Origin of the sequence: uncultured Granulicatella sp., assembly GCF_963521425.1 — a bacterium.
In the GTDB taxonomy this organism is placed as follows: domain Bacteria; phylum Bacillota; class Bacilli; order Lactobacillales; family Aerococcaceae; genus Granulicatella.
In genome coordinates this window covers 1-49,459 of the sequence record NZ_CAUQUN010000013.1, presented here as the reverse complement: position 1 = coordinate 49,459, position 49,459 = coordinate 1, and the positions used below count along the sequence as shown (strand labels likewise).

The window sequence follows — 49,459 nt, the reverse complement described above, 5'->3', positions numbered from 1 at the left end:
AGGAATTTAGAGAAGATAATTGGTTACCTTATGTAGGGAATATGTTATTTTTAGTCGGTATTGGTCATTTTAAAAAGTATCGTATAAGAATTGGACATCCCTACTATCAGTTATATATTGATGCAATTCATAAATATGCTGAAACAGCTAAAGAATCATCGGATATTTTCAATTCCAGTAAATTATTAAGATGGTATAGGTACTCACCAAAATATTTTTTTAGTTTATATTATCCTTTGTATTTAAGATATTTAGACATTCGAAAAAAATGGAAAATTTAATAGGAGGCTATATATGATTAGTGTCATTGTACCTGTTTATAATGTTGAAGAGTATTTAGAAGAATGTTTAGAAAGTATCCAAAATCAAACTTATACTAATTTTGAAGTAATATTAGTCAACGATGGATCAACAGATGCTTCGAAAGAAATTTGTGAGAGATTTTGTAGGCAGGACAGTCGTTTTCATTTAATCAATCAAGAAAATAAAGGATTAAGTGGTGCAAGAAACCGTGGTATGAGCGAATCCCACGGTGAATTCATCACTTTTGTAGACAGTGATGATGTTCTTAAAGAAGATATGTTGGAACAATTGATAAAACAGGTTACCTTAGATGATATTGATATTGTAGAGTGTTGGTATACAAATGATCAAAAAGAAATATTAATATCTTCACCAGAAAATGTAAAAATTATTTTTCAAGGGAATACTAAAGAAGCTTTAGTTTCTTTATGTAGAGATAATATTGTTCGTTTGAATGCAGTTGCTAAATTATTTCGAAGAGAAGTAATTCTCAATTTTCCATTTTTAGAAGGTTTATTTTATGAAGATGTTTATGGTGGAATTGGAATCTTAAAACAGATTCGTAGAATGGTGAAAATCGATTATATAGGATATTATTACCGTGTACGACAAGGTAGTATTATGAATCGAGAATTTAATTTGAAAAATTTAGATTTATTTACAATATGTGATAAAGTCGAACAATTATATGAAGGAGATGTAGAGCTACTACCATACATTCATCGTCGTTTGTTCCATTTAGTCTTGATGCATGTTGTCGATTATCATATATTCGAGGGAAATCCATATCAAGAGAAATATGTGGAATATTTGAATCGATACGCTAAAAGTTCAAGCCCTTCATTTTTAATGAGAGCTTATCGATTATTCCCACAAAATATTGTCTTCATTTCAAGAGTTGTTGGAGCGATTCAATGGAGATTTGAAAAATATATTATAAAAGGATTATGGAAAGGGATGAAGTAGCATGAACTATTATTTAAAAGAAAGATATGCTGAAGCTAAACATGCAGGATCTAAAGCTAGATTAGATGCTGAAAAAATAATGGTAGAAGCAGGATATCAACCTTTTTTCTTAAATAATCATTCAAATAATGTTACTTTGACAAAAGATGATATAATCGTTCTTCAATTTCCATTATTATGGCAGTCGTTAAAAAAACAAATTTTAAGGAGATTTTTGAAAAATAGAAAGTTCAAAGCTTATTTACTCATCCATGATATAGAATCACTTAGAAATAGAAAGATAAAGACATTTAAAGAGTTTAAACATTCCATTATTTATTTTTTACAAAATAAAACAGTACTGGAAAAAGTAGATGGTATTATTGCTCATAATGATAAGATGAAAGTAGAACTTGTGCGATTAGGAATAGAAGAGGAGAAGGTTGTTACATTAGAAATGTTTGATTATGTCATTCCTCATTATGAAGACAAGACAACTTATGAGAAGAATACAGTTATCGTTGCAGGAAATTTTGACATTCGGAAAACAAAATATGCAAGACAACTACCTGAAAGCCCTGAATTTTTCATTTATGGAATCAACTTCGAAGAAAAGAATCTTCCTTTGAATGTTCATTATAAAGGCGCTTTTTCTCCTGATGAACTTTCTCATCACCTTCAAGGTGGCTTTGGTTTAGTTTGGGATGGGGATAGTCCTTATACTTGTAGTGGAATGTATGGAGAATATTTAAAGATGAATAATCCGCATAAAGCTTCTCTTTATTTAGCTTCAGGGTTTCCAATTGTTGTATGGAGCCAATCTGCTTTAGCTGATTTTGTCAGAAAGAATCAATGTGGAATTATAGTTGATTCAATATTTGAAATTTCAGAATCTTTAGATTCTCTTTCAGAAGAAGACTATCAAGCGCTAATTAAAAATAGTAAAAGAATTGGAAAAAAAATTCGTAATGGTATTTTTCTAAAAACAGCTTTAGAAAAATGTGAAAGGAACTTGTAACCTATGAAACTACAAACATTACGAGAAAAAATCATTCGATATTGTCAAATCGTAAAATATTATGGAGTTAAGCAGACAGTAGTTTATTATCTTGCGCAACAATCTGAGACAAAGTTCTATGATTTTCATAAAAAAATTCTTTTAGATTTTGTATTGAAATTACGTAAAGAAGCTCAAATAGATGAATTGAGTAATGAGAACGAAGAAGTTGACACAGAGTTTCCAAAAATCATTTGGACAATGTGGCAACAGGGAGAAGCACAAATACCTGATACGGTAAAAGCTTCACTGAAGACAATTAAAGACTTTGCTAAAAGAAATGGTTGTGAATTACATTTATTAACGGATGAAAATCTTGCGGATTTCATTAATATTCCAAAAGATATTACAGAAAAATACAAGAAAAAAGAATTATCAGCTGCACATTATTCAGATATTATTCGGTTTAGTTTGTTATACCAATATGGTGGAATATGGATGGATGCAACTTTATTTGTCTCTCCTTATGCAACTTTAGAAATGTTTGAAGGTGATTTTTTTAGTTTGAATCATCCACCTTTAAACGCGAATAAAATAGAACGAGCTATTGGTGATTTTAAATGGTCAGGTTTCTTTTTAGCAGGGAAAAAAGGGAAAACATATTTCAAACATATTCGAGATTTATACATTTACTATGTTCGTAAATATCCAATATTCATTCATTATTTGATGATGGATTACTTTATTTTGTCCGAATATAAGTGTAATGATGAATTTAGTACATTAGTCGATGGGCTACCAATCTTAGCTTTTGCTGAGGGAGTATGGTTTTTAAGAAATCATGCGAATGATCCTTTTGATGAAAATGAATGGAGAGAAGTGTTAAAAAACACACCAATTATGAAAATAACTTATAAAATTAATAAAGAAGAGTTAATTCCTAATAGTTATTTACATAAACTCTTCCATGGAGAATTAAATGAATAGAGGGAATGCATGAAAAAAAGTAGAACAGAATTTGCCACTTTGAATACGAGTATAGCTCTTGCGCTTCAACCTTTTCAGGTAATTCTTGGATTTGTTAACCGAACAGTTTTTGTGAATATTCTTGGAATTACTTATTTAGGATTAAGCAATTATTTATCTAGTTTAGTATCGATTTTGTCTTTAGCAGAATTGGGAGTAGCTGGAGCTATAAGTTATGCTCTATATGCACCATTAGTGAGAGAAGAACATGGAAAAGTGAATGCTTTTATGATTCTTTTTAAAAAATTATATCGAATCATTGGTGTATCTATTTTTATACTAGGAACTATATTATCCTTATTTCTTCCACATTTGATTAAGGATTATACGATTAATCGCGAAGTCTATTGGATTTATTTTTTATTTGTATTTAATGCCGGTTCCAGTTATTTTTTCTCATACAAACGGACATTGTTGTATGTTGACCAGCGAAATTATGTGATGACGTTAATTGATTTTGTATTAAACACTTTGCGAGTATTATTGCAAATCGCAGTCGTAGTTTTAACTCATAATTATATTTTCTATTTGCTCATTAGCATTATTATGAATATTACTGGAAATATTTTAATGTCACAGACGGTAGATCGTCTATATGGATATTTATATAGCGAAGAAATAACTCCTATTAATCAAGAAGAAAGAGAAAAATTTATTCGGAATATTAAAGGAAATATCCTTGGAAGTGTTGGAGAAACGGTTGTTTTTCAAACGGATAGTATTTTAATGGCGAAATTTATTAGTTTAGCAACGATTGGGCTTTATGGGAATTATACTTATGTTTTAGGATTTGTTTCAATGATTTTAAATACGGCTATTAATTCGGTCGTTTCTTCTGTTGGAAATTTAGTTCATTCAGAAGATAGAACAGTAGAAGATAAGATACAGTTTTTAAAAAAATTTCAATTTATTGCTTTTAGTATGATTTATTTTGCGAGTATGGGATATCTATTATTTATTCATCCGTTTATAACAATCTGGTTAGGAGAGAGTTTTTTATTTAATCGTACCATTGAAATTCTAATTGTCCTTCACTTTTTCTTAACCTTTTATAGAAGACCGATTTTAGTGATGATTTCAGTGTATGGCTTAAGTTATGAACAAAATAAAAAAGTTATAGTAGAAATTCTATTAAATATAATTCTTTCACTGTATTTTTTAGCAATTTTAGATATAGGAGTTGCTGGAATATTATTAGGAACAATTGGATCCACAATACTAACTTGTACATGGTACGAACCTTATAGTGTATTTAAGTATGGATTGAAAGCTTCCTCAAAAGAATATTTTAAAACGATGATACAACATTTTTTCGTAGAAGGATTAAGTATTCTATGTATTAGCTTGTTAGAATTATTTGTGTTTACGACAATGGATTTTATCTGGAGCATCGTTGTAAAAATTGTCCTTTATTTAGTACTGTTGTGTGTATATGTTTTCGTGTTTAGAAATCATGAAGGTGGAAAACAAATTATATTAATGATTCAAAAAGTATTAAAGTTAAAAAATAAGGTGGTAAAAATATGAAACGAATATTAGTTTGTGGTTTAGTTCCAGATATCGGTGGACTAGAAAAAATTGTGGTAGATTTTTATAATCATATTGATACCAACGAATTTAAACTGGAGTTTCTACTACAAGGTTCTGAAGATGTTAAATTTAGTGATCATTTTAAGTCACTTTGTCGAAATCCTATTGTTTTTCATCGAATTCCTAAGCTAAGACCACATATTAAACAAGCGTTAAAAGAATGGGATCGTTTCTTTAAAGAAAATGCTCATCGTTATGATATTTTATGGTCGAATCAAAATGGTTTGACTCATCTTGAATTTTTAAAATTAGCAAAGAAATATGGAATTGAAAAAAGAATTGTTCATGGACATTGTGCTACAGCCGATAAATTTTATCGTTTTATTCACCCTATCAATCGGTTCTTCGTTGGAAAATATGCGACTGATTTTTGGGCGTGTGGAATAGAAGCGCTAAACCATTTTTATCATGGTCGAGAACGAGGTAAAGCTTTAGTGATTCATAATGCCATTGAGATAGAAAAGTTTTTATATGATGAAGAAAAAAAAATTCAACTTCGAAAAGAATATGATATTCCAGAAAATTGTTTTGTTGTAGGGCAAGTTTCTCGATTATATGAGAAGGCAAAGAATCAAAGTTTTTGTGTAAAGGTGTTTTCTGAAATTGTCAAAAAAGAACCAAATTCTCGCTTAGTCTTTATCGGAGGAGGAGATACTTCTTTTTTACAAAATTTGGCTGAACAATATGGAGTAGCAGATAAAGTTATTTTTACAGGTTTGAAAACAAATGTCGGTGAAATGTTAAATTTACTAGATGTCTTCTTCTTCCCATCTAATTTTGAAGGTTTACCCATTGTATTAATTGAAGCGCAGGCTAATGGACTTCCTGTTGTAACAGCGAGTCATTTGCCAGATGCGAAAATTTTAGAGAATTTCGACAATTGTTTATCTTTAAATGACTCACTAGAAAACTGGGCGGATAAAATTTTATCCGTTCGTCATAGTCGAGAACTGGATACAGAAAAAGTGAGGAAGAAACTTGATGAGGCAGGATATGAGATTGAATCTGCTACTAGAAATTTAGAAAACTTGTTTAAGAATTGATGAAGTGAAACAGAAAAGAATATCTATATTGTTGAATGCTTGTTTACGATATCGTGAGCAAGCATTTTTTAGTAGTGTTTATAAGGATTAAAAATTTAATCAGTGAAGAAACGTAAATACAGTATAAAAGAAAGCAGAAAAATCTTTTTGTAGCGAAAGCAATAGAAGCCAAGATGTGGCTTCTATTGCAGGTGAAAATCGAGACCACGGCTCGATTTTTAGCCATGAGACCTGCAAGGGCTGCTGGCGGCCTCACATACAAAAAACTTTTTCTTCTTGTATTTTATTACGTATTAGTTGCAAGCTAGTAGAAGATTAGGTACACTGTCATTTGTATATGAATGAAAAGGAGTTAAGGAATGAAAGAGTGGAAACAAGCATTTAAATTATCATTACCAATTTTCTTTGGCTATTTATTTTTAGGAATTGCATTTGCCATTTTAATGGTTCAAGATGGTTACTCAGGTTGGTGGGCAATTTTTTCTAGTATTTTTATGTATGCTGGCTCAATGCAATTTGCCATTGTCAGCTTTATGAATGCCGGTTTAGGACTTGGAATGATTGCTATTATGACTTTACTCATTAATGCACGTATGATGTTTTATGGAATTAGTTTTATTGAATTATTTAAACGATTAGGGTGGAAGGCTTTTTATTTAATCTTTGCCTTATCCGATGAAACATTTTCAGTTATGGTGGGGATGAAGCAAGAAGAGGGAACTTATTCTGATAATGTTCACGTTTATCTTGCCTTTTTAAATCATGTGTACTGGGTATTCGGGACGATGGTTGGTGTTATCGCTGGGAACTTTATTCCATTTTCTGCAAAAGGAATTGATTTTTCAATGACAGCATTATTCGTGTTAATTGTTGTGAATCAAATCATGCAAAGTGATCGTTATTATCCATTCTTAATCGGTGGAAGTAGTGCATTATTTTGGTTAATTACAGTTGGACCAAAATATTTCTTATTACCAAGCTTAGCTTGTACTGTAATTTTATTAATGCTTATTTTTGAAAGAAATATGAAACATACATTGAAGGAGGGAGTATCGAAATGACACCAATAATGATTTTTTTAAGCATGATGGTAGCAACGATTGTAACATTCGGATTAAGATTATTCCCCTATGTGATGTTTCGTCATCATGATGTATTACCCCCTCGCTTGCAATTTATTGCTCAAGTATTGCCTAAAGCCATTATGACGACATTGGTTATTTACTGTGTCAAAGATGTAGCTTGGACACAAGCTCCATTTGGTGCAGCAGAACTCATTAGTATTGCTTGTGTAGTAGTTTTACATTGGTGGAAACAAAATACTTTATTAAGCATCTTTGTTCCAACGATGATATATATGATTTTAATTCAAGTAGTATTTGCTTAAATGTAAAAGGTAATGAAAGCTTCTAAAGTCTTTATAAGACTTTAGGAGTTTTTTGCATTCTATTCGAATTTCTTTTAGCAAAACACTATCATTTCAAAACATTTGTTGTTACACTAATAGAAGATGAAATAGAAAGAGGAGTCACATGAAGTTATTATTTGTTGGAGACGTTGTTGGTGCTCCAGGTCGTCAAGCTATTGAAGATTATTTACCAAAATTAAAGAAAAAATATAAACCTCAAGTAACGATTGTCAATGGGGAAAATGCTGCGAACGGAAAGGGCATTACCGAGAAAATTTATAAGCAATTATTACAGGCTGGTGCAGATGTTGTGACATTAGGAAACCATGCTTTTGATAATCGTGATATTTTTGAATTTATTGATGATGCTAAAAAGATGGTTCGTCCAGCGAATTATCCAGTAGGAGTTCCTGGGCAAGGTATGGTATTTGTAAAGTGTAATCAAGTGGAAGTTTGTGTGATTAACTTACAAGGTCGTGTCTTTATGAATACATTAGATGATCCATTTCAAGTCATTCAGACACTCATTGAAACAGCTCGTAAGAGAACGCCTATTATTTTTGTGGATTTTCATGCAGAAGTAACAAGTGAAAAACAAGCAATGGGTTGGTATTTAGATGGAAAAGTAAGTGCAGTAATTGGAACCCATACTCATGTTCAAACGAATGATGCTCGTATTTTGCCTCAGGGAACGGCGGTCATGTGTGATGTTGGAATGACAGGGCCTTATAATGGAATTTTAGGAATGGAAAGAGAAGCGATTATTGGTAAATTTTTAAACCAATTACCAACACGATTCGAAGTATCTGATCCTGATGAGATTCAATTATCCGCTTGTTTTATTGAATGCGATGATACAACTGGAAAAGTGAAGAAAATTTTACCCATTAAAATCTCACCAGATCAACCATTTATGGAATAGTAAAGGAGAAAATTTTACGAATGCCTCAAAAAACGAAGAGAACGCCCATGATGGAACAATATTTTTCAATTAAGGAACAATATCCGGATTGTTTATTGTTTTATCGTTTGGGAGATTTTTATGAATTATTTTACGATGATGCGCTAGAAGCTGCTCGTCTATTAGAAATTACATTAACCAGTCGAAATAAAAATGCAGAAGATCCAATTCCGATGTGTGGAGTTCCTCATCATTCTGCTAAAGAATATATTCGAACATTAATTGAATACGGAAAGAAAGTCGCCATTTGTGAGCAATTAGAAGATCCTAAATTGACTAAAGGGATGGTCAAAAGAGATGTTGTCCAAGTTTTAACGCCAGGGACGTATACGGAGTATTCTCAACAACATGCCAATAACTATTTAGTAGCATTGAAACCATTGGAGCAAGATTCTTATGCTTTAGGCTATGTCGATGTTGCAACAGGGGAATTAAAAGGGACTTGTGTCCAATCAATGGAAGAAGTTCGTAGTGAATGTTCAAGTTTAAAAACGAGAGAATTAGTAAAAGTTGGAGATTTTTCTTCGGAAGCATTAGAAGAAATGTGCCTGTATTTTGATATTTTATTATCTACCTTACCAATTGAAGAAATTCAAAAAGGAAGTTTTGATGCGTTACTAGAAGATATCGAACAGGAAGATGTTTATGAAGTGCTGGAAGGTTTATTATCTTATTTAGCGAAAACTCAAAAGAAAAGTTTTACCCACCTTCAAAAAGCGAGCTATTATGAACGAGATTTTTATTTATTCATGAATTATGAAGCGAAAAGAAACTTAGAGTTAACGAGTACGATTCGTACACAGCAAAAACAAGGTTCACTTTATTGGTTCTTAGATGAAACTCAAACAGCGATGGGTGCTCGTTTATTAAAGCAATGGATTGAAAAACCATTAGTTCTTCAAACTGATATTGAAGAACGACATGATTTAGTAGAAAGTTTGACGCAACATTATTTTGAACGGATAGATTTTATTGAAGCGTTAAAAGGTGTATATGATTTAGAGCGAATTGTTGGGAAAGTTTCATTTGGGACTGCTAACGCAAGAGATTTATTACAATTAAAACAAACATTAGCGAAAGTTCCTGTTTTTAGAGCGATTGCAGATAGTTTGAATCATCCGAAGTGGCAAAAGTTAAAACAACAATTACATGCGATTCCAGAATTATATGAGCGTATTGAAAGAGCGATTGATGAAGATGCTCCGGTATCTTTATCAGATGGAAATATTATTAAAAAAGGCTATCATGAAAAACTAGACCTTTATCGTGAAACGATGGCACATGGGAAAGAATGGATTGCTCAATTACAACAAACAGAGCGAGAAGCTACAGGAATTAAGTCCTTAAAAATTAGTTATAATAAAGTTTTTGGGTATTATATTGAAGTAACAAAAGCGAATCTTTCTCAATTAGATGATAGTCGTTATGAACGAAAACAAACATTAAGTAATGCAGAACGTTTTATTACACCTGAATTAAAAGAAAAAGAAGCGTTGATTTTAGAAGCTGAAGAGAAATCAAGTTTACTAGAATATGAATTATTTGTGGCTGTTCGTGAAGAAGTGAAAACTTATACGGAGCAATTACAAGAATTAGCAAAAGCAGTAGCAACGATTGATGTATTGCAGTCGTTTAGCACCGTAAGTGAAGCGTATCAATTAACAAGACCTACGATTTCATTAATGGATCGTTCCTTAGAAATTATCGATGGTCGACACCCAGTTGTTGAAAAGGTGATGGGACGTTCTAGCTATGTTCCTAATTCGATTCAAATGACGCCGGAAGATCATATTTTACTAATTACAGGACCAAATATGTCTGGAAAATCAACGTATATGAGACAGTTGGCGCTTTGTGTGATTCTATCTCAAATTGGTTGCTTTGTTCCTGCGACAAGTGCAAAAATTCCAATTTTCACAAAAATCTTTACACGAATTGGAGCAGCGGATGACTTAATTTCTGGTCAAAGTACCTTCATGGTAGAAATGATGGAAACAAATACGGCATTACGTCAAGCTGATCCAACAAGTTTATTATTATTTGATGAAATCGGAAGAGGAACAGCTACCTATGACGGGATGGCTCTTGCTCATGCCATTATTGGATATATTCATGAACATTTAACTGCGAAAGTCCTTTTCTCAACTCATTATCATGAATTAACAGCTTTAAGTGATACGTATGAAGATTTAAAAAATGTTCATGTTGGTGCGATTGAAAAAGATGGCGAAGTGGTCTTCCTTCATAAAATTATGGAAGGTCCAGCGGATAAGAGTTACGGAATTCATGTCGCTAAATTAGCTGGATTACCGTCATCATTATTAAGTCATGCGGAAAATATTTTAAATATTTTAGAAACCAATTCGCAAGCGAATGTGAATCTTCAAGAAAATGCTCCAGTAGCAGAGGCTGAATTGGAAGTTGTAGAAAATAAAGCTACGGTTGAAGTTCCACGTGTCGAATCTGAACAATTGGATTTATTTACAAGTAATCTCGACCAAGAAGTATTAGAGGAGATAAAATCCGTTCGAGTGATGAATTTAACGCCACTTCAAGCGTTACAATTTATCGACCAATGGCAAACAAGACTGAAAGGGTGAGTCTATGGGGAAAATTAAAGAATTAAGTGCTTTATTAACCAATCAGATTGCAGCAGGGGAAGTCATTGAACGACCGTCATCTGTTGTCAAAGAATTATTGGAAAATGCGGTAGATGCTGGCAGTACAAGAATTGTCATTGACATTGAAGAAGCAGGATTAAAACTGATTCGAATTACTGATAATGGTTCAGGGATGAGTCGTGAAGATGCCGTCTTATCGATTCGCCGTCATACGACCAGTAAAATTTATTCACCGGAACAATTATTTCGCATTAAAACATTAGGATTCAGAGGAGAGGCTTTAGCGAGTATTACAGCAGTTTCAAAAGTGACTGTAACGACTTCAACAGGAGAAAAAGTGGGAACTCAGTTAAAAGTTGAATCAGGAACTATTGTAGAAGAAACTCAAGTACCTCCGTTAAAAGGGACGACCATTGAAGTTTCAGATTTATTTTATAATACACCTGCTCGTTTGAAATTTGTTCGCACACTTCAAACAGAAATTGCTCATATTACTGATGTTGTTAGTAAAATTTCTTTGAGTCATCCAGAAATTTCGATTATTTTAAGAAATGAAGAAAATGAATTAATTCGAACTGCAGGTAATGGTGACTTACGTCAAGCGATTGCAGGTAATTTAGGTCCTACTAACGCTCGTAAAATGTTAGCGTTTAGTGGGGAAGATGATGATTTTAAAGTCAGTGGCTATACTTCTTTGCCAGAATTAACAAGATCCAATCGAAATTATATTTCGATTTTTATCAATGGACGTTCGATTCGTAATATTGCCATTTCTAAAGCAATTGTGGCAGGATATGGTTCTACTTTAATGGTGGGACGTTTTCCAATTACAGTGATTGATATTGAAATGGATTTCCAATTAGTCGATGTCAATGTGCATCCAACTAAGCAAGAAGTGCGTATTAGTAAAGAGGTGGAACTTTCAGCACTTATTCAAAAAGCGCTCCATGAGGCAATTCAAGGAGTCCAACGAATTCCTGAATCATTGGAAGATTTACCATTTAAACGTAAATCAACGGAATCTACAACTGCTCGACCAGTTGTAGAACAAGAAACATTGAACTTTGATTTAAAACCTGTTCAACCGTCTATTCGAGTTGAAACTACTAGCGAGTGGATAAAAGAGGAGGAGCCTTCTTTGTATACAAGTTCTGAAGAGCTACCTTTCGAAACTGAAGAGAGTCCATCTGAGGGAGAAACTTCTGAAGAACTAACAGAGGAAATTCCAGTTCAAATAACGGTTCATAACAAAGAAGGCTGTGAAGATTGTCGTATAGATTTTCACCAAGAAAAAGCGAATTATTGGAAATTATCTCAAGTTTTAGATGAAGAAAATTTTGAAACTGATTTTCCAGAATTACATTATTTTGGACAAATGCACGGGACGTATTTATTTGCGCAAAATGAAAAAGGGTTATACATGATTGACCAACATGCTGCTCAAGAACGGATTAAATATGAAATTTTTAAAGTTTCTATTGGAGAAGTGGCGCCAGTGAGTCAATCCTTAATGATTCCGATTGTCATGGAATTTTCGAAGAAAGAAGCGCTCAAATTACAAGAGTCCTTAGAAATGATTCAAGAATTTGGTATTGAAATCGAACCATTTGGAACGCATACGTTTCAAATTCAATCCCACCCTAGTTGGATTAAACAGGGAGAAGAAAAAGAAATCATTGAGGAAATTATTGATTTAGTTCTCTCGAATCAAAAAGTGACTGTTGCTCAACTGCGTAAGGCTACAGCTATTATGATGAGTTGTAAAGGTTCGATTAAGGCGAATCATCGTTTAACAACGATCGAAGCAGAACAATTATTAGTAGATTTAGCAAAATGTAAAAATCCGTATAATTGCCCTCATGGTAGACCGGTATTAGTTCATTTAAGCAATAAAGATTTGGAAAAATTATTTAAACGAATTCAAGATCCACATCAATCAAAGTGGAAGTTTGAAGATTAGGAGGATGAAAAATGTCAGATTTTTCAAAAGAAGCATTAAAACAACGTTTAACAGAAATTCAATATGAAGTGACACAAAATGAAGCAACAGAACGTCCTTTTTCAGGAGAGTATGATGAATTTTTTGAAGAAGGTATTTATGTAGATGTAGTGAGTGGTGAACCATTATTTAGTTCAAAAGATAAATTTGATGCAGGTTGTGGGTGGCCATCATTTTCAAGACCGATTCAAAATACAACATTAACAGAAAAAGAAGACCATAAATTAAATCGTGTTCGTACAGAAGTTCGTAGTCAAAAAGCGGATTCTCACCTAGGTCATGTATTCCCAGATGGTCCTGAAGAATTAGGGGGATTACGTTATTGTATTAACTCTGCTGCATTAAGATTTATTCCAAAAGCAGATTTAGAAAAAGAAGGATATGGAGAATTTCTTCAATATTTTTAAAGAGGAAGACTACGGAAGTCTTCCAAATATAGTAGCAATGGACGGCAGCAGCCCCGCGGTCTTATGCCTAAAATTTGAGCCTTGGTCTCAAATTTTTCTAATAAAGAGAAAGAGAGTGAGTAAATGAGTCGTACCGTTCATACTGAATTGACGAATATGTGTATGATTTATGACCAAGAGGGTAATGTTTTAGTGCAAGAGAAAAATTTGAGTTATGCACAAGGATTAATTTTCCCTGGAGGTCATGTTGAACCAATGGAATCCATTGTTGATTCGACTATTAGAGAAATTAAAGAAGAAACAGGGCTGACGATTAGTCAGCTAGAATTTTGTGGAATTAAAGATTGGATTCGACCAGATGGAACACGTTATATTGTTTTTTTATACAAGACAAGTCATTACACCGGTGAACTTTGTTCTTCTTCTGAAGGAGATATGTTTTGGATTTCTTTAGAAGATTTGAAGAAGCGAGAACCATTGTGGCATTTGGATCAAATGTTAGACATTTTTGAACAAAAGGGACCTACTGAATTATTTTTCAATTATGGGGATGAGGAGTATATTCCGGAATTGAAGTAGGATAGAATACTACGAAAGACTTCCAAAAATAGTAGCATAGGACGCAAGCAAACCCTTTGGGTTTCATTGCTAAATTTCGAGCCTGGGTCTCGAAATTTCCTAATAATAGTAGCCGAGTTTCGGCTACTATTATGGATGCTACTATGGGAAGTCTTTCTCCGTTTTTCCGTATGGGAATGAGTGTGCGTTTAGGATGAAGACTTCCGCTTATATGTATACTACAGATTAGATTTTTTTATAACAATCCGTTCAAAAAAATATTTTTTAAAACTTTTTATCGTATCTATATAGTGAAGAGAAAGTTCGATTTTTCTTCATGAAAATAGAAAGGGTGTTATAATATGGAAGAACGGATTAAAGATGCAAGGCCAATGATGGATTTGATTGCAAAAAAAGTGTTTAGTAATACAGAAATAACAGCACAGTTTATTCGAGATATTCTTGATTTGCCTGTACAAACAGTCACTATACTAGATGGTACACAAATACATGAACAACAATTTGAAGACTTTTTGACTTATATGACAAGTATTGATGTCTTAGCTGCCTTACAAGATGGAACTCAAGTCATTATCGAAATTCAAGTAGCATTTCAAATTGACTTTATCAAGCGTTTATGGTTATATCTATGTGAACAAGTCTCTAGGAATTTAGATATGTATAAAAAAGATGGCGCACAAACGCATAGGTTAGCTGAAGAAATGCTTCCAGTATATACAATTGCCATTATGCAAAAAAGATTTTTTGATGACGAAAGAATGATTCATTCGTTTAGTTTAAGAGATGATACTACGAGTGAAGAATTAAAAGTACACTTTAAAGGAATTGACGAAAAGAGAAATCTTGTACGAATGGTATTTTTAGAATTGGAAAAATATCATAATACAGATATACAACACTATCGTAAAGTTCGATGGATTGAGTTTTTTGGGAATAAACCTTATACACAAAATCCTGAGACAATACTGAAACAAGCAGATCAAATCATTAACCCAGTCGGATGGACAAAGGAGGAAAAAGCCATGTTAGATGAAAGAACAAGATACCTTCAAGCATATTATGGACATTTGGCGACTGTAGAATATCAAAAAGAAGAAGCTTTAAGACAAGGACTACAGCAAGGATTAGAACAAGGATTACAGCAAGGTAGGATTGAAACTATAGTAGATTTAATTAAAAATGGAATACTGACGAAGGAAGTAGGGGCAAAACAATTAAACATTTCAGTTCCAACATTAGAATCCTATTTATAGCATCTGATTTAGTATAACGTTTTTACTGAAATAATTGACAAATGTTAGAGATTTTCTTATACTAAATGAGTATTGCCAGTCAGATAAAAGAATTTTAACAGTAGAGAGGTCTAGCCGGTGAAAAAGACCACAAAATTTATGCTCCTGATTGGATTTTTGTAGAAATACAGACGCTTCCCGCGTTATCGGAATGAATGAGGATGAAATGCTGTTTCATTGTAAGCAAGGTGGTACCGCGTGGTAGACGCCCTTGTAACAATGGGGCAGTTTTTATTTTTTTATAATAAACGAAAAGGATGGTAAAGATGAAAAAATTATCTAGTAGCGAAATTCGTCAAATGTATCTTGATTTCTTCCAAGAGAAAGGGCATAAGGTACATCCAAGTGCAAGTTTAATTCCTGTTAATGATCCAACACTATTATGGATTAACTCAGGGGTAGCTACTTTAAAAAAATATTTTGATGGAACAGAAACACCAGAAGTTCCAAGAATTACAAATGCTCAAAAGAGTATTCGTACAAATGATATTGAGAATGTAGGTCATACAGCAAGACACCATACATTATTTGAAATGATGGGAAACTTCTCTATCGGTGATTACTTTAAAGAAGAAGTAATTCCATGGGCTTGGGAATTTTTAACTAGTGAAAAATGGTTAGCATTAGACCCAAATCGTTTATATGTAACCTATTACCCAAAAGATCCTGAAACAAAATATTTATGGATGGAAAAAGTGGGATTACCAGAAGATCATATTATTCCTGTAGAAGATAACTTCTGGGATATCGGAGCTGGACCATGTGGACCAGATACTGAGATTTTCTATGATCGTGGTGAAAAATATCAAACATTAGCAGAAGATGATCCTGAAAATTATCCAGGAGGAGAAAACGAACGTTATTTAGAAATTTGGAACTTAGTATTCTCTCAATTTAACCATATGCCAGATGGAACTTATCCTCCATTACCTCATAAAAACGTCGATACGGGGATGGGATTAGAGCGTGTAGTTTCTGTTATTCAAGATACTCCAACGAACTTTGAAACAGATTTATTCATGCCAATTATTCAACAATTAGAACAATTAAGTGATGGTAAAAAATATAATGCTTCAAAAGAATTAGATGTTTCATTTAAAGTTATTGCTGACCATATTCGTGCAGTAAGCTTTGCGATTGGTGATGGTGCATTACCTTCAAATGAAGGACGTGGATATATTATCCGTCGTTTAATTCGTCGCTCAGTAATGCATGGTCAACGTTTAGGGATTCAAGGTTCATTCTTAACTAAATTAGTTCCAACTGTTGCAAGTATTATGCATAGCTACTATCCAGAAGTAACTGAAAATATGGAGTTCATTCAAAAAGTCATTGCAAATGAAGAAAATCGTTTCCAAGAAACCATTCATGATGGACTTGCAATTTTAGAAACAGTATTTGCTGAAATGAAAGAGCAAAATCAAACAGTTTTATCAGGTGAAAATGCCTTTAAACTATATGATACTTATGGATTCCCTTATGAATTAACATTAGAATATGCTAGTGATAATGGATATGAAGTGGATGAAGAAGGATTCCAAGCTGAAATGAAAGCACAAAAAGAACGTGCTCGTGCAGCTCGTAATACTGAAACTTCTATGAATGTTCAATCAGCTGTTTTACGTGATATTACTGTAGAAAGCTCATTTGTTGGATATGATCGTACTACAGATAATGGAGTATTAAAAGCTATTGTATTTGAAGATGAATTAGTAGAATCAGCTTCAGAAGATACAAGAGTACAAGTTGTCTTTGATCAAACGCCATTCTATGCAGAAATGGGTGGTCAATTATCTGACCATGGTGTAATTAAAGATGAATCAGGTCAAGTGGTTGCAACTGTCGTTCAAGTGAAAAAAGCTCCAAATGGTCAGCCATTACATACAATTGATGTTGTTGCTCCAATGCAATTAAACTCAACGTATGTATTAGAAGTGGATCAACAAGAACGTGCTAAATTAATTAAAAACCACACAGCAACTCACTTATTACACCAAGCATTAAAAGAAGTATTAGGAACACATGCTAACCAAGCAGGTTCATTAGTAGCTCCAGGTTACTTACGTTTTGACTTTAGTCATTTTGGACAAGTAACAGCTGAAGAATTAGCTGAAATGGAACGTATTGTAAATGAAAAAATTTGGGCAGCTTTAGACGTAGTGACTATTGAAACTACATTAGAAGAAGCGAAAAAATTAGGCGCAATGGCTTTATTCGGTGAAAAATATGGTAATAAAGTTCGTATGGTAAACATTGCAAACTGGTCTATTGAATTATGTGGTGGTGTTCACGTTTCAAATACTCAAGAAATTGGTCTATTCAAGATTATTTCTGAATCTGGTATTGGTGCGGGAGTTCGCCGTATTGAAGCTGTTACAAGTCAAGAAGCATTTGAGTTATTAGCTAAACATGAATTGTTATTAAAACAAATTGCAAGTGATGTTAAAGCAGTTCAATTAGATAGCACTCCAGAACGAGTTTCTCACTTACAACAAGAATTAAAAGAAGCGCAACATGAAATTGCTGCTTTAAAAGCTAAATTAATGAAATCTGAAGTAGCAGACTTATTCGAATCTGTTTCTACAGCAGGTAACTATTCATTTATTACAGTTCACTTACCAAACAAAGATATGAATGAATTACGTCAATTAGCGGATACTTGGAGACAAAAAGCAGCAAGCGATGTATTTGTAGTTGCTACAAATGAAGGTGAAAAAGCGAATTTATTAGCTGCAGTATCTAAAGATGCGAATGAAAAAGGAATTAAAGCAGGAGATATTATTAAAGCCATTGCTTCACATATCCAAGGTGGCGGTGGTGGCCGTCCAGATATGGCTCAAGCGGGTGGTAAAAATCCAGCAGGTATTCCAGCAGCGTTAAAAGCCGTAGAAGAATTCTTAGCTCAAGCTTAATAGTTTATAATGGAGTAGGATGTTATCCATTCTACTTCATTTTTTTAAGGAAAGTTTAATCTCTATCGAATTGATTGTAGTTTTATGAAAAATCTAGTAGAATGAAGATACAAAGAAATGAGGTGTTAATATGAGTTCAATGGATGAAACAGTTCTATTTAACTTTCATGATAAAGATGAAAAAACGGTACAAGAAACACTAACAATTGTTTATGATGCATTAAACGAAAAAGGTTATAGTGCAGTGAACCAAATTGTTGGGTACTTATTATCTGGAGATCCAGCTTATATTCCTCGACATCGAGATGCTAGAAATCTAGTAAGACGTCACGAGCGTGATGAAATTATCGAAGAATTAATCCGCCATTATATTCGTTCGACAGGTAGAGATTGTTAATGAGAGTAATGGGATTAGATGTCGGCAGTAAAACGGTTGGAGTTGCGATTAGTGACCCATTAGGTTGGACTGCTCAAGGTGTTGAAACGATTGCGATTAATGAAGCTGCAAGTGAATTTGGTTTTAACCGTGTGGTGGAATTGGTTAAAGAATACGAAGTTGAAAAGATTGTTATCGGTATGCCGAAAAACATGAATAATACAGCTGGACCAAGAGCAGAAGCTTCACAAAAGTATGGTAGAAGTTTAGAAAAACGATTAGAAATCCCAATTGTTTTTCACGATGAACGGTTAACAACTATGCAAGCAGAAAGAATGCTTGTTGAGGAGGCGAATGTTTCTCGTAAAAAGAGAAAAGAAGTCATTGATAAGTTAGCAGCCGTTATCATTTTACAAAATTATTTAGATTCAAATATCAAATAGAAAAGAGGAAACAAAATGACAGAACATACACATGAGCATGATGGACATGAACATATTACAATTATTGATGAAGAAGGAAATGAAGTCTTACACGAGGTATTATTTACTTTCGATTCAGAAGATTTTGGTAAATCATATGTTTTAGTATACCCAGCAGGAATTCCTGAAGGAGAAGAAGTTGAACTTCAAGCATTTTCATATGTTGAAGCTGAAGATGGTACTGAAGGCGACTTACTTCCTATCGAAACTGATGAAGAATGGGATATGATTGAGGAAGTTTTAAATACTTTCTTAGATGAAGAAGAAGAAGAATGATATGAGAAGACACCTGATAGGATGCTATTTGGTGTCTTCTTTCCTTTTATGGGGCGAAATTGGACTTGACTTGAGTAGCGGAGGACGGCAGTAGCCCTTCGGTCTCATGCCTAAATTTTGAGCCTAAGGTCTCGAAATTTCCTGTACTAGAAGCCGGTATGGCTTCTAGTACTAACGCTACGTCGTCAAGTCCATTTCGCTGGACGTGTGTTTATGAGAGGGCGTTTAAATGATTGGACTTTCCTGAAGTAGCAAGGACTCCAGCAGCTTCAGAAGCAAATCTCATGGCTAAAAATCGTGCCTCAGTCTCGATTTTTCCTGTAAATGTAGCTTTTTAAGCTACATTTACTTCTGCTACTGCAACAAGTCTATTCTTGTGGACGTGTGTATATGAGAGAGCGTTTGAATGATGGGTCTTGACTTGATGTAGCGAAGGACGCAAGCAGCCAGCTTTCCTGTCTGTGTTAAGTCTATTTTGCTTGTATAAGTCTCGTAGTTAGAATTTGTAACATAATTGTAGAACTCCTAGTCTTCAATTGTTATATGAATTCATGTATAATGACAACGAAGTTAAAAGGAGGAATTATATGTCACAAAAGGACCGTTTTAAAGTAGGCTTCAGTTATGAAAATGAAGAAATTAGAGCTATCCGAAAGAAAGAATCTAAATTAACACGAAATATTGTAAGATTATTTGCGTTGATACTTACAGTAGTTATTCTTGGTGGAGGAGCATATGGATATTATTATATTTCGAATGCTTTAAAACCAGTAGATACAAAACAAACTCAAACAGTTGAAGTAGAAATTCCAGCAGGCTCTTCGGTTAAACAAATTTCCAAAATTTTAGAAGACAATAAATTGATTCGTAATTCGAAAATTTTTAATTTTTATATTAAATTTAAAAATGTAGCTGGATTTAAAGCAGGATTTTATCAATTGTCTCCATCTATGGATATTGATCAAATTTTAGGAGAATTAGCAGACGGTGGTAAAGATAAATCTGCTAATGTTGCTAAAGTAGTCGTGCGTGAAGGTGAAACATTAACAGGAATTGCAGAAGAAGTAGAAAAATCTACGAAATATTCTAAAGAAGACTTTATGAATAAAGTACAGGAACAAGGATTTATTGACCAATTGGTACAAAAATTTCCTCGATTATTTAAAGATGCTCAAAAAGCTCAAAATGTTCGTTATTTCTTAGAAGGATATTTATTCCCTGCAACTTATGAGGCAGATGAAAATAAAACATTACAAATGATTATTGAAGAAATGGTTGCTAAAACAGACAGTGTCTTGTCGAAATATTATGCAAAAATTTCTCAAGGAGATTATAATGTTCATGAAATTTTAACGATGGCTTCTTTAGTAGAAAAAGAAGGTTATAAATTAGAAGACCGTCAAAAGATTGCAAGTGTATTTTACAATCGTATTAAAAAGAATATGATGTTACAAACAGATATTTCTGTACTATATGCTTTAGGAGAGCATAAAGAAGTGGTAACATTAAAAGATTTAGAAGTAAATTCTCCATATAATTTATACAAGTACAGAGGTTTGGGACCAGGACCGTTTAATAGTCCAAGTGAAGAAGCAATTTTAGCAGCTATTGATCCAGCTCAAACAGATTACGAATATTTTGTTGCAGATATTCAAACAAAAGAAGTTTATTTTGCAAAAACATATGATGAACACTTAGCATTAAAAGCCAAATACGTTGATAAGGAGTAACTTATGAAAAAGAAGCCGATTGTTATTGGAGTGACTGGTGGTTCTGGTAGTGGTAAAACTACTGTTAGTAGAAAAATTTTGGAACACTTTCCAGAATTAAGTATTGTAAAAATTGATCAAGACTTCTATTATAAAGATCAAAGTGATATGCCTTTTGAAGAACGTTTAAAAACGAACTATGACCATCCATTTGCGTTTGATACTGATTTGTTAATTGAACATATGAATAAATTAATCAATTTTGAATCCATTGATGAACCAGTTTATGACTATGAAAATCATACGAGAAGTAATCAAACCATTCATCAAGAACCAAAAGATGTTATCTTAATTGAGGGAATCTTAATTTTGGAAGATGAACGTTTACGTGATTTAATGGATATTAAAGTATATGTAGATACAGATGATGATATTCGAATTATTCGTCGTATTAAACGAGATATGGTTGAGCGTGGTAGAACGCTTGATTCTATTATTCATCAATATGTAACAGTTGTAAAACCGATGTATCATCAGTTTATTGAGCCAACTAAAAAATTCGCAGACATTATTATTCCTGAAGGTGGCTCCAATGTTGTAGCAATTGACTTAATGACAACGAAAATAGCATCTATTTTAAGTGATTTAACATAAATTTCTCAGAAATTTATAAATAAAGCTTGCAATCTTCTTCATAAAATGGTATGTTTTTACCACTGTCAAAACAGTAAAATGGAAAAGAGGGAGAAGCCAAATGACTGAGAAATTATATCCAATGACGCTTGAAGGAAAAGCAAAATTAGAAGCTGAATTGGAAGAATTAAAAGTAGTAAAACGTAAAGAAATTGTTGAGCGTATTAAAATTGCTCGTAGTTATGGCGACTTATCTGAAAATTCAGAGTACGAATCAGCTAAAGATGAACAAGCATTTGTTGAAGGAAGAATTACAACTCTTGAAAAAATGATTCGTTTTGCTGAAATTATTGATGATAATAATGTCGAAAAAGATGTCGTTTCTTTAGGACGTAAAATTACTTTTATTGAATTACCGGATGGTGAAGAAGAGTCTTATATAATTGTTGGTAGTGCAGAAGCAAATCCAATCGAAGGGAAAATTTCAAATGATTCTCCAATTGCTAAAGGAATCATTGGTAAGAAATTAAATGACGAAGTTGTCATCCAAACTCCTGGTGGAGATATGAAAGTAAGAATTACTAAAATTGAATCGGTATAAGAATTTTTTTATAAACTGTAAGAGAGGAGATTTCTCTTACAGTTTTTTGATTTTTATACAATATGTACTCTTTAGTCAAATGTGTTATAATCAACTTAATACTTAAGAGAAAGGTGAAAAATAATTGAAGAAATTTAAAAAGTATTTTGGAACTGTTTTATTATTATTATTAATAGGGATTGTTAAACCAGTAGAAGCAGAGAATGTGGATATTGTTGAATTAACGAAAAATGCAGGATATGAAGTAAATCCAGCTAATAAACCAAAAGCTTCTATTGTTGTAGATGCATATACAGGAAGAATTTTGTGGCAAGATAATATTGATGAAGTGCGTGACCCGGCTAGTATTAGTAAAGTTATGACAGTTTATTTAGTAATGGAGGCTATTGCTAATGGAGAATTATCAATTGATCAAAAAATTACAGCGACAAAAGAAGATCAAGCAATTTCAAACATTTATGCAATTAGTAACAATAAAATTGTGGAAGGTGTAGAGTATCCGATTGAAGAATTATTAAAAATGACACTTGTCCCATCTTCCAATGCTGCAACTTTAATGTTAGCGAATGCGATTACTAATGATTCAGCAAAATTTGTTGAAAAGATGAATGCTAAAGCTAAAGAATTGGGGATGAATCATACATATTTTAATAATGCATCTGGTGCAGTAGCAGAATTATTTCAGGGCTATTATAATCCAGAAGGTTATGATGCATCCAAACCAAATCAAACAACTGCTAGGGATTTAGCAATTTTAGCAATGGACATAATGAATCGTTTTCCAAAAGTGTTAGAATATACTAATTCTGCTGTTGTGAAAACAATGGAAGGTACTCCTTATGAAGAAAAATTTGATACATATAATTATTCTCTTCCTGGTGCGAAATATGGAATCGAAGGTGTAAATGGTTTGAAAACAGGATCAAGTGGTTATGGAGCATTTAACTATATTGCTACTTATGATAAAGATCAAATGAAACTAGTGGAGGTAGTACTTGGAGTAGGTGATTGGTCGAATCAGGATGGAGAATTTATTCGACATACATTTGGAAATGCAATTTTAAATTATGTATTAGAACACTTTTCTTATCGTACAATTTTATCAGCTGGAGAACATAATTTTGATGGTCACAAAATTACAACAAATAAAACTCTCTCGATGATTGTTGAAAAAGGAAAAATTCCTGAATGGCAAGTTGAAAATAAAAAGATTAATGTAAAATTATCTGGAGATTTCTTAAAAGATAATCAAAAGAATCCGAGTGTTGATGTTGTAGCAGAAAGTGGTTTTGCTGATTTACCAAAAGAACCTGAAAAAAGAAAACAAACACTTCAAGTATATATTGTTCAAAATGCTTTTGCATTTGCTGTAATTATTGGAGGATCAATTTTATTTATTTTAGTATTATTTGGAGAGAGTCGAGCTAAAAAGAGACGAAAACAAAAAAGAAAATAATATAAGGATAAATCGGAAAATATCTGATTAGAATCTGATAAAAATATATACGAATTACTAGACTTTAGGGGTATTTTGTGACAAAATACTCTCGAGGGGTGCTATAGCTCAGATGGATAGAGCAAACGTTTCCTAAACGTTAGGTCGGGGGTTCAAATCCCTTTAGCACCGTAATGATGATTATTTAATACAAAAATGGGGATTTAGAAAAGAATAGTTTGATCAAGAAACGACAGGAATTGGAGAGTAATGACTCTTCATTCTGAATATATTTTGTATGGGTGATAGCTATGTATGCGATGAATCGTCAGTTAAAATCATTGAAATTGTTTATAGAAATCATAGAAAAAGGTCATAGTATCGAATTTGAATTTAATGGAAATCTCTATCGGTTTTCACATATTAATGATGAATATGTATTAATTAATTACACGACTAAAAATGAGTTACATTTCAAGACAATTGAAGAAGTGATGGAAGCCGAATCTAATGGATTGAATTTCCAAAAGATTTGGAAAAAATTAAAAATTCTGTCTATACGATAGTCATCAGTTTAGTCTAATTTAAAACTATACTATTATTGTGTTGGGTATTAGTAATACAGTATTAAATAGAATAATCATCATTTTGTTAGCCTGATTCTTCAAATGGGTAGTGGGGATGAAGCTGATTACATTAAGTGGATTGATAACTTTTATGTTGTCATCCACTTTTTTATTTTAAAATTTCTTATACATTTTAGTGTTGCTATTTAAAGATGATGGGTGTAAACTATCCTTAGTTCACAAAGATAGAAAGTGGTGATTACATGAACGTTCAAGAATTAGATATTCTGAACGCAATTCGAAAGAATCCTAAGGTGAATCAACGAGAAATTGCAAATCAATCAGGATATTCATTAGGATTTGTTAATCGTGTAGTAAAAGAATTACAGGAAGAAAAATGGCTTTCTCCTACTGGAGAATTAAGTAAAAAGGCTAAAACATTTATAAAAGAAAATCAACCACAGCGCGCGATTATTTTAGCAGCGGGATTTGGGATGCGCATGGTTCCAATTAATACGGAAATTCCTAAAGGATTAATGGAAGTAAAGGGAGAAGTATTAATTGAAAGAATGATTCGTCATCTTCATGAAGTAGGCATCACAGATATTCAAGTAGTAGTTGGCTTTATGAAAGAAAGATATGAATATTTAATTGATGAATTCCAAGTAAAATTAGTCGTAAATTCTGAATACCAAGTAAAAAATAATTTACATTCATTAAGTAAGGTAAAATCATCATTAGACAAAACGTATATTATTCCATGTGATATTTGGTCTGAAGAAAATCCGTTTAGTGATTTTGAACCATATTCATGGTATATGGTTAGCGAAGTAATGTCTATTGAAAGTAACGTTCGTGTGAATCGTAAAAGAGAATTAGTGATGGTTGATGAAACTGAGGAAGGTAACCAAATGATTGGTCTATCTTATGTAATGGGAGAAGAAGCTACTCTTGTTCAAGATAAATTACAAGAATTTTCAAAGAAACCTTCTTATGATCATGAATTTTGGGAATGTACTTTACAAGATAAAAATAAATGGATTATTCCTTCTAAAGTGGTGAACTCAAAACAATTGATTGAGATTAATACATATGAACAACTGCGTGAAATAGATGGAAATTCTACTAATTTACAAACAGATGCCATTTCAATTATTCAAGATTGTTTTAATGTTGAAGTAGACGAAATTAAAAATATTACCGTTTTGAAAAAAGGAATGACAAATCGTTCATTCTTATTCGAATGTCATAATCAAAAATATATTATGCGAATTCCTGGTGAAGGAACTGATCATTTAATTAATAGAAAAGAAGAAGCAGATGTTTACCAAGCATTAGAAAATCGACAAATTAGTGATGATGTTTTATACATGAATCCTGATAATGGCTATAAAATTACAGCTTATTTAGAAGATGCTACGAACTGTGATGCAGGAAACTGGGATGAAGTAGAAGCCTGTATGATTAAATTAAGAGAATTTCATGAATTACATTTAAAAGTAGACCATCGTTTTGATATTTTTGGTCAAATTGATTTTTATGAAAGTTTATGGAATGGTGAAAAATCTTATTTTAAAGATTACGAAAAAACAAAAGCAGCTATTTTTGAATTAAAAAAATGGATTGATACATTAGAGAAAAATGAAACTCTTGTTCATATTGATGCTGTTCCAGATAACTTCTTATTTACAAAAGAGGGCATTCGAATTATTGACTGGGAATATGCGGGAATGCAAGATCCTCATGTTGATATTGCAATGTTTTGTATTTATTCTTTGTATTCCAAAGAACAAGTGGATCAATTAATTGATTTATACTTCAAAGGAGAAGTTTCTCCAATCATTCGTACTAAAATTTATGCGTATATTGCAAGTGCAGGATTATTATGGAGTAATTGGTGCGAATATAAGAGAAGTTTAGGGATTGATTTTGGGGAATATTCATTATGTCAGTATCGTTATGCAAAAGAATATTCTAAATTAGTGTTATCTATATTAGAGGCACTATGAAAAGAGGAGAATTATGACAAATACAATTAAAAGAGCCATTTTAATGGCTGCAGGTCAAGGAACAAGAATGAGACCTATTACAAACCATACTCCAAAACCGCTTGTAAAAGTAAATGGAGTTCGAATGATTGATACGGTTATTCAGGCACTACATAAGAATGGAATTACGGAAATTTATGTAGTAGTTGGATATTTAAAAGAACAATTTTATTCATTAGAGCAAGAATATCCAGGATTAAAAATTATTGAAAATCCGTATTATGACACGTGTAATAATATTTCTTCACTGTATGTAGCAAGACAATATTTAGAAGATGTAGTTATTTTAGATAGTGATCAATTGATTTATAATCCAAAGATTCTTCATGCTGACTTTACTCATTCAGGATATAACTGTGTGTGGACTGAGGAGCATACAGATGAATGGTTAATGACAGTCGATGAACAGGAAAAAGTTACTCATTGTTCACGAACTGGTGGAGAAAAAGGATGGCAATTATATAGCATTTCTCGTTGGAATAAAGAAGATGGACAGCGTTTAGCGCATCATTTAGAACAAGAATTTGATGCGAAACAAAATCGTCAAATTTATTGGGATGATGTAGCAATGTTTTGTTATCCAGAAGAATATGAATTAGGAATTTATCCAATGGAGAAAACGGATATTGTTGAAATTGATAATTTAGAAGAATTATTAGAGCTAGATTCCAGTTATCAAGGTGTCTTAGCTGAAGGTGAGGAAGTTTAAAATGAAAAAAAGATTACATCAAGAAATTGACTGGGTATCTACCATTATACCTTTATTAGGGGTTCTATTTTTAGGGGTACTGTTTTTAGTGATTCCAGAACAATCATCACTCATTCTAGGAGGTATTCGTACTTGGCTAGGAGATCAATTTAGTATTTATTATGCTTTCTTAGGAGTGGGAATTTTTAGTTGTAGTATGTATGTAGCTTTTTCAAAATATGGTTCTATTGTATTAGGAAAAGGAGAAAAGCCTGAATATACTTCTTTCCAATGGGGTGTGATGATTTTTACTTCTACAATGGCTGCGGATATTTTGTTCTATTCTTTATGTGAGTGGGCACTATATGCAAATGAAGATTATGTGGCTCAATTAGGTGGCATTCAAAGATGGGCTCCTACGTTTCCATTATTTCACTGGGGACCAATTGCTTGGGGATTTTATATTATGTTAGCTGTTGCATTTGGTTTCATGTTACATGTGCGTAAAGTAGAAAAACAAAAATTCTCTGAAGCATGTCGTCCTATTTTAAAAGATAAAGTAGATGGATGGATGGGGAAAGTCATTGATTTAATTGCGATTTTTGCGTTAATTGCTGGAACTGCAACAACGTTCTCATTAGCAACTCCTTTATTATCAGCAGCAATGGGCCATGTTTTTGGATTTGAAAACTCAACTGGTGCAACCATTGTAATTTTATTATTAATTGCTTTAGTTTATACTTCAACAGTGTTATTAGGAATGGAAGCTGTTTCTAAATTAGCCACTTACTGCTCATATTTATTCTTTGCTTTATTAGCCTATTTCTTATTTGCAGGTGGAGAAACAGTTTATATTTTAGAAACTGGGTTTAGTTCTATTGGGAATTTAGCGCAAAACTTTATTGGATTATCAACTTGGTTAGATCCATTACGTGAAACATCATTCCCTCAAAAATGGACGATTTATTATTGGGCTTATTGGATGGTTTGGTGTGTAGCAACTCCTTTCTTCATTGGTAGTATTAGTAAAGGTCGTACGATTAAGCAAACCATTTTAGGAGCTTATTCTTGGGGGATTGCTGGAACATTCACTTCATTTATTATTTTAGGAAACTATGGTTTAGCACAACAATTAAAACATGGTTTAGATATTTCTAGCGGTTTAGTTACAGATAACCCAGATTATGCTGGTATCATTTTGAAAATTTTTGATACAATGCCTTTAAGTCAGTTAGGATTGATTTTATTAGCAGTGACAATGGTTGCTTTTTATGCAACAACATTTGATGCATTGACTTTAGTTATTTCTGCATATTCTTATAAGACTTTAGAAGATACACATGATTCTGATAAGCGTGTTCGTATGTTTTGGGCAGTAGTGTTTATTATTTTACCAATTGCATTAATTTTCTCAGAAAATTCAATGTATAATTTACAATCTGTTGCGATTATTGCAGCATTCCCAATAGGGTTAATTATTATTTTAATTGTGGCAAGTTTCTTAAAAGATTTGAAAGCTTACGAAAAAGAAGTAAAATAAAATATTTGAATAGACTCTTTTTAACATAGTAGCATTAGGACGCCAGCAAACCTTCGGTTTCATGGCTAAAAAAATCGAGACATCGTCTCGATTTTTTATTTTTATTTTGGCTTTTATGATTTCTGTGTTAGAATAGGAATGCTAAATAAGTAAAGGAGGGAAAGCGATGACAAATGATTTATCTACTATTATTCAAGCTATCGTAACGGATGAAAATGATAAAGCGTACTTTGTTCAAAAACAAGGTGAAACGTATCGTGTTTCAAAAAATCCCGATGTAACATTAGCCATCGGAGATGTCGTAACAGGCTTTGTATATGAAAATAGTGATCGTAAGAAAATCATGACCCTTGATATTCCAGAAGTAACTAATGAAACTTATGGATGGGCAACGGTTACTCAAGTGAGAAAAGATTTAGGCGTATTCGTATCGATTGGATTACCGGATAAAGATATGGTTGTTTCATTAGATGAATTACCAAACTTAAAAGAATTATGGCCGAAGAAAAATAATCGATTATATGTAACATTAATTAAAGATAAGAAAAATCGGACTTGGGCAACAATGGGAGATGGAACAGAGTTAAAAGCCAAATCCATTAGAGCCAATCATACATTAAAAAATAAAGATGTATCAGCTACTGTAACGAATGTTAAATTAGTAGGAACATTCTTAATGACAGAAGAAGGGTATCGATGCTTCTTACATCCAAGTGAGCGCTTATATGAACCAACTCTTGGGGAATTAGTCAATGTTCGAGTAATTGGTGTTCGACCAGATGGTGTGTTAAATGTATCCATGAGACCAAGAGCGTATGAAGCAATTGGGGATGATGCAGAGATGATTTTAACAATGTTAAGAAATCGTCCAACGCATACATTACCGTATTGGGATAAAACAGATCCAACGATTATTAAAGAAATTTTTGGAATTAGTAAGGGACAATTCAAACGCGCAATTGGTTCTTTATTAAAAGCGAAAAAGATTACACAATCAGAAGGATTTATTCAATTAGTAGAAGAAAAATAAGGATTGAAATGGAGGGATAGGACTGTGTTAACAATGGAAGGCATCAAAAAGAAATTGCAAGAAGAGGGATTTAAGCTAACTCCTCAAAGACAAGCTACGGTTGCAATTTTATTAGAAAAAGAAGATGACCATCTGAGTGCTGAAGCTATATATATGCTCGTTAAACGGAAATATCCTGATATTGGATTAGCAACAGTCTATCGAACTTTAGAAATATTAACAGATTTAAATATTACTTATCGAGTTGTGTTCGATGATGGATTAGCTCGTTATGATTTAAAACGAGATGAATCCAATCGTTTCCACCATCACTTACTATGTAATAAATGTGGAAATATCGAAGAAATTCATGAAAATTTATTAGGTGAAGTGGAAAAAGTAGTTGAAGAACGATTTCATTTTAAAGTAGAAGATCATCGTTTAACTTTCCATGGCATTTGTCAAAAATGTAGAGAAGGTGAAACTCATGCAACGTAATTTGGATTATTTTGTGGATTCATTAGCAATTCAAGGATTATCTCAAAATACAGTGATGAGTTATCAGAGGGATTTAATGAAATTTCACCAGTTTTTGAAAGAACAACAGATTCAGGATTGGAAAGAAGTCGATTATTCTTTGATTGTGTTATTTTTACAATCTTTAAAACAGGATGGTTATGCGACAAGTTCTACTAGTAGAATGATTAGTTGCTTAAAAAAATTCTTTAAATTTTTACAGCAAGAACAATTGGTTGAAACAAATCCAGTACAACCACTGAAAGTTCCTAAAAAGAGTAAGACGTTACCAAAAGCATTAACGGTTGATGAAGTGACACAAGTATTAAATTCCTGTGATACTTCAACCGTATTAGGGTTAAGAGATAAAGCCATGTTAGAACTCCTTTATGCAACTGGAATGCGTGTTAGTGAGTTAATTACTTTAAAACTTAGTGACTTGCATTTAGAATTAGGATTTCTTCAAACGATTGGTAAAGGAAATAAACAAAGAATTATTCCTATTGGACAAGCAGCTACTAATTGGGTTCAGCATTATTTAACTTATGCAAGAGTGGTGTTAGAGCAGGAATCAAATCCAGTGGAATATTTGTTTTTAAATCACCGTGGAAATGGATTTACTAGACAAGGATTTTGGAAAAATTTAAAGAAAATTGTTCAAGAAGCAGGCGTTCATAAAGAAGTAAGTCCCCATACATTGCGTCATTCTTTTGCAACGCATATTTTAGAAGCAGGGGCTGATTTGAGAATTGTACAAGAATTATTAGGACATAGTGATATTAGTACAACTCAAATTTATACACACTTAACAAATGAACGAATGAAGGAAATTTATCAACAAGCGCACCCTCGTGCGAAAAAATAAAATTTATACTAGAAAGAAGAATGTCAGATGAAATTTAAAAGAATTCACGTAATTGTAATGGACTCAGTAGGGATTGGAGAAGCACCTGATGCTGCTGCATTTAATGATGCAGGTTCTCATACATTAGGACATATTTCAGAACGAGTTGGTTTAAATGTTCCAAATATGCAAGCATATGGATTAGGAAATATTGCACCATTAAAAACTGTACCACCAGTAGAAAATCCTAAAGGAAGTTACACTAAATTAGAAGAAGTTTCTGTAGGAAAAGATACAATGACAGGTCACTGGGAATTAATGGGATTAAATATTAAAACGCCATTTAGAGTATTCCCTGATGGATTCCCTCAAGATTTATTAGACAAAATTACAGAGTTTTCAGGAAGAAACATTGTTTGTAATAAACCATATAGTGGAACAGCTGTTATTGATGATTTTGGTCAACATCAAATGGAAACAGGCGATTTAATTGTTTATACAAGTGCTGACCCAGTATTACAAATTGCAGCTCATGAAGAAGTTATTCCTTTAGAAGAATTATATCGTATTTGTGAATATACAAGAGAAATTACAAAAGATGATCCATATATGATTGGTCGTATTATTGCTCGTCCATATGTAGGAACCCCTGGTAACTTCCAACGTACTTCAAATCGTCATGACTATGCATTAAGTCCATTTGGTCAAACAACATTAGATTTCTTAAAAGAAAAAGGGTTTGATGTTATTGCGATTGGTAAAATTAATGACATCTTTAACGGTCAAGGAATTACTGAATTTGTTCGTACGAAAAACAATATGGATGGTGTCGATAAATTAGTAGATATCTTGAAAAAAGATTTCACTGGAATGAGTTTCTTAAACTTAGTAGACTTCGATGCTGCTTATGGACACCGTAGAGATACTGTTGGATATGGGAATGCATTAGAAGAATTCGATGCACGTATTCCAGAAATTTTAGAGCATATGCATGAAGATGACTTATTAATTATTACAGCTGACCATGGTAATGACCCAACATTCCCAGGAACTGACCATACTCGTGAGTATATTCCAGTGTTAGCAATTAGCAAATCTCTTCAACATCCAACACGCTTAACTCAAGGACATTTTTCAGATATTGCTGAAACAATTTCTGAAAACTTTGGCGTATCTTCAACTGGAAACGGACAAAGTTTCTTAAGTGAATTACAATAATATAATTGTGGAAATTCAATGAGTTCCATTATTGGATTTCCACTTCTTTTTTAAATCATCTAAAAAAAGAGAGGACAGAGTAGCATGGCTTTATATGATCAATTACTACATTTAGAACAAACAAAACGATTTTTACAAAACAATGGAGTTCAAAACATTGATTTTGGACTAATTTTAGGTTCAGGATTAGGAGAATTAGCAACAGAAGTAGAAAATCCAATTATCTTCAATTACAAAGATATTCCACACTTCCCAGTATCTACAGTAGTAGGTCACGCTGGTCGTTTAGTATACGGCGAATTATGTGGTAAAAAAGTTTTAATTATGGATGGACGTTTTCACTTTTATGAAGGATATCCAATGGAAACAGTTACGTTCCCAATTCGTTTAATGAAATTATTAGAAGTTGAAACAATGATTGTGACAAACTCTGCAGGAGGAAGCAATCCAAACTTCAAACCAGGAGACTTAATGTTAATTACAGACCATATTAATATTACAGGTACAAATCCATTAATTGGAGCAAATGATGATCGCTTTGGACCTCGTTTCCCTGATATGTCACATGCTTATCATGTCTATGGACAAGAAGTTGTTCGTAAAGCAGCTAAAGAAGTAGGAGTACAATTACAAGAAGGTGTTTATACAGGTTTATCTGGTCCAACTTATGAAACACCGGCGGAAGTTCGTATGGTACAAGTATTAGGTGGAGATGCAGTTGGTATGTCAACGGTTCCGGAAGTGATTGTTGCAAACCATTCAGGAATTAAAGTGATTGGTATTTCTTGTATTACAAACTTAGCAGCAGGATTACAAGCAAACTTAAACCATGAGGAAGTTGTAGAAACAACTCAACGTGTAAAAGAATCATTTAAAGGTTTAGTTCGTAAAGTTATTGAAATTTATTAATTAGAATAGGAGTAGAGAAAGTGGATGCGTTAACGCTACGAATTGGGGAATTTGAAGGCCCAATGGATTTGTTATTACATTTAATTAAAGAGATGAAAATTGATATTTATAACATTCCAATGGTGGAATTAACGCATCAATATTTATCCTATATTCATTCCATGCAAGAAATGGAATTAGAAGTAGCTAGCGAGTATTTATTAATGGCAGCAACTTTATTAGAGATTAAAGCAAGAATGCTTTTACCGAAACCAAAAGTGGAAATTGATGAAGTTGAGATAGAAGAAGATCCTAGGGATGAGTTAGTTGAGAAATTAATGGAATATAAGCAATTCCAAGAAGGTGCTAAAAAATTGGAAGAACTTTCTTTTCAAAGAGGCATGCATTATGGAAAAGAAGCTAGTGATTTATCTGCTCTTCAAGAAATTATTCCATTACAAGAAGGTCAAGTAACGACACAAGATTTATGGAATGCATTAAAGAAAATCGCAAGAAGAAATCTTGATAAAATGCCTCTACAAGCAAATATTCAACATGAAACACATACGGTAGAGGAAATGATGGATTCGATTTTAACAAAAATTCAAGAAAATCCTCAAAAAAGTATTCGATTTGATAAATGTTTTCCTTCGTTTCATCGTCATGCCATTGTAACAACATTTTTGGCGATGTTACAATTAGTACGGGAACATAAAATTCGTTTGGTACAACATGTGCCTTATGAAGATATTGTTTTAGAAACTTGCGATAAAGGTGGTGCATTTAGTGAATAATTATTTAGCAGCAACTCAAGCTTTATTATTTGTAGCAGGAGATGATGGCTTAACACTAGAAGAAATTAGTTATGTCGTTGGCATTGATAAAACGGCAGTTCGTCAACTATTGGAAGAATTAATGGAACAATTGAAAGATGAAACAAGCGGTTTAGAATTGATTTTAACGGCGCAACGATATAAATTTGTAACGAAAGCATCGTTAAAACCCTATCTTGAAAAATATGCTGTTTCCCCATTTTCTTCTCAATTATCTAGTGCAGCTCTTGAAACATTGGCCATTATTGCTTATAAACAACCAATCACAAGATTAGAAGTTGAAAGTATACGTGGTGTTCAATGTAGTGGAGCGATTCAAAAATTATTGTTAAGAGATTTAATTGAAGAAGCAGGTCGAATGGATAGTCCAGGTCGTCCAAAATTATATCGTACGACTACTTATTTTATGGATTATTTCGGATTAGAAACATTAGATCAATTGCCAGATGTTGAGTCATTACTAGAATTAAATCAAGAAGAAAGTAAGCAATTATTTAAAAATAATGAAGACTTGTTTGCAGAATTAGAACAAATGCATCAAGATGAAGAAACCATTTCGTAAGGGAAGAAGGAGTATCTAGTGGAAAGATTACAAAAAGTCATGGCACATGCCGGAATTGCATCTCGTAGAAAATGTGAAGCATTTATTGAAGAAGGTCGTGTTAAAGTAAATGGCACAGTTGTGAGAGAATTGGGATATAAAGTGTCTCAATCGGATAAAATTGAAGTAGATGGCATTCCGATTTATAAAGAAGAACCAGTTTACTTTATGTTTTATAAACCCAAATCTGTATTATCCAGTGTAACAGATGATAGAGGACGTACCGTTATTAGTGATTATTTTAAAGATATTCCACAACGTGTCTATCCAGTAGGAAGATTAGACTATGATACAACAGGATTAATTTTATTAACGAATGATGGTGAATTTGCGAATTTAATGACGCATCCAAAACATCATGTTGAAAAGAAATATATTGCTAAAGTAAAAGGTGTTCCAACACCACGCCATATGAGACAATTGGAAAGAGGTATTTGGATTGATGGCAAGAAAACTTCTAAAGCAGTTGCCAGAATTTTATCTGTTGATACTGAAAAAAATACAGGAATTGTTTCTTTAACGATTCACGAAGGTTGGAATCACCAAGTGAAGAAAATGTTTGAAGCGGTAGAATTACCCGTTCAAAAATTAAAACGTGAAGAATTCGGATTTTTAACATTAGAAAATTTAAGACCGGGAGATTATCGTGAACTTCGAGCTTTTGAAGTTCAAAAATTGATTCGTTTAGCAAAAAATGAGATTTAATTGACTTTTCTGAAGTAGTTATGAATGCCTATAGCCAGTATTTGCTGGTTATGGGCAAACTACTAGGTAAAGTCATTTTTTGTTTTTCATACTAATCAATCACTGAATTATGTTATAATGTCTTTGAGGAATTTTCACTGAAATGAGGAAAAATATGACGATTACAATTCAAACGACATCACAAGAAGAAACAATGAAAATAGGAGAATTATTAGCAAAAGATGCCTTTTCTAACAGTACCATCATTTTGTCTGGAGATTTAGGAGCTGGTAAAACGACGTTTACAAAAGGATTTGCTTTAGGTTTAGGCATTACACGTGTCATTAAAAGTCCAACCTATACTCTGATTCGTGAATATACTAAAGGTCGCTTACCTTTATTTCATATGGATATGTATCGTATTGAAGAAAGTGGAGGAGCGAGTGAAATTGGTTTAGAGGAGTATTTTCATCGTGAAGGTGTCGTAATGGTTGAATGGGCAAATTTTATCGAAGAAGAATTACCTATGAATCGATTAATTATTTCTATCGAACAAACTTCTCTTACTACTCGTACCATTACACTTGATGCTATAGGAGAAGAATACGAAAAATGGTTGAATCAATTTGAGGGTTGGTGGATAAATGAAAGAGAAAGTTGAATTAGAAATTGAAGTAGTGTCTGTAGAAGATGCAGAAGCTTTAATTGAATATACAAAAAAAGTTGGAAAAGAAACAGATTTTTTAAGTTTTGGTGAAGAAGGATTAGAGTTAACTATCCAACAAGAAGAATTATATATTCAATCTGTTTTAGAAAGCGATAATCAAATGATGCTACTTGCTAAATTAGGACAAGAAATTATTGCAGTTGCTTCAATTGGTGGAAATTCAAAAGAAAAATTTCAACATGTTGGTGAACTAGGCATTAGTATTTTAAAAGAATATTGGGGTCAAGGATTAGGAAGTGCCTTAATGGAAGAATTACTTTCATGGGCAAAAGACTATTCACCTCTTGAAAAAATTAAATTAGCTGTCGTAAAAGAAAATATTGCAGCTATAGCCTTATATAAAAAATTTGGATTTGAAGTAGTAACGATTGAAGAAAAAGAAATGAAAGTAAATGGTCAATATTATGATGTCATTCAAATGGCCTATTTTTTAGAAAAGGAGTAATACATGAAAGTCGGAATTATTGCAGCGATGGAAGAGGAAAAACGTCTTCTATCTGAAGAAATGACAATTGAAAATGAAGTAAAAATTGCAGGATGGACATTTTTAGAAGGACGTTTAAATGGCGTATCGATTGTATTAGTACAATCTGGTATTGGTAAAGTAATGTCTAGTGTAACAGCTGCTTTATTAATTCACCATTTTAATGTGACACTAGTCATTAATACAGGATCCGCGGGTGGATTTGGAACAGAAATGAATATTGGAGATATTGTTGTTGCTACTGAATTAGCATACAGTGATGCAGATGTTACAGCCTTTCAATATGAATATGGACAAATGCCAGGGATGCCTGCACGTTTCCAAGCTCAAGTGATTGAAGATGACGTGATTAAAGAAATTCAATCTGAATTGAATTTATCTGTATTTAAAGGATTAGTAGTATCAGCAGATAGTTTTATTCATCGTGAAGATCAACGATTATTAATTTTAAAACATTTCCCAGATGTTTTAGCAACTGAAATGGAAGGAGCCTCTATTGCACAAGCTTGTTATGCATTAGAAACTCCAGTCATTGTTGTCAGAGCCATCTCGGACATGCCACAAAAAGGAACATCAGCAGTTGATTTTGATACATTTATTGTTGAAGCAGGTCGTAAATCAGCGTTGATTGTTCATCAATTATTACATCATTTAAAAGAAGATTAATGATTAGGGGGAGTTCTCATGTTAAATATTGGAGTTGTTGGGATTGGTGCGATTGCACAAAAAGCTTATTTACCAGTGATGCGTTCAATTGGAAATGTAAAATGGTATATGTGTACAAGAAATGTAGAGGTTTTACAGCGAGAGTCAAAATTATTAGGGCGTTGTATTCCATGTAATAGTGTCGAAGAATTATTACAGTTTGATTTAGATGGGGTCATGATTCATGTCTCAACGGATGTTCATGTTGAAGTAGCCAAGCAATTTTTAGAAAAAGGAATTCCTGTATATTTAGATAAACCAATTGCTCCTAGTTATGAAGAAACGCTTGAATTATATCGATTAGCAAAAGAAAACAAAACCTTCTTAACTGCGGGATTTAATCGTCGCTTTGCTCCAAAAGTAGTGGAAATGAAGAATGTTACTCATAAGAAGAGAATTATTGCAGAAAAAAATTGTATAATTCCAAGTTTTGATAATAGAACTCGTATTTTTGATGTTTTTATTCATCCATTGGATACAGCATTATTTTTAATGGATGAAAAACCTAAACGTGGATCATTCTATTATAAGAAAAATCGTAGTGTTATTGAACAATGTACGATTTATTTAGAAAATGAAGAACAATCAGCAATTGTGATGATGAATACAGAATCAGGAGCTAATCTTGAAAGAATTGAAATTCAAGCAGATACAGGTACTTTTTCATTACAGAATTTAACGGATTTAACAATATATCAAGGTGGAGAAGAAATTAAAGATCATTTTTCATCATGGGATTCTACTTTATATAAGAGAGGATTTGAGAGTATTGTTCATTCCTTTATTATTGCTGTTCAAACCAATGGTGAAAATCCAGTTTCTCCTATTTCAAGCTTATTAAGTCATTTTATTTGTGAGAGATTAGCACATGCAAAAGCATCTGAAGGCTTTTTATCATTTGACGTAGAAACTGATGAATAGTATCATAAAAAAGATATTGCATAAATAGGAGAGAAGAAGATGAAAGAATGGTGGAAAGAGCAATTTCCAGAAGTGAAAGTATGCTTCCATGAACCTTTAAAAAAATATACTTATACAAAAACAGGTGGAGAAGCAGAATGTTTAATTTTTCCAAAAGATAAATATGAAACTGCAAAAATCATTAAAGCTTTACAAGAAAAACAAATTCCCATTACGGTATTAGGAAATGCTAGTAATGTCATTGTTAGAGATGGTGGCATAAAAGGAGCTGTTATTTTATTAAATGAAATGACTGCTACGAAAGTAATGGGCAATAAAATTTTAGCGGAAGCTGGCGTGTCTTTAATTGAAGTGACTAAATGTGCATTAGAACAATCTTTAACAGGATTAGAATTTGCATGTGGAATCCCAGGAAGTGTTGGCGGAGCTATGTATATGAATGCAGGTGCTTATGGTGGAGAAGTTTGCGAAGTGGTTGAATATGTTGATGTTGTGACTCGTACAGGTGAAATTAGACGTTTAACGAATGAAGAATTAGAGTTTTCGTATCGCCATAGTGCTTTACAAGAAAGTGGGGATTTAGTCATTGATGTCTGCTTTAATCTAAGTTCAGGGCATAAGGAAACGATTCAAGCTAAAATGGAAGAATTAACTCATTTACGTGAAAGTAAACAGCCATTAGAGTATCCTTCTTGTGGGAGTGTTTTTAAACGTCCAGAAGGTCATTTTACTGGAAAGTTAATTCAAGATGCAGGACTTCAAGGATTTCAAATTGGTGGAGCTCAAGTGTCTAAAAAACATGCTGGATTTATTGTAAACATTGACCATGCAACAGCTACGGATTATTTGGCAGTTATTCGCCATGTTCAAGATGTAGTATTTGAACAATTCCAAGTAGCACTTGAACCAGAAGTGAAAATTATTGGTGAAGAGTCAAAATAGAGGAGAAAAATGATGAAAGAGAACAAATTCTTAAAAACAGGTCTTCTCCATGTAGTTTCATTAATAGTTTTAGTTTTAAGTTATCACTATGTTGGAATTACTTTGCCTATTTTTACTGGAGTAGATATTAACTTCTTTTATATTTTACTAGCGATTGTAGCTGGATTAGCAGGTTCGTTATTTGCTGCAATTGTTGGTGTAGCAACGATTTTGATTGATTTATTATTAGGGACGACTGAGCAGTGGATTGCGATTGCGATTTCTGTGGGATTGCTTGGATATGTTTTTGGTTTGGGCATTCGTCGTAAGTCGTTTTTAGCGGGTACTTTTTCTCGTCATGATGCTTTGCGTTTTAATGTGATTCAAGTAGTTGCGAATGTGATTATTTTTGGTTTAATTTTACCGACGTTAGAGGTCTTTTTCTATCAGGCTTCTACGGCAGTTGTTTTTATTAATGGTTGGATTTTTAGTATGATTAATTCGATTCTGATTGCCATTTTCGCAACAGCTTTGTTTAAATTGATTGCTAATCGTGTGAAAGAAAAAGCGTAAATATAACATATAAAGAATACAAAAAATAATTCTAAGTAAATAAAGCCTACCAAAAAGTTGCTTTAGTTTAGCTAGGACGCCAGCAGCTTCGCTATGCGAATCTCATGGCTAAAATTTGAGCCTAAGGTCTCAAATTTTCCAACAGTGATAGAAATACTTCCCAGTATTTCTATCACTCAAGCTAAAAAAGCAACTTTTTGGTAGGCTTTATTCTATTACGTTGAAGACTTTTTGTAGCTAAAATGATAGGAATGGAAATAGCGTTTAAATTACAAATTAGAACTTATGACCGAAAAAGAAATTTATATATGAGGCGTTTATGTCTTAGTTTACGAAAAAATATTTATTTTTAAATCCGTTAAAGAACATAACGTAAGAAAACGAAATAACATCAATAAAGAAATAAAAAATAATTTTTTGTAGCTGTAGTGATTCTATCACAAAGGAAAATTTGAGACCGAGGCTCAAATTTTAGCCATGAGACCGTCAGGTCTGCTGGCGTCCTAGCTACACTAAAAATTATTTTTTATTTCTTTATTCTACGTCCAAACTTTTTCTCTTGCTTATTGTTAGAAATCGTGATTGAATAAAAGACAAGTAGATTTAATTAAGAAATGGAGGTCATTTCATGACAAAAGAATTTAACAGTTTTACACTCGTAGAACAAAAACCATTACCAGATATCCGTTGCGATTACTATTTATACAAACATGACAAAACAGGTGCACAAGTTATGTATTTAAAAACAGACGACGATAACAAAGCATTCTCCATCGCATTCCGCACACCACCATATGACGACAACGGAATTGCGCATATTATCGAACACTCCGTATTAAACGGATCAAAAAAATACCCAACAAAAGAACCATTCGTAGAATTATTAAAAGGATCCCTACAAACATTTTTAAACGCATGGACATTTTCTGATAAAACAATGTATCCAGTAGCTTCAAGAAATCAAAAAGATTTTGAGAATTTAATGGACGTTTATTTAGATGCAGTATTTTATCCAAATCTTTTATCGAATCCACAAATTTTAATGCAAGAAGGATGGCATTATCATTTAGAAAATAAAGAAGATGAATTAACTTATAAAGGCGTTGTTTATAATGAAATGAAGGGAGCATTTTCTCAACCAGAATCAGAATTAAATCGTCTAGTTGAACCAACCTTATTCCCAGATACATTTTATCGCCATGTTTCAGGAGGAATGCCAGCTTCAATTCCGACTCTAACGCAAGAAAAATTCATTAATTTCCATCAAACTTACTATCATCCAAGTAACGCTCGAGTAACTTTATATGGAAATTTAAATTTATCGAAAGCAATGGAACAATTATCAGAATACTTTGATGCTTTTGAAGCAAAAGAAATTCCATTTGAAGGATACAAACAAGAACCATTTACAAGTGTCAAGGAATTAACAAGTACGTATTCTGTTTCTAAAGGCGACTCAACTGAGAATAAAACATTGTTAGAATATGCTTGGGCTACAGGAACGAGTACAAATGGAGAAGAAGGTATTGCTTTAAGTATTTTAGATGAATTGTTATTAGGTAGTAATACAGCTCCATTGAAGAAAGCATTATTAAAAGCAAATATTGGTAGTGATGTTATGGGTGGATATTCTGCTTATACGTATTCTCCAACATTTGAAGTTGTTTTAAAAGATACAGATGCTGATAAAAAAGAGCAATTTGTTCAAATTATTCAACAGGAATTACAACGTTTAGTCAAAGAAGGAATTTCTAGAAAAGCGATTCAAGCTGCTTTAAATAAAACAGCTTTCCGTTATAAAGAATTAACAGCTTTAGAAGGTAGTACACCAAAAGGTGTGATGTATGGAATGAATGCTTTAACAAGTTGGTTATATGATGGAAGCCCATATGTATCATTTGAATACCAACAACATTTAGATGCCATTCAAGCTAAAGTTGAAGATGGATATTTTGAAAATATCATTCAAAAATATTTATTAGACAATACTCATGCTGCTATTATTACTTTAAAACCAGAACCAGGTTTATTAGAAGAAAAAGAAGCAGAATTAGCTAAAAAATTAGCAGATTACAAAGCAAGTTTAAGTGAAGAAGAATTAAACGAATTAGTTGAAACGACACAAAAATTAATCGAAAGACAAGAATCTCCTGATAGTCCAGAAGACTTAGCGAAAATTCCGACTCTATCAATTAATGACATTCAAAAGAAAGCAACTCAATATCCATTAACAGTAGAAGAAGGAAAAGATACACCAACTTTCTTACATTATGAAGACTTCACAGCAGGTATTTCTTATGTGAAATATTTCTTTGATATGAGAGGGATTAAAACAGAAGAAATTCCAGTAGCTGCCTTTGTCACAGAATTATTAGGTGAAATTAGTACAGAACATTTTGCTGATGAAGATTTAAATACAGAGATGGATTTCTATACAGGTGGAATTTCAACAAATGCTTTTGTCATGACAGAAGACGTTGCTAAAAATATCTATTATCCATTTTTCACAGTATCAGGAAAAGCATTATCTCAATATTTACCAAAATTAATTGAATTAGTGGAAGAAATTGTCTTCCGTTCAAACTTGAAAGATTATGATAAGATTAAAGAACTGTTATTAAATACAAAAGCGAATTTAGAAATGCATATGAATTATGCTTCGCATACGATTGCCGTACGTCGATTAGAATCTTACTATTCAGAAGGAGCAAAATATGCTCAAGCATTAGAAGGTATTGATTATTATGATTATATTTCTGATTTAGTGAAATATTATGATGAGAGAAAAGAAAGCTTTAGTCAACAACTGATTACTGTACTTCGTCAAATCTTAAATATTCATGGTGTTACTGCAACATTTATCGGAAGTAAAGAAGATTTTGAACAATTTAAAGCTTTATCTCAATCATTCTTCCAACAGTTATCACAAGAAGTAGTGACACCACAACAATTCACAACTCCTGTTGAAGTATTGAATGAAGGATTTAAAACTGCTCAAGAAATTCAATATGTAGCAAAAGGTTACAATCAAACATTACTAGGAATTCCATTTGAAGGGTCAAATGCATTCTTACAGACTGTTTTAGGGTTAGATTATTTATGGAATACTGTTCGCGTTAAAGGTGGAGCTTACGGTGGAATGAGTGTAATTGGCGGAAAAGGTGAAGTAGCTGCTGTATCCTATCGTGATCCAAACTTAGTAGAAACTCTAAAAACTTATGATGGACAAGTGCAATATTTAGAAAATTACAATCCATCAAAAGAAGAATTTGAGAAAAATCTGATTGGAACATTTAGTAGTATTGATCGTCCACTTTCTGCTAATCAAAAAGGAAATATTGCCTTTACTCGTTACTTTACTCATGTGAGCGATGAACTTGTTCAAAAAACTCGTGATGAAGTGTTAAATGTAACACCAGAAAAAGTTCGTTCATTTGCACCAACAATGGAAAAAGTATTAGAACAAAATACCTTTGTAGTAGTTGGAAATGATGTTAAAATCGAACAAAATAAAGAAATTTTCAAAACGATTCGTTCATTGTTTAATGATTAATTAAAGTGTATTAAATTAAAAGAGGAATTTCTACTGAATAGAAATTCCTCTTTTAATGATGACAACAACGACATTGACCAGGAATACACGTACAAGCTAACTGTTCAGGGGCATCTATTTCTTTTTCTTGTAATAATTTTTGTAATAGATGGGTATCCTGTTTAGATAATTGAGCTTTTTGTATCAGTAATGATAATAATTCACCTTGCCTTTTTTGACAAACATGAGTTAATAAATCATCACATTCTAAATCTAGTAATTTTTCTTCTGTTAATGTTGCGACATATTGATAAGGTCTTTTTGAAGTTGTGATAATAAATTCCTTTTTTAAAAGACGATTAATCAATGTTTTAATCGTAGCAGCTTGCCAATTAAAATTTTTAGATAATGCTTCAATTATATAAGTACTTGTGCATTTTGGGTTTGCCCATATTACTCGAAGAACTTGTCTTTCTGAAGCACTAATTGAATGAGAAAGTGTCATGTTTAGTCTCCTTTCTTTGATATTTACTAGTGTAAATCTGAAAAATCTCTTTGTCAATATATTGAAAAAAACTAAATTTTATTACTATATTTTGTGTTATTTTTTTTGTAAAATACTAAATGTAGAATTAATAGGTTGCTATAAGAGAAGAAAGTAGCTATAATGATAAAGTATGAATAGAGGAGTAAGTATGAAAGTAGTTTTTTTATCATTGACAGGACAGACGAGAAGATTTGTTCAAAAATTGGAGTTACCAATTGTGGAAATTACACCACAAAATGTATTTCAAACAATGGATGAACCTTATATTATTGTAAGTCCTACTTATGATATGGATGTGTTTGAATATTTTCAAGATTTTATTGAAACAGATGATAACCAAGCTTTATTAAAAGGAGTAGCTGGTTCTGGAAATCGCAATTTTAATACTTCCTTTTGTCAAACAGCAAAAATGCTTTCTACTACTTATGCTGTTCCACTATTACATTGTTTTGAGTTTCATGGAACTCAAAAAGACGTAACTATAATAAAGGAAAAGGTGAGCGAACTTGGATAGTCCAAAATTAATTAGTAAATCTCAAGAAGTAACATATTTTTCATTAAATAATGAATTGAACCGTCCGGTTGATGGGAAAATTCCTTTACATAAGGATAAAGAAGCAGTACGTGCATTTTTCTTAGAACATGTAAATCCAAATACGGTATTTTTCTATACATTAGATGAAAAATTAGATTATTTAATTGAACATGATTATTTAGAAGAAGAATTTTTAAATAAATATGACCGTGAATTTGTTAAAAGCTTAATGCAAGAAATTTATAAGAAAAAATTCCGTTTTCGTTCATTTATGTCAGCATTTAAGTTTTATAAGCAATATGCTTTAAAAACAAATGATGGCGAACGTTATTTAGAACGTTTTGAAGATCGTATCGTCTTTAATGCTTTATTTTTAGCAGATGGAGATGAACAATTAGCTAGAGATTTAGCTGAAGAAATGATTCATCAACGTTATCAACCAGCGACACCAACATTTTTAAATGCCGGAAGAAAACGTCGTGGTGAATTAGTGTCTTGTTTCTTAATTCAAACAACGGATGACATGAATAGTATTGGTCGTACGATTAACTCTGCATTGCAACTTTCTAGAATTGGTGGGGGAGTTGGTGTAAGCTTATCCAACGTACGTGCAGCTGGAGACCCAATTAAGAAAATTGAAAATGCTTCTAGCGGGGTTGTTCCAATTATGAAATTATTAGAAGATAGTTTCAGTTATTCAAACCAATTAGGACAACGTAATGGTGCAGGAGCCGTTTATTTAAATGTTTTCCACCCAGATATCGTATCATTCTTATCGACTAAAAAAGAAAATGCAGACGAAAAAATTCGTGTTAAAACATTATCATTAGGACTAGTCGTTCCAGATAAGTTTTACGAGTTAATTAAGAATGATGATATGATGTATTTATTTAGTCCATATGATGTGGAACGTATTTATGGTGTTCCTTTCTCTTATGTAGATATTACAAAAGAATATGAAAATATGGTGAATAATCCAGAAATTCGTAAATCAAAATTACGTGCTCGTGATTTAGAACAAGAAATAAGTAAATTACAACAAGAATCAGGTTATCCATATATCGTAAATATTGATACTGTCAATAAAGCAAATCCAATTGATGGAAAAATCATTATGAGTAACTTGTGTTCAGAAATTTTACAAGTACAAAGTCCTTCAGTGATTAATAATGGTCAAGAATATGAAGTACTTGGAACGGATATTAGTTGTAATTTAGGTTCTACAAATATCGTTAATTTAATGCAATCACCTGATTTTGAACGTTCAATTGAAGTAGCGGTTCGTGCACTAACATTTGTTACAGACCATTCAAGTATTGATGCAGTTCCAACGGTGAAAAATGGAAATCAAAAAGCTCATACAATTGGTTTAGGAGCAATGGGATTACATACATTCTTTGCGTTAAATCAAATGGAATATGGTTCACCTGAATCGATTGAAGTAACAGATTTATACTTCCGTCTATTGAATTTCTATACATTAAAAGCAAGTCATAAAATTGCAAAAGAACGTGGTGTAACATTTGATGGCTTTGAAAAATCTGCTTATGCATCAGGAACTTATTTCGATGCCTATACAGAGTCAGATGTAGAAATTAAATCTGAAAAAGTAAAAGAAATTTTTGCGAACTTACCAATTCCAACTGCGGAAGATTGGAAACAATTAAAAGCAGATGTAATGGCAGATGGACTATATCACCAAAATCGTCTAGCAATTGCTCCAACAGGCTCAATCAGCTATGTAAATGAAACAAGTGCAAGCTTGCATCCAATTACTCGTTTAATTGAGGAGCGTCAAGAGAAGAAAACTGGTAAAACATATTATCCAGCACCATTCTTATCCAATGAAACATTACCATATTATAAATCAGCTTATGATATTGATATGCGTAAAGTGATTGATGTGTATGCAGCGGCTCAAAAACATATTGATCAAGGAATGAGTTTAACATTATTCATGCGTTCTGAATTACCAGAAGGATTATATGAATGGAAAAATGGTCGTACAAGTAAAATGACAACAAGAGATTTAAATATCTTGAGAAACTATGCTTGGAATAAAGGAATCAAATCGATTTATTATGTTCGTACATTTACAGAAAATAATGATGAAATTGGAAGTAATGGTTGCGAAAGTTGTAGTATTTAATTCAAAAAAGGAGACTTATCATGAGTGAGAAACGATATTTTAATGAGATTTTGTCACAAAATGCTTCTGCACCAGTAGCTTATTATAAAGCAATTGACTGGAACCAAGTAGAAGATATGATCGACAAAATGACATGGGAAAAGTTAACCGAGCAATTTTGGTTAGATACTCGTATTCCTGTTTCAAATGACTTAGATGACTGGAGAACATTATCCCCAGCTGAAAAAGATGTTGTAGGGAAAGTATTTGGAGGATTGACTTTATTAGATACATTGCAATCTGAAGAAGGTGCAAGTCTGATGAAAGACTATGTTCGTACACAACATGAAGAAGCAGTATGGAATAATATTCAATTTATGGAATCTGTTCATGCGAAAAGTTATTCAACGATTTTCAGTACTTTACATACAAAAGCTGAAATCGAAGAAATTTTTGAGTGGACAAATAATAATGAGTTTTTACAATACAAAGCTCAAAAAATTAATGAAATTTATCAAAGTAGAGATGCACTAAAAATGAAAGTCGCTTCAACGATGTTAGAAACATTTTTATTCTATAGTGGATTCTTTACACCATTATACTATTTAGGAAATAATAAATTAGCCAATGTGGCGGAAATTATTAAATTAATTATTCGTGATGAATCTGTTCACGGAACTTATACAGGCTATAAATTCCAACAAGGATACAATGAATTACCACAAGAAGAACAAGAAACACTTAAAATGTGGGTTTATCAATTATGTTTAGAATTGTATCAAAATGAAGTGAAGTATACACAATCCATTTATGATCAAGTGGGTTGGACTGAAAAAGTAAAAGTGTTCATTCGTTATAATGCGAATAAAGCTTTACAAAATTTAGGCTTTGATCCATTATTCCCTGATACAGCTGAAGATGTAGATCCGATTGTGATGAATGGTATTTCAACAGGTACAAGTAACCATGACTTCTTCTCTCAAGTAGGGAATGGTTATTTACTTGGAACAGTAGAAGCCATGGAAGATGACGATTATTCAAAATGGATGTAGTAATAATAAAGACTTTTATGCACGGCATAAAAGTCTTTATTTTTGTTTAAATGGACAAGAATCAAGGTGGTCATTAATGATACCAGATGCTTGTAAAAATGAATAGAGAGTAGTAGGTCCGATAAACTTGAATCCTATTTTTTTGAATTCTTTACATAATTGTTCTGTAAGCGGAGTAGAAGATGGAACTTCTTCCATTGTTTTCCAGTGATTGATGATTGGAGTGTGTCCAAACTTGCTCCATAAAAATTCATGAAAACTTCCGTATTGATTTTGTAGTTGTAAAATAACTTTTGCATTTTGAATAGTGGCTTCAATTTTTTGACGATGACGAATGATTTTAGGATTTTGAAGTAATGTTTCTACATCGTCTTTTGTCAATTGACTAACTTTATGGATTTGAAATTGTTTAAAAGATTCTCTAAAACCTTCTCGTTTTTTCAAAATGGTAGACCAGCTAAGTCCCGCTTGCATTACTTCTAATGTTAATATCTCAAATAGTTTTTGATCATCAAAACATGGAACTCCCCATTCTTCATCATGATATTTTTGATTAAGTTCAGAAATAGTTGCCCAAGCACAACGCATAAAATTCACCTCCTTTAAGAATGGAAGAATTATATCACGATGGAGTTGGAAAGGCTAATAAAGAATAGAGTAATATAAGGAAAAAGATAGTTTTAATTTGAAAAAATAACATCAACTTATCAGTTGATTAGTTTATAATGATTAATATGAAGCATAAAATTTAATCTTGAACTTACTGTTTTATTACAAATAATAGTAGAAAACATAATTATTGTTGCAGTATAATGAACGAAGGAGCATGTGTATTCGCTACAAAGTAAATAAGAAATAAATAATCATTCAAGAAGCTTTTTTGTGATTTGTTTAACATAATTACTTCTTCATAGGGTATTTAATTCTTGTTTCATTTAAATAGTTAAAATGATTGCAAAAGTACTAAAAATAAATAAGAGGTGATTACTATGAAGAAGTGGAAGATAGGAATAATAATGATTCTGTTAGGAATGTTGAGTATTAAGAATACTACTTATGCTGAAGAAGGGAATGGAAATAAAATACATTTTATTAATGTTTCTCTTGATAATTGGGGAAGTGATGCAATTTTATTAGAAAGTAATGGACATTATGCTATGATTGATACAGGAGAAGACTACGATTTTCCAGATGGAAGTGATTTAAACTATCCATATCGTGATGGTTCCAATACTGATTATAGAAATGTTATGACAGAACGTGTTATGAGACATTTAAAAAATATAGGTGTAACGAAGTTAGATTTTATTTTAATAACACATGCTCATTCTGATCATATTGGGAATGCAGATGAGTTGATGGAAAGATTTCCTGTTAATAAAGTGTTTATGAAACGTTATAGTGATAGTAGAATTACTGATGCTAATAGATTATGGGATAGTCAATATGAATATGATAAAGTACTATCCGTAGCGAGTCAAAAAGGAATTCCTGTACTACAGGACATTACAAAAGAACAATCTCATTTTTTCTTAGGAGATATGGAAATTCAATTATATAACTACGAAAATAGTTATACAAATGGACAACTAACGCCGGTAGTAGACGATAATTCAAATTCAATTATTAGTGTCATTACAGTAAATGGAAAAAGAATATATACAGGGGGAGATTTAAATAATCTAGATTATGGAAATGAAGATCGTTATGGTCCTATAATTGGTAAAGTGGATTTAATGAAATTTAATCACCACTATGAAGCATATTATTCAAATACTTATAATTTTTTGAAAAATTTACATCCATCTATTGTTGTGTTAACATCCAATAACTATCCTTGGAAAGGTAATGGAGTAGCAACAGATGTCATTGAACAATTACATTCTTATGGAGCAGAAATCATTAAAGCAAGTAGTAATCAGTATAATGCGACTGTATTTGATATTCAAAAGAAAGGAATTCATAATATTACAACTATGTATCCAAAAATTCCAAAGTATGAAGAGAAATGGTATCAAGAAAATGGTGAGTGGAAATATCAATACTCAAGTGGGGAACATGCAATTGGTTGGACAGAAATTGGTAAAAAATTCTATTTCTTTAAAGGAAATGGGGTAAGGTTAGAAAATGAATGGAAAAAATGGCGAGATCATTGGTTTTATTTACACCAAAATGGTGAAATGGCTATAAAATGGAATAAAATTAATGAAAAGTGGTATTTCTTTAATGAATACGGTCAAATGAAAACAGGTTGGTTAAAAGATAATAATCAATGGTATTATCTATCTCAATCTGGAGAAATGA

At 32.4% G+C, this 49,459-nt stretch carries 46 protein-coding genes, 1 tRNA gene and 1 pseudogene; 46 read left to right on the top strand and 2 right to left on the bottom strand.

All coding sequences use genetic code 11. From position 1 onward, the window contains the following. The 42 genes and pseudogenes from RWO76_RS04920 to RWO76_RS04715 form a co-directional block, all read left to right on the top strand. Positions 1-281: pseudogene (locus RWO76_RS04920) on the top strand (glycosyltransferase family 2 protein); the annotation flags it as partial. 13 nt (positions 282-294) lie between these two features. Then, positions 295-1,269: a glycosyltransferase gene (locus RWO76_RS04915; protein ID WP_314354560.1), complete on the top strand. Its 975-nt coding sequence runs from the start codon at positions 295-297 to the stop codon at positions 1,267-1,269. 1 nt (position 1,270) lies between these two features. Further along, complete coding sequence (locus RWO76_RS04910) at positions 1,271-2,266, top strand: galactofuranosyltransferase (protein WP_314354559.1); 996 nt, start codon at positions 1,271-1,273, stop codon at positions 2,264-2,266. 3 nt (positions 2,267-2,269) lie between these two features. After that, complete coding sequence (locus RWO76_RS04905; protein ID WP_314354558.1) at positions 2,270-3,232, top strand: capsular polysaccharide synthesis protein; 963 nt, start codon at positions 2,270-2,272, stop codon at positions 3,230-3,232. 9 nt (positions 3,233-3,241) lie between these two features. Continuing rightward, positions 3,242-4,798 (top strand): transporter, encoded by a 1,557-nt coding sequence (locus RWO76_RS04900; protein WP_314354557.1) that lies wholly within the window; start codon positions 3,242-3,244, stop codon positions 4,796-4,798. Continuing rightward, positions 4,795-5,904, top strand: a complete 1,110-nt coding sequence (locus RWO76_RS04895) for a glycosyltransferase (protein ID WP_314354556.1) — start codon at positions 4,795-4,797, stop codon at positions 5,902-5,904. Before RWO76_RS04900 ends, RWO76_RS04895 begins: the two co-directional genes overlap by 4 nt. 359 nt (positions 5,905-6,263) lie before the next feature. Beyond that, positions 6,264-6,965, top strand: a complete 702-nt coding sequence (locus RWO76_RS04890; protein ID WP_314354555.1) for an AzlC family ABC transporter permease — start codon at positions 6,264-6,266, stop codon at positions 6,963-6,965. Next, the gene (locus RWO76_RS04885) at positions 6,962-7,291 is read left to right on the top strand and encodes an AzlD domain-containing protein (RefSeq protein WP_314354554.1); all 330 of its coding nucleotides are present in this window, start codon (positions 6,962-6,964) and stop codon (positions 7,289-7,291) included. The genes RWO76_RS04890 and RWO76_RS04885 overlap by 4 nt, the downstream gene beginning before the upstream one ends. A gap of 145 nt (positions 7,292-7,436) precedes the next feature. Further along, positions 7,437-8,234: a TIGR00282 family metallophosphoesterase gene (locus tag RWO76_RS04880; protein ID WP_314354553.1), complete on the top strand. Its 798-nt coding sequence runs from the start codon at positions 7,437-7,439 to the stop codon at positions 8,232-8,234. A 20-nt stretch (positions 8,235-8,254) separates the two neighbouring features. After that, positions 8,255-10,873, top strand: coding sequence for a DNA mismatch repair protein MutS (mutS, locus tag RWO76_RS04875; RefSeq protein ID WP_314354552.1), 2,619 nt, complete (start codon positions 8,255-8,257; stop codon positions 10,871-10,873). Positions 10,874-10,877: 4 nt separating this feature from the next. Next, the gene (gene mutL / locus RWO76_RS04870; protein WP_314354551.1) at positions 10,878-12,854 is read left to right on the top strand and encodes a DNA mismatch repair endonuclease MutL; all 1,977 of its coding nucleotides are present in this window, start codon (positions 10,878-10,880) and stop codon (positions 12,852-12,854) included. An 11-nt stretch (positions 12,855-12,865) separates the two neighbouring features. Further along, entirely contained in the window at positions 12,866-13,300 is a 435-nt protein-coding gene (msrB, locus tag RWO76_RS04865; RefSeq protein WP_227931537.1) for a peptide-methionine (R)-S-oxide reductase MsrB, read from the top strand. 123 nt (positions 13,301-13,423) lie between these two features. Continuing rightward, complete coding sequence (locus tag RWO76_RS04860; protein WP_314354550.1) at positions 13,424-13,879, top strand: 8-oxo-dGTP diphosphatase; 456 nt, start codon at positions 13,424-13,426, stop codon at positions 13,877-13,879. 341 nt (positions 13,880-14,220) lie between these two features. After that, positions 14,221-15,132, top strand: a complete 912-nt coding sequence (locus RWO76_RS04855) for an Rpn family recombination-promoting nuclease/putative transposase (RefSeq protein ID WP_314354549.1) — start codon at positions 14,221-14,223, stop codon at positions 15,130-15,132. A 305-nt stretch (positions 15,133-15,437) separates the two neighbouring features. After that, the gene (gene alaS / locus RWO76_RS04850) at positions 15,438-18,083 is read left to right on the top strand and encodes an alanine--tRNA ligase (RefSeq protein ID WP_314354548.1); all 2,646 of its coding nucleotides are present in this window, start codon (positions 15,438-15,440) and stop codon (positions 18,081-18,083) included. A 130-nt stretch (positions 18,084-18,213) separates the two neighbouring features. Continuing rightward, a complete protein-coding gene (locus RWO76_RS04845; protein ID WP_006702831.1) occupies positions 18,214-18,480 on the top strand; it encodes an IreB family regulatory phosphoprotein in 267 nt (88 codons plus the stop codon). Beyond that, positions 18,480-18,902, top strand: coding sequence for a Holliday junction resolvase RuvX (ruvX, locus tag RWO76_RS04840; RefSeq protein ID WP_314354547.1), 423 nt, complete (start codon positions 18,480-18,482; stop codon positions 18,900-18,902). The genes RWO76_RS04845 and ruvX overlap by 1 nt, the downstream gene beginning before the upstream one ends. A 15-nt stretch (positions 18,903-18,917) precedes the next feature. Beyond that, positions 18,918-19,217, top strand: coding sequence for a DUF1292 domain-containing protein (locus RWO76_RS04835; RefSeq protein WP_314354546.1), 300 nt, complete (start codon positions 18,918-18,920; stop codon positions 19,215-19,217). Positions 19,218-19,804: 587 nt separating this feature from the next. Beyond that, complete coding sequence (mltG, locus tag RWO76_RS04830; RefSeq protein ID WP_314354545.1) at positions 19,805-20,947, top strand: endolytic transglycosylase MltG; 1,143 nt, start codon at positions 19,805-19,807, stop codon at positions 20,945-20,947. A gap of 3 nt (positions 20,948-20,950) precedes the next feature. Next, the gene (udk, locus tag RWO76_RS04825) at positions 20,951-21,580 is read left to right on the top strand and encodes a uridine kinase (RefSeq protein ID WP_006702827.1); all 630 of its coding nucleotides are present in this window, start codon (positions 20,951-20,953) and stop codon (positions 21,578-21,580) included. A gap of 100 nt (positions 21,581-21,680) precedes the next feature. After that, positions 21,681-22,160, top strand: a complete 480-nt coding sequence (gene greA, locus RWO76_RS04820) for a transcription elongation factor GreA (RefSeq protein WP_314354544.1) — start codon at positions 21,681-21,683, stop codon at positions 22,158-22,160. Positions 22,161-22,284: 124 nt separating this feature from the next. Next, complete coding sequence (locus RWO76_RS04815; RefSeq protein ID WP_314354543.1) at positions 22,285-23,616, top strand: serine hydrolase; 1,332 nt, start codon at positions 22,285-22,287, stop codon at positions 23,614-23,616. Positions 23,617-23,713: 97 nt separating this feature from the next. Beyond that, positions 23,714-23,787: transfer RNA gene (locus tag RWO76_RS04810), tRNA-Arg, on the top strand. A gap of 119 nt (positions 23,788-23,906) precedes the next feature. Continuing rightward, entirely contained in the window at positions 23,907-24,161 is a 255-nt protein-coding gene (locus RWO76_RS04805; protein WP_006702824.1) for a hypothetical protein, read from the top strand. A 263-nt stretch (positions 24,162-24,424) separates the two neighbouring features. Then, the gene (locus RWO76_RS04800) at positions 24,425-26,170 is read left to right on the top strand and encodes a phosphotransferase (protein ID WP_314354542.1); all 1,746 of its coding nucleotides are present in this window, start codon (positions 24,425-24,427) and stop codon (positions 26,168-26,170) included. A gap of 13 nt (positions 26,171-26,183) precedes the next feature. Further along, complete coding sequence (locus RWO76_RS04795; protein WP_314354541.1) at positions 26,184-26,918, top strand: phosphocholine cytidylyltransferase family protein; 735 nt, start codon at positions 26,184-26,186, stop codon at positions 26,916-26,918. A gap of 1 nt (position 26,919) precedes the next feature. Next, a complete protein-coding gene (locus tag RWO76_RS04790) occupies positions 26,920-28,437 on the top strand; it encodes a BCCT family transporter (protein ID WP_314354540.1) in 1,518 nt (505 codons plus the stop codon). 166 nt (positions 28,438-28,603) lie between these two features. Continuing rightward, positions 28,604-29,467 carry a S1-like domain-containing RNA-binding protein gene (locus RWO76_RS04785; protein WP_314256292.1) on the top strand — a complete coding sequence of 288 codons (864 nt, stop codon included), beginning with the start codon at positions 28,604-28,606 and terminating at the stop codon, positions 29,465-29,467. A gap of 33 nt (positions 29,468-29,500) precedes the next feature. Then, positions 29,501-29,944: a Fur family transcriptional regulator gene (locus RWO76_RS04780; RefSeq protein WP_006702819.1), complete on the top strand. Its 444-nt coding sequence runs from the start codon at positions 29,501-29,503 to the stop codon at positions 29,942-29,944. Continuing rightward, positions 29,934-30,827, top strand: a complete 894-nt coding sequence (gene xerD / locus RWO76_RS04775; RefSeq protein WP_314354539.1) for a site-specific tyrosine recombinase XerD — start codon at positions 29,934-29,936, stop codon at positions 30,825-30,827. Before RWO76_RS04780 ends, xerD begins: the two co-directional genes overlap by 11 nt. A gap of 27 nt (positions 30,828-30,854) precedes the next feature. Then, positions 30,855-32,024, top strand: a complete 1,170-nt coding sequence (gene deoB / locus RWO76_RS04770) for a phosphopentomutase (RefSeq protein WP_314354538.1) — start codon at positions 30,855-30,857, stop codon at positions 32,022-32,024. An 84-nt stretch (positions 32,025-32,108) separates the two neighbouring features. After that, positions 32,109-32,933, top strand: coding sequence for a purine-nucleoside phosphorylase (locus RWO76_RS04765; protein WP_314354537.1), 825 nt, complete (start codon positions 32,109-32,111; stop codon positions 32,931-32,933). Positions 32,934-32,953: 20 nt separating this feature from the next. Continuing rightward, the gene (locus tag RWO76_RS04760) at positions 32,954-33,706 is read left to right on the top strand and encodes a segregation/condensation protein A (protein ID WP_314354536.1); all 753 of its coding nucleotides are present in this window, start codon (positions 32,954-32,956) and stop codon (positions 33,704-33,706) included. Then, the gene (gene scpB / locus RWO76_RS04755; RefSeq protein WP_006702814.1) at positions 33,699-34,307 is read left to right on the top strand and encodes an SMC-Scp complex subunit ScpB; all 609 of its coding nucleotides are present in this window, start codon (positions 33,699-33,701) and stop codon (positions 34,305-34,307) included. Before RWO76_RS04760 ends, scpB begins: the two co-directional genes overlap by 8 nt. 18 nt (positions 34,308-34,325) lie before the next feature. Beyond that, the gene (locus tag RWO76_RS04750; RefSeq protein WP_314354535.1) at positions 34,326-35,051 is read left to right on the top strand and encodes a pseudouridine synthase; all 726 of its coding nucleotides are present in this window, start codon (positions 34,326-34,328) and stop codon (positions 35,049-35,051) included. Between the two features lie 154 nt (positions 35,052-35,205). Continuing rightward, complete coding sequence (gene tsaE, locus RWO76_RS04745; RefSeq protein WP_314354534.1) at positions 35,206-35,691, top strand: tRNA (adenosine(37)-N6)-threonylcarbamoyltransferase complex ATPase subunit type 1 TsaE; 486 nt, start codon at positions 35,206-35,208, stop codon at positions 35,689-35,691. Further along, positions 35,675-36,202, top strand: a complete 528-nt coding sequence (locus RWO76_RS04740; protein ID WP_314354533.1) for a GNAT family protein — start codon at positions 35,675-35,677, stop codon at positions 36,200-36,202. Before tsaE ends, RWO76_RS04740 begins: the two co-directional genes overlap by 17 nt. Before the next feature lie 3 nt (positions 36,203-36,205). Next, the gene (locus RWO76_RS04735; RefSeq protein WP_314354532.1) at positions 36,206-36,907 is read left to right on the top strand and encodes a 5'-methylthioadenosine/adenosylhomocysteine nucleosidase; all 702 of its coding nucleotides are present in this window, start codon (positions 36,206-36,208) and stop codon (positions 36,905-36,907) included. Positions 36,908-36,925: 18 nt separating this feature from the next. After that, a complete protein-coding gene (locus tag RWO76_RS04730; protein WP_314354531.1) occupies positions 36,926-37,867 on the top strand; it encodes a Gfo/Idh/MocA family oxidoreductase in 942 nt (313 codons plus the stop codon). A 39-nt stretch (positions 37,868-37,906) separates the two neighbouring features. Beyond that, entirely contained in the window at positions 37,907-38,809 is a 903-nt protein-coding gene (murB, locus tag RWO76_RS04725; protein ID WP_314354530.1) for a UDP-N-acetylmuramate dehydrogenase, read from the top strand. Positions 38,810-38,821: 12 nt separating this feature from the next. Then, positions 38,822-39,361, top strand: a complete 540-nt coding sequence (locus tag RWO76_RS04720) for an ECF transporter S component (RefSeq protein WP_314354529.1) — start codon at positions 38,822-38,824, stop codon at positions 39,359-39,361. A gap of 628 nt (positions 39,362-39,989) precedes the next feature. After that, positions 39,990-42,914: an insulinase family protein gene (locus tag RWO76_RS04715; RefSeq protein ID WP_314354528.1), complete on the top strand. Its 2,925-nt coding sequence runs from the start codon at positions 39,990-39,992 to the stop codon at positions 42,912-42,914. A gap of 52 nt (positions 42,915-42,966) precedes the next feature. Here the strand turns inward: RWO76_RS04715 and RWO76_RS04710 are convergent, their stop codons facing one another. Then, positions 42,967-43,398, bottom strand: coding sequence for a BlaI/MecI/CopY family transcriptional regulator (locus RWO76_RS04710; RefSeq protein WP_314354527.1), 432 nt, complete (start codon positions 43,396-43,398; stop codon positions 42,967-42,969). A 190-nt stretch (positions 43,399-43,588) separates the two neighbouring features. On the opposite strand from RWO76_RS04710, the gene nrdI reads away from it, so the two are divergent. Genes nrdI through nrdF form a run of 3 tightly spaced genes read left to right on the top strand, consistent with a single transcriptional unit; the run spans position 43,589 to position 47,155 of the window. Further along, complete coding sequence (nrdI, locus tag RWO76_RS04705) at positions 43,589-43,954, top strand: class Ib ribonucleoside-diphosphate reductase assembly flavoprotein NrdI (protein WP_314354526.1); 366 nt, start codon at positions 43,589-43,591, stop codon at positions 43,952-43,954. Next, positions 43,947-46,124 (top strand): class 1b ribonucleoside-diphosphate reductase subunit alpha, encoded by a 2,178-nt coding sequence (gene nrdE, locus RWO76_RS04700; RefSeq protein ID WP_314354525.1) that lies wholly within the window; start codon positions 43,947-43,949, stop codon positions 46,122-46,124. The genes nrdI and nrdE overlap by 8 nt, the downstream gene beginning before the upstream one ends. Positions 46,125-46,144: 20 nt before the next feature. After that, a complete protein-coding gene (nrdF, locus tag RWO76_RS04695; protein ID WP_314354524.1) occupies positions 46,145-47,155 on the top strand; it encodes a class 1b ribonucleoside-diphosphate reductase subunit beta in 1,011 nt (336 codons plus the stop codon). A 36-nt stretch (positions 47,156-47,191) separates the two neighbouring features. On the opposite strand, the gene RWO76_RS04690 is transcribed toward nrdF, so the two are convergent. After that, a complete protein-coding gene (locus RWO76_RS04690) occupies positions 47,192-47,743 on the bottom strand; it encodes a DNA-3-methyladenine glycosylase I (protein ID WP_314354523.1) in 552 nt (183 codons plus the stop codon). Positions 47,744-48,144: 401 nt separating this feature from the next. Here RWO76_RS04690 and RWO76_RS04685 point away from each other — a divergent pair. Further along, positions 48,145-49,459, top strand: a 1,315-nt coding sequence (locus tag RWO76_RS04685) for an MBL fold metallo-hydrolase (protein ID WP_314354522.1), incomplete at its 3' end; no start/stop codon positions are given.

Excerpts from the sequence above, each read along its gene's own strand:
- RWO76_RS04720 (WP_314354529.1), top strand. The coding sequence starts at position 38,822 with ATGAAAGAGAACAAATTCTTAAAAACAGGTCTTCTCCATGTAGTTTCA.
- RWO76_RS04715 (WP_314354528.1), top strand. The coding sequence starts at position 39,990 with ATGACAAAAGAATTTAACAGTTTTACACTCGTAGAACAAAAACCATTA.
- mltG (WP_314354545.1), top strand. The coding sequence starts at position 19,805 with ATGTCACAAAAGGACCGTTTTAAAGTAGGCTTCAGTTATGAAAATGAA.
- nrdI (WP_314354526.1), top strand. The coding sequence starts at position 43,589 with ATGAAAGTAGTTTTTTTATCATTGACAGGACAGACGAGAAGATTTGTT.
- RWO76_RS04885 (WP_314354554.1), top strand. The coding sequence starts at position 6,962 with ATGACACCAATAATGATTTTTTTAAGCATGATGGTAGCAACGATTGTA.
- murB (WP_314354530.1), top strand. The coding sequence starts at position 37,907 with ATGAAAGAATGGTGGAAAGAGCAATTTCCAGAAGTGAAAGTATGCTTC.
- RWO76_RS04845 (WP_006702831.1), top strand. The coding sequence starts at position 18,214 with ATGAGTTCAATGGATGAAACAGTTCTATTTAACTTTCATGATAAAGAT.
- RWO76_RS04910 (WP_314354559.1), top strand. The coding sequence starts at position 1,271 with ATGAACTATTATTTAAAAGAAAGATATGCTGAAGCTAAACATGCAGGA.
- RWO76_RS04785 (WP_314256292.1), top strand. The coding sequence starts at position 28,604 with ATGACAAATGATTTATCTACTATTATTCAAGCTATCGTAACGGATGAA.
- RWO76_RS04790 (WP_314354540.1), top strand. The coding sequence starts at position 26,920 with ATGAAAAAAAGATTACATCAAGAAATTGACTGGGTATCTACCATTATA.
- RWO76_RS04835 (WP_314354546.1), top strand. The coding sequence starts at position 18,918 with ATGACAGAACATACACATGAGCATGATGGACATGAACATATTACAATT.
- deoB (WP_314354538.1), top strand. The coding sequence starts at position 30,855 with ATGAAATTTAAAAGAATTCACGTAATTGTAATGGACTCAGTAGGGATT.
- ruvX (WP_314354547.1), top strand. The coding sequence starts at position 18,480 with ATGAGAGTAATGGGATTAGATGTCGGCAGTAAAACGGTTGGAGTTGCG.
- RWO76_RS04735 (WP_314354532.1), top strand. The coding sequence starts at position 36,206 with ATGAAAGTCGGAATTATTGCAGCGATGGAAGAGGAAAAACGTCTTCTA.
- alaS (WP_314354548.1), top strand. The coding sequence starts at position 15,438 with ATGAAAAAATTATCTAGTAGCGAAATTCGTCAAATGTATCTTGATTTC.
- RWO76_RS04710 (WP_314354527.1), bottom strand. The coding sequence starts at position 43,398 with ATGACACTTTCTCATTCAATTAGTGCTTCAGAAAGACAAGTTCTTCGA.
- RWO76_RS04860 (WP_314354550.1), top strand. The coding sequence starts at position 13,424 with ATGAGTCGTACCGTTCATACTGAATTGACGAATATGTGTATGATTTAT.
- RWO76_RS04880 (WP_314354553.1), top strand. The coding sequence starts at position 7,437 with ATGAAGTTATTATTTGTTGGAGACGTTGTTGGTGCTCCAGGTCGTCAA.
- RWO76_RS04915 (WP_314354560.1), top strand. The coding sequence starts at position 295 with ATGATTAGTGTCATTGTACCTGTTTATAATGTTGAAGAGTATTTAGAA.
- nrdF (WP_314354524.1), top strand. The coding sequence starts at position 46,145 with ATGAGTGAGAAACGATATTTTAATGAGATTTTGTCACAAAATGCTTCT.
- RWO76_RS04765 (WP_314354537.1), top strand. The coding sequence starts at position 32,109 with ATGGCTTTATATGATCAATTACTACATTTAGAACAAACAAAACGATTT.
- msrB (WP_227931537.1), top strand. The coding sequence starts at position 12,866 with ATGTCAGATTTTTCAAAAGAAGCATTAAAACAACGTTTAACAGAAATT.
- mutS (WP_314354552.1), top strand. The coding sequence starts at position 8,255 with ATGCCTCAAAAAACGAAGAGAACGCCCATGATGGAACAATATTTTTCA.
- RWO76_RS04805 (WP_006702824.1), top strand. The coding sequence starts at position 23,907 with ATGTATGCGATGAATCGTCAGTTAAAATCATTGAAATTGTTTATAGAA.
- RWO76_RS04795 (WP_314354541.1), top strand. The coding sequence starts at position 26,184 with ATGACAAATACAATTAAAAGAGCCATTTTAATGGCTGCAGGTCAAGGA.
- greA (WP_314354544.1), top strand. The coding sequence starts at position 21,681 with ATGACTGAGAAATTATATCCAATGACGCTTGAAGGAAAAGCAAAATTA.
- RWO76_RS04890 (WP_314354555.1), top strand. The coding sequence starts at position 6,264 with ATGAAAGAGTGGAAACAAGCATTTAAATTATCATTACCAATTTTCTTT.
- tsaE (WP_314354534.1), top strand. The coding sequence starts at position 35,206 with ATGACGATTACAATTCAAACGACATCACAAGAAGAAACAATGAAAATA.
- RWO76_RS04855 (WP_314354549.1), top strand. The coding sequence starts at position 14,221 with ATGGAAGAACGGATTAAAGATGCAAGGCCAATGATGGATTTGATTGCA.
- RWO76_RS04730 (WP_314354531.1), top strand. The coding sequence starts at position 36,926 with ATGTTAAATATTGGAGTTGTTGGGATTGGTGCGATTGCACAAAAAGCT.
- RWO76_RS04740 (WP_314354533.1), top strand. The coding sequence starts at position 35,675 with ATGAAAGAGAAAGTTGAATTAGAAATTGAAGTAGTGTCTGTAGAAGAT.
- udk (WP_006702827.1), top strand. The coding sequence starts at position 20,951 with ATGAAAAAGAAGCCGATTGTTATTGGAGTGACTGGTGGTTCTGGTAGT.
- RWO76_RS04900 (WP_314354557.1), top strand. The coding sequence starts at position 3,242 with ATGAAAAAAAGTAGAACAGAATTTGCCACTTTGAATACGAGTATAGCT.
- RWO76_RS04780 (WP_006702819.1), top strand. The coding sequence starts at position 29,501 with ATGGAAGGCATCAAAAAGAAATTGCAAGAAGAGGGATTTAAGCTAACT.
- RWO76_RS04895 (WP_314354556.1), top strand. The coding sequence starts at position 4,795 with ATGAAACGAATATTAGTTTGTGGTTTAGTTCCAGATATCGGTGGACTA.
- mutL (WP_314354551.1), top strand. The coding sequence starts at position 10,878 with ATGGGGAAAATTAAAGAATTAAGTGCTTTATTAACCAATCAGATTGCA.
- xerD (WP_314354539.1), top strand. The coding sequence starts at position 29,934 with ATGCAACGTAATTTGGATTATTTTGTGGATTCATTAGCAATTCAAGGA.
- RWO76_RS04690 (WP_314354523.1), bottom strand. The coding sequence starts at position 47,743 with ATGCGTTGTGCTTGGGCAACTATTTCTGAACTTAATCAAAAATATCAT.
- RWO76_RS04800 (WP_314354542.1), top strand. The coding sequence starts at position 24,425 with ATGAACGTTCAAGAATTAGATATTCTGAACGCAATTCGAAAGAATCCT.
- RWO76_RS04905 (WP_314354558.1), top strand. The coding sequence starts at position 2,270 with ATGAAACTACAAACATTACGAGAAAAAATCATTCGATATTGTCAAATC.